The sequence below is a fragment of the Nitrosomonas sp. Nm33 genome (assembly GCF_900107265.1).
Classification (GTDB): domain Bacteria; phylum Pseudomonadota; class Gammaproteobacteria; order Burkholderiales; family Nitrosomonadaceae; genus Nitrosomonas.
On sequence record NZ_FNPJ01000020.1, the window covers coordinates 1 to 41,745 of the forward strand.

Here is a 41,745-nt window from a genome sequence, read left to right on the forward strand (position 1 = left end):
GGTCGTTCCTCTATTTTCTCTTTAAGCGGAGGGACAACTACCACTCCGCCTCGAGCCGCTCCTGCCAAAACTTCATCAAGAATTTGGGCTTCCTGCTCAAGCGTGGCAATCGCACGGTTACGGAGCGCCCGTTTCGTTCGAGGTGCTTCCTCCTCGCAGCGAGCAACTCTACAGTAGCGCGTGCGCATGCTACACGTCCATCTAATGGAACGTCCAATAGCCTTCGCCGTTTCCTCTAACGACATGCCCGGTTCCAAGGGCAGCAATACGGCTTGTGCCGCCCTCAATTCCTCTGCTGTTTTAGCTGTTCTCAATAATTCCCGGGCCGTTACTAATTGATCTATTCCACTTGCTTTTCTTGCCATGATTTTTTCCTCGTAATTCATGGCTATATTGTTTCATTTCTTCATTTTTCAATGCAAATTGGAATAAGATAATGATTGTTTCTTCCATATCAATTAATAAGGAGTGAATAAATATGCTTACAAAATACATTGATTACCAGGATGGCGATACCCAGCTGGAAGGTTATATGGCCTATCACGAAACAGACACCCCAAAACCGGCCGTGCTAGTTGCGCATGACTGGAGTGGTCGACGCGAATTTGCCTGTAAAGCAGCGGAAAGAGTCGCAGCAATGGGTTATGTGGGTTTTGCACTGGACATGTATGGTAAAGGTATTTTTGGTCGCGACGGAGACATTGAAGGTAACGCGGCACTCATGAATCCTTACGCAAGTGATAGAGCCCTGTTGAGGCAAAGAATTAACGCTGCATTACATGCAGTGCGAAAACTACCACAAGTCGATGCGGCAAGAATCGCGGCAATGGGCTACTGTTTTGGTGGAATGTGTGCACTGGAACTGGCTCGATCTGGTGCTGATGTAAAAGGTGTAATCAGTATTCATGGCATTTTTGCACCTGGTAATGTAGCCAATAAGAAAATGAGCGCTAAAGTACTCTGTTTACATGGTCATGATGACCCCATGGTGCCGCCAGAGCAAGTGTTAGCTTTTGAGAAGGAAATGACCGACGCAGGGGTGGACTGGCAGGTGCATGTCTATGGGGGTACCATGCATGCCTTTACCAATCCTGTTGCTAATAATCCCGCTTTTGGAACAGTCTACAAGGAAATAGCGGCAAAACGGGCTTATCAGTCGATTGCCAATTTTTTGGCCGAGATTTTCTAGAATAGCGTATACCACCAGTCAGCACAAAGGGCACGCCTTGCCTTTTGTGGCTCATCAAAAGCTACCAATGCTTCATTGCCTTGTTCCACTTATACAACATGGCAGCGAATTGATTGTAAGCAATCCGCCCTAGTTGTTTGATGATAGGCAAACTCAATAGCGTTGCCTTCCATTTTTCGTTAGGAGAATGCTGCCAAATGATGAGAAACGCATCGAAACCGATATAAATTTGATCATGTTCATCAACGACATGCAATCGCTCGCGTACCTGCTCAATCTCTGAATTGATCTCAGTAACTAATCGGGGATTCGAATGGATGTCTTTCCATTCGATCGAACATCCTTCCATCTTGCTTTTCTGGTTTTCTATGCCAGCTTTGCAAACCGGACAGGCTGAGTTGTAATAGGCTTTGATCGGTTTTCTTTCTTTATCCACTGAAAAATTAGGCTAGTGTTATTTCAAAAAGGTAACTCACTCCAAAGCTGATCAATCCGCATTTTGACCGCAGCATCCATTTCAATCGGTCTACCCCATTCGCGTGTCGTTTCTCCCGCCCATTTGTTGGTGGCATCCAATCCCATCTTACCACCCAGACCAGAGATGGGGCTCGCAAAATCCAGATAATCGATCGGGGTATTTTCCACAATCAAGGTATCCCGCGCGGGATCAACGCGTGTGGTAATCGCCCAAATGACTTCTTTCCAGTCACGGATATCAATATCATCGTCCGTGACAATGATAAACTTGGTATACATGAACTGACGCAAGAAACTCCATACCCCAAACATTACTCGTTTGGCGTGGCCTGGGTACTGCTTTTTCATACTGACCACAGCCATGCGGTAGGAACAGCCCTCTGGTGGCAGATAAAAATCGACAATTTCAGTAAATTGCTTTTGCAACAAAGGCACAAATACCTCGTTTAGTGCTACGCCCAGAATAGCCGGCTCATCAGGCGGTTTGCCAGTATAGGTGGAATGATAAATCGGGTTGCGGCGCATGGTGATGCGTTCGATAGTGAAAACCGGAAAAGTTTCCTGCTCGTTATAGTAGCCAGTGTGGTCACCATAAGGCCCTTCAATAGCAGTCTCATCGGGATAAATAAAACCTTCCAGCACAATTTCTGCACTGGCGGGCACTTGCAAGTCATGACTTAAGCATTTGACGACTTCCGTTTTGGCACCGCGCAATAATCCAGCAAACTGATATTCACTGAGGCTATCAGGCACCGGCGTGACAGCCCCCAGGATCGTTGCCGGATCAGCTCCCAAGGCGACTGCAACAGGATAGGGCTGGCCTGGATTGACCATGCAGAAATCACGATAATCCAGCGCTCCCCCTCTGTGCGCAAGCCATCGCATAATTACTTTATTTGGCGCAATGACTTGTTGTCGGTAAATACCAAGATTCTGCCGTGCCTTATGTGGGCCGCGCGTAACGGTAAGTCCCCAGGTAATCAGCGGAGCGACATCTCCCGGCCAGCATGTCTGAATAGGTAATTTGGCTAAGTCGATTGCCTGCCCTTCCCAGATGACCTCCTGACATGCGGCGCTGGAAGCTACCTTTGGCGCCATGTTGAGCACCTGCTTCAGCACTGGCAGCTTTTCCCATGCATCTCTCAGGCCTTTGGGGGGATCAGGTTCTTTGAGATAAGCCAGCAATTTGCCCACTTCCCGTAGCGCAGTGACGGATTCTTGCCCCATTCCCAATGCTACACGCTCAGGCGTGCCAAACAGGTTGCCCAAGACTGGGATACTATGCCCTTTCGGTTTCTCGAACAGCACAGCAGGACCGGCTTTTTTGAGTAATCGGTCACAAATTTCGGTCATTTCCAGCGAAGGATCAACCTCGGCCCTCACTCGTTTCAGTTCCCCTCGGTTTTCCAGTTGCACGAGAAAATCACGCAGATCTTTGTATCTCATTGATATAAATAGCCTAGAAGTTTCTTGTTATTCCATTTCCAAATCAAACCTGATACGAAGGCGTGCCACAGACGGATAAATAATACGGCAAGAAGAAGCCGATTAAGTCAGGTTTATCTAGAAATGAAATGATTAAGGAATCCAGCACAATCCCAGCAAATACTGTAGCACCAACCCAGTTATTATGCAGAAAAGCCTTGAAACAATTAGCAGGGTTACGCTCACGAATCAGAAAATACTGATAAATCACCAAGCCCAATGCCACTGCCAGTGAGAGATAATAAGGAACACCTCGTTGCAACAGCCATCCCACATAAACCATCACGCCCAGAAAGACAGTATGACACAGCATGATACCCGTTACGTCAAAACGCCCAAGGGTAATTGCAGATGTTTTGATGCCAATTTTGAGATCATCCGCTCGGTCAACCATGGCATATTCCGTATCATAGGCGATGACCCAGCATAAGTTGGCGAGCAGCAATAACCAGATGATGGCAGGTAGTTCACCGGTTTGCGCCGCAAATGCCATAGGGATGCCAAAACTGAAGGCAATACCAAGATACGCTTGCGGCATGACAAAGAAGCGTTTGGTAAAAGGATAAGTTCCAGCCAGAAACAGTGCACCCACAGAAAGCAGCAATGTCAATTGATTCAGTGGCAATATCAACAAAAATGCGCAAAAACTCAATCCTGCTGCCAGCAACACGACCTCTTTAGGGGTGACAATACCGACAGCCAACGGGCGGTTCTTGGTACGCTCAACATGAGGATCGATACGGCGATCGGCAAAGTCATTGATCGCGCACCCGGCTGAACGCATCAATATCGTGCCTATAACGAAAATAACCAGAATCATCAAATCAGGCAGACCATCAGCCGCCAACCACAGCCCCCACAAGGTAGGCCATAACAGCAACAAGATACCGATGGGCTTATCCAGCCTTATCAGTTTTGCGTAGGCGATAAACCGCTCTTTATTCATCATATTTTCAACCTCAGAATGGCTGGCAAAAAGACCTCAGTGACCAGTATCGGTTGTCCCTGTAATGTAAATAGTGAACGCCGTGCCCATAAACTAGGCGGTGGGGTCTGCAATCGCTGGCATGCTCGTTTAAAAAGCGGATGATGGGTATTCAGCAGTTTATAACCAAATTCAGCGCGTTTGATCATCGGATTGGTAAATAGCATGGTACCTAATGATCGATTGCCCAGGCGACTCAACCCACGCCACGCATCATCGAGGTGTTTCCTTGCAACCACTGAATGAGCAAATATCACGGGGGTATCGTTACAGTAAAGATACACTTCGCGCACTAAAGCCAATTCACTGCGACGCAAATTCATTATATCCAATTCATCGGCGCATGCAGGGGCAAGCGATTGAAAAACCGGCTCAACCAAAAACTTGCTACAGCGTTGCTGTATCAAGCGTGTCAGCGAGTCTCGATGCAACAACCACCAACGGATGTTAATTGCCGCATTGACGGGAACAGGATGCCACGCCAGTGACCGGTTAGCACTCATGAAGCAAAATGACAAAAGCTGAGATTATAAAGCAGACATAGAATAAATGATGTTAACTTTATTAAAAAGCAATATAGATCTACTTGCGATCAGGATTTTCAGGCAATATTATCAGTCCAATTTCTACTACTATTTAGAACATATACCCTGTTGCAAGCGCCTGCGCCCAATCATAATAGCGGCGTGAATCTGCCAGTTTGACCATAGAATCATGGTCATAGGGTACAGTGATAAGGGAAGCTATCCACTGATCCTTAATGCGCTCCACAATGGCATAGTGCGCATCTGGTGAGCCCGTTTCAATGACATGAAAATAAGGCGTTGCATCATCATAAGCTGGCAAACCTACACTACCCGGATTAACAACGAGCTGGCCGGATGAAGCCCGAATTGCTCGTGGCTTATGAGTATGTCCACACAGAACCAGTTTTGCCAGCGTTGTCCCCAGACGCTCATCTACTTCTTTACGCGTTGCCATACGTGCTCCTTGGGCCTCGACGGTTTCCAGGAAATAGGTTGAGTCGCTTGCCGGTGTACCATGACAAAGCAGGATGTCTTCTCCGAAATCTGCTTTATGCGGAAGAGATTTGAGCCAGGCAAGTTCTTTCGGCGTTAACTGGGAATAGGCTAATTCATCCACATCGGTACATTGCTCAGTACCATATGCGAGAAGTTGTCGATCATGGTTACCCGAGATATGGATCCAATCCTGTGCCATTAAATATTGTGCTGTTTCCAATGGCAGCAGTGGGCCTGATAAGTTATCACCGAGATTGACTACAGCATCAACACCGCTTTGCTTAAAATGTGCAACAACCGCTTCCAGTGCAGGTAAATTACCGTGGATATCTGACACGACAGCTATTCTCATAGCAAGCCTCCGCTTAGAAAAACGTTAGCCTTAATATTTACGATATTTACAATGTATAACCCCGCCTACCCTAGGATGAGATAGGCGAGGGATGAATACCGCCCAACGCAGCTATCGGGGCAGCCTGCAGATTTGTTTACAACCTCTTAGGAAAGTTGTTGGATTCCTGCTAGTAACCAGGCTGCATTACGACCCCTGAGATCTTTCTCAACATGCCAAATCTCATCAAATGACTCTGGCGATGCATCGGGTGATTCACGCAATTGCCCATTAAAGCGCACGCTGGCAATGGCCATATCATTTGTAACTGTGACATCCAGTAAGTTTGCATCAATGAAGAGCACCTCTGTTTTTTGAGGCTTGTCACCACTCTCGTTGATTTGTGCTTTAAGCTCAGCAAACATTTCAGGTGTAGTATATGCACGAATATCATCCAAATTATGTGCACCATACGCTTCCTGCAAATGAATAAACGAGAGTTTAGCATTACGCAAGAACGGCTCTACCTCGAAATCTGCAGGAATACTATTTGTAGCACCGTTGCTATCTGTAGTAGTCGAGCCAGTTTGCTCCATAGCTGGGGGTGCTACCGAGGTTGGAGGAGTTGGAGTGAGAATACTGCCAGCGCGATCTGCCCCGACACCCGAAAACTGTATTGGACGAGACACCTGATCTGTTCTGGGTTTACGCATCATGCGGATAATAAAGAATATGACGGCAGCCAGTACCACCAGCACCAACATATCCGCCATATTAATACCGTCAAAGGCTCCCCCCATGAACAGAGCTGCCAACAAACCACCCGCAGCTAACCCGGCCAATGCTCCGCCCCATTTGCTAGCGCCACCCGCTGCAGCAGCAGATGCAGGCGCTGCTGATTGAGATTGTGCTGGTTTTGGAGTAGCCTGTTGATTGATGGAATCGCGTTGCTTCCCAATACTTTTACCACTACCCATCCGTCTTGCCTCGGCGTCGTCAAATGGAAGTAAGGTAAAAGTAAACATGGCTAAAGTCAGAAGTGTCAGTATTTTCTTCACAATTATCTCCAAAAGTACTGTTAAAAAAATGAGTATAACATTATCGTTCGATTGTAGTGACTACTTGGAATTCCCCTAAACAATTTATTTTGTGCTGCTATATCGTAATTTTGAATCAAGTAGACTATTTATTCACAAGGTGAAGGAGTAATAACAATATGGCAACCACCCTGATTACCGGTACAAATCGTGGGATTGGATTAGAGTATGTCCGTCAATATGCTAAAGATGGCTGGCAGGTAATAGCCTGTTGCCGTCAACCTGAAAAAGCAGAAAATCTTAATCGACTCGCCACCCAATACCCGGATCACATCAGAATTTATGCACTTGATGTTGCAGATCATCAACAAATTGATCAATTATCCAGGTCGTTGGCTAACGAAACCATTGATCTGCTGATCAACAATGCCGGAGTTTATCCACCTTCTGATGATGGCGGTTTCGGCAGCATCGACTATACTGCATGGACTAATACCTTCCAAATCAATACGATGGCGCCACTCAAAATGGCTGGAGCTTTTGTCAATCAAATCAGCAACAGTAGCCTGAAAACAATTGCTACCATTACCAGTAAAATGGGAAGCATTGCTGACAATCAGCGTGGTGGCAGCTATATCTACCGCTCGAGCAAAGCAGCAGTCAATATAGTTGCCAAGAGTCTTGCTATTGATTTGAGAACTCGTGATATCATTTCAGTACTGTTACACCCAGGCTGGGTAAAAACCGATATGGGCGGACCAGATGCACTGATTTCAACGGAACAAAGCGTCACAGGCATGCGGCAGGTATTAAGGGGAATAACATTAGCAGATTCTGGAAAATTTTTTGCCTATGATGGACAAATAATCCCTTGGTAGCGCATCCTGATGAATTAGAAAACAAATGAAATACAGGAAGCAGGATTCACCGATTGCCCGTTCCACCCAATCAATGAGTTTTTCGCTCCCTCTTATCTTGCTCAATTTTAGATTTGGGGCAGGACATAAGTAGCTTTCAGACATCTTATTCCATTTCTAAATCAAACCTGACTTTGTTGGCTTTGCCTTGCCGTATTATTTATACGGCCTGTAGCTCGCTCTTGCGTCACGTTTGATTTGAAATAGAATTACCCGCTGTTAAAGTGGCTTATTCCAGCAATTTTTTCTTGAGTATCGTATTAACCTGAGCAGGATTCGCTTTCCCCTTGGTTGCTTTCATGACCTGACCAACAAGCGAGTTAAAAGCTTTTTCTTTGCCACTACGATAATCTGCCACTTGTTGTGGATTAGCAGCAAGAACCTCATCGATCAGCTTTTCGATTTCATTATCATCGGAAATCTGCTTAAGCCCTTTGGCAGCAATGATGGCATCAGCACTACCACCATACTCATTTTGCCACATACTATCAAAGACATCCTTGGCGCTTTTTCCAGAGATGGTGTCATCGCTGATACGCGCAAGTAATCCTGCCAGTTGCACAGGGCTAACCGGACATTGCGATATCTCGATATTCTCTTTATTGAGTCTGCCACTGACTTCACCCATGATCCAGTTGGCACAAAGCTTAGCCTGTGCGGGCAGTTGCTTGACTGTATTTTCAAAATAATCAGCTGTTTCTCTGGTTGCAGTCAGCACACTTGCATCATAGCTGGAAAGTCCATAATCTTCGATATAACGATTACGCCTTGCTTCCGGTAACTCTGGCAACATTGCCTTGACCTGCTCAATCCATTCTTTGGGAATACTCAACGGCAGTAAGTCAGGGTCAGGAAAATAACGATAATCATGCGCTTCTTCCTTGCTGCGCATGGTACGGGTTTCATCCCGATTAGCATCATACAGTCGCGTTTCCTGTCTGATGCTGCCGCCGTCCTCCAGGATTTCAATCTGTCGTCTAGCCTCAAAATCAATTGCTTTTTCGAGGAAACGGAATGAATTGAGATTCTTAATCTCACAGCGGGTACCGAGCTTTTCTGTTCCACGGGGCCGGACAGAGACGTTAGCGTCACAGCGAAATGATCCCTCCTGCATGTTGCCATCACAAATCCCGATCCATCGAACCAGGGTATGCAATGCTTTCGCATATGCAGCTGCTTCTGCACTACTGCGCAAATCAGGCTCAGAAACAATTTCCAGTAATGGGGTGCCGGCACGATTCAGATCGATACCACTCATCCCATGAAAATCTTCATGTAAAGACTTGCCGGCATCTTCTTCCAGGTGTGCACGGGTCAGCCGTACTGCTTTCTCGATATTACCCACCTGGATCTTAATGCTGCCGCCCTGTACCACAGGCAGCTCAAATTGGCTGATTTGATAACCTTTGGGTAAATCCGGGTAAAAATAATTTTTTCGCGCAAAGACGGAAGGCGAATTAATTTTTGCGCCAATCGCCAGACCAAATTTAATTGCACGCTCAACTGCACCATAATTCAATACTGGCAATACCCCCGGCAATGCGATATCGACTCCACATGCCTGGGTATTCGGTTGCGCTCCATAGGCGGTGGAAGCGCCTGAGAATATTTTCGATTGCGTCGAGAGTTGAGCATGTATCTCAAGACCGATAACTATTTCCCATTGCATGTTCAAAAAACCTCTCTTACTTCTGGAATAGCCGATAAATCATGAATAATTGTTTACTTTGCTTCAAACAAGCCGGCAGGTGCGCGCAAGTGCCAGTCTGTTACTTGCTGATATTGGTGCGCAATGTTTAACATCCGAGCTTCTTTGAAGTAATTACCAACAATATGCAGTCCCACCGGCCTGTTCTTACCCCCAAACCCGACAGGAATCGACATGGCGGGTAAACCGGCCAAATTCGCTGCAATGGTATAAATATCCGATAAATACATCTGTAATGGATCGTTGCTTCTTTCTCCAAGATTGAATGCTACTGCCGGTGAAGTCGGCCCCATGATGACATCACATTGCTTAAATGCTTCAGTAAAATCGCGTGCAATCAAACGGCGCAGTTTCTGCGCCTGGAGATAATAGGCATCGTAATAACCATGGGAAAGCACGTAAGTACCAATCAGGATACGACGTTTGACTTCTGCACCAAAACCTTCGGCTCGAGTTTTTTTATACATATCCTCGAGATCAGTATAGCGGGAAGCACGATAGCCGTAACGTACCCCATCGAAGCGAGAAAGATTACTGGATGCTTCGGCCGGCGCCAAAACATAATAAACCGGAATAGAAAGCATGGTATTGGGCAAGGAAACCTCAACCATCGTAGCCCCTAGCTTACGATACTCAGCAATAGCGGCTTCTACGGCACTTGCCACATCATTACTCATTCCTTTAGCAAAGTATTCCTTGGGTAGTCCGATACGTAGCTGCCCAAGTGGTTTTTCCAGATCACGCGTATAATCTTCAGATTCACGCTGCAGACTGGTCGAATCACGTCCATCGAACCCTACCATTACATTCAATAACAACGCCAGATCTTCAGCCGATTTAGCCATCGGACCACCCTGATCCAGGCTGGAAGCAAATGCGATCATGCCATAGCGAGAAACCAATCCATACGTTGGCTTGATGCCCGAGATACCGCATAGCGCTGCTGGTTGGCGTATGGAGCCACCCGTATCCGTCCCCGTTGCAGCGGGTACCATCCGCGCAGCTACTGCACATGCAGATCCACCAGAACTACCGCCGGGAACGGCCAGGGTATCCCATGGATTTTTGACCGGCCCATAATAGGAGGTTTCGTTACTTGACCCCATAGCGAACTCATCCATATTGGTCTTACCGATATTGACTGCTCCGACTTGATTGAAGCGCTCGATTACCATCGCATCATAGGGAGAGACAAAATTTGAGAGCATTTTCGATCCACAAGTCGTCAGCCATCCTGTGGCACAGAAAATATCTTTTTGTGCCACAGGAATTCCTGTGAGAGGATGCGCCTGACCTGATGCAATCATTTTGTCAGCAACTTGCGCCTGCGCAAGACTCATCTCTTCATTGATGGTAATAAAAGCATTTAACTCCGGATTAAGCGACTTAATGTGTTTAAGAAACGCTTCAGTCAGCTCGACGCTGGAAATTTTCTTTTCCAAAAGCTGTGTAGCGAGCTGCTTAAGACTAGCATTCAACATGGGGATTCAAAGGAGAATTACAAAAATTAACTGAAAAGAGGTAACATGCCTATGTTTTTACTCGATCACCTTAGGAACCAAATAAAGTCCTGCTTCTACCTGTGGGGCAATAGATTGAAATAGAATGTGTTGATCAGATTCTGTAACGACATCTTCACGCAACCGTTGTATCATATCTTGCGCATGACTCATTGGTACAATATTGGATGTATCTACAGCCTGCATCTGTTCGATCAGGCTAAAAACACCAGACAATTGTGCAAGCACTTGTTTTGATTCATCTTCATTAATTTCAATACGAGCAAGATTGGCTACACGTTTTACATCATCTACTGATAAAGTCATTTGCTGTCATAAGCTTTATATTCAAACACGTAATAGAGTATCATGACATGCCTGATGAGCACATACTTTTTGTAAACCCTATAGTGCTTGAACCACTTCTTTTTCTGAATCTGTCATCATTAATGGAATTTTGCCCTCATGTTTAACCTCCTGAACAATAACTTTCTAGGAAATTATTTCTCAACGGATATGGCAGTTGATCTAGGCACAGCCAATACACTGATCCATGTTCGCGGTCATGGTATCGTATTGAACGAACCATCCGTTGTTGCAATTAGACAAGAAGGAGGATCCAGCGGCAAGAAAGTGATCCAGCAGGTTGGACTTTCAGCAAAGCAAATGCTTGGGCGAACACCTGGCAACATTACTGCAATTCGCCCTATGAAGGACGGGGTAATTGCTGATTTTACCGTAACAGAACAGATGCTGAAACAGTTCATCAGAAAGGTAAACCCTCCTCGCCTGTTTTCTGCTAACCCACGCATTGTTATTTCTGTTCCCTGTGGCTCAACTCAAGTAGAGCGACGCGCAATTCGTGAGGCAGCTTTTGGAGCAGGCGCACGTAAAGTAGAACTTATAGAAGAACCGATGGCTGCTGCCATTGGAGCGGATTTACCTGTTGAGACGCCGACGGGGTCCATGGTGGTTGACATAGGCGGCGGTACGACTGAAGTTGCGGTGATTTCTCTGGGAGGAATTGTTTATTCAAACTCAGTACGTGTGGGGGGTGATAAATTTGATGAAGCAATCATCAATTATATTCGTCGCAATTACGGCATGATGATAGGTGAAGCCACTGCCGAGATCATCAAAACACAAATTGGCTCGGCTTACCCAGGATCAGAAGTACGTGAAATCGAAGTCAAAGGACGTAATCTGGCAGAAGGTATTCCACGCAGCTTTACGATTTCCAGTAATGAGATTCTGGAAGCAGTGACTGAACCATTGAACAGCATTGTCAGTGCAGTTAAAATTGCCCTGGAACATACCCCGCCGGAGCTAGGTGCTGACATTGCTGAAATGGGAATGGTCATGACAGGAGGTGGGGCTCTATTGCGTGATATTGATCGTCTATTGATGGAAGAAACCGGTTTATCAGCCATTATTGCAGAGGACCCGCTCACCTGTGTAGTGCGGGGCGCTGGCATCGCACTTGAAAATATCGATCGATCCATCGGTATTTTTGCTCGCGAATTTTAATCCGATTTCAATTTCTTATCATGGATTATTTATAATAAATAACCCAGTGACGAAATTTTAAAATTTAAAATGTGATGGAGACGGTTCCACAATTTTTCAGGGCTGGTCCGAGTCCCCAGGTACGTTTATTTTTTTTTGCATTGTTATCCATCCTTCTAATGGTAATGGATACTCGCTTTGGCTCCTTTTCTGGAATCCGCCAGACTGTTGGCACGATCATTTATCCTCTGCAACGGCTCGCATATATACCTGCGACTTTATTTGACCAGGTAGAAGAGCTAATAAACGATTTCCAACTGACGAAAGAAATTGCTTATCTCAGACAGCAATATTTCTTTAACCAGCAAAAACTTTTTCGCTTACAGATACTAGAAGAAGAAAATACCCAATTGCGAAAATTGCTGGGTGCTGCCCAGCAAACAGAAATCAAAGCGATCATGGCAGAAATTCTGTATGTCCCACGCGACCCCTTTAATCGCAAGGTTACACTCAACAAGGGAAGCTCTAGTGAGATTGCAGCAGGTCAAGTAGTCGTAGATGATTTAGGAGTCATCGGACAAATCACACAGATTCATCCTTTTTTATCCGAAGTCACGCTTGTCACGGATAAAGATCATTCTGTTCCGGTACAGGCTGCCCGTAATGGCTTGCGCTCGGTTATTTCAGGTACTGGGAAAAATAATGAGTTAGAGCTGCGCTATTTATCGGTCAATGCAGATATCGAAAAAGGCGACTTGCTTATCACCTCTGGCATCGGAGGAGTCTATCCTCCCGGTCTGCCAGTAGCGCGAGTAGAAAATATTGAGCATGATCGCTCACGAGATTTTGCCATCATTACGTGCACGCCTATCGCGGGTGTAAATAGAAACAGACAAGTATTGATCCTTTCGTTGTCATCGCCCATACCAGAGCAGCCCAAAGAAGAGCCAAAAAATACTGCTCAGCAAGAAAGGAAAAGCCGTGCCCGATGATTATCTTGATCAGGAGCTTCCTCTAGAGGCAAAAAGCAGCGTTATTTTATTCAGCCTGTTGATTGCGCTCTTGTTCAATCTATTGCCTCTACAAGAAATTATCCTGTTACTTCGTCCGGATTTTGTTGCGATTACGTTACTTTATTGGAGTATTCATCACCCACAGCGTATCGGAATGAGCCTTGCTTTTATTGCTGGCTTAGTAATGGATGTAAGTAATAGCAGCATTTTGGGTCAGCATGCCTTGGCTTATTGCGTGATCACATTCTTTGGAATGATATTGCATCGACGTCTACGATTATTCAATGTCTTTAAACAGGCACCCCAAATTTTCTGGGTATTGCTCATAGCTCAATTTGCGGTATTCTTGACAGGCTTGCTGGGGGGTACTTATTTTCCGGATTGGTATTACTTTTTTCCTAGCATTACAGGTGCATTATTGTGGCCTGTTATTTCATTCTTGCTGAGCATTCCTCAAAAACCGAAGAGCGATCCTAACGAACTATGAATTATGGGGTTGAGCTTCGTAATCATTTGCATGAATTACGACATTTCCACATCAGACTTGCGATCGCTGCGGGTTTTGTTGTGCTGTTATTTTGCCTGCTGCTTGCTCGTTTCTTTTATCTGCAGGTACTCCGAAGCGAGCATTACACTACCCTGGCAGAAGCTAATCGCATATCCATCATGCCGCTCGTTCCCAACAGAGGCCTCATTTTTGATCGCAATGGGGAAATACTCGCGCAGAATCATACGACCTATGCTCTGGAAATTGTGCCGAATCAAGTTCCCAATCTGGAATCGACCATAGATGAATTAGCAACTGTGATTGAAATCTCACAGGAAGATCGTCGACGATTTAATAAACTGAGGCGGGAAAGCACGCGCTTTAGAAGTTTACCCATTCGAACGCGCTTATCAGATGTTGAAGTAGCGAGCTTTGCAGTTAATCGTTACCGATTTCCTGGAATGGAAATCAAAGCACGATTACTTCGTCATTACCCTCACGCCGAGCTTTTATCACATGTAATTGGGTACATTGGCCGTATCAGTGATAAGGATCTTGAGCAACTCGAAAGCAATAATGAGCTTGAAAACTACCGCGGTTCTCTGCATATCGGAAGAATAGGCATTGAACAAAGCTATGAGAAACAATTACACGGAATAACCGGATTTGAGCAAGTTGAAACCGATGCAGCGGGTCGACTCGTACGAACATTATCCCATACCCCTCCCGTAGCCGGGAATGATTTAATCCTCTCTCTTGATCTCAAATTACAGCAAGCAGCAGAAAGAGCGTTTGGTGATTATCGTGGTGCATTGGTAGCAATGGATCCGAGGAATGGTGAAATTCTTGCTTTTGTCAGTAAACCGGGCTTTGATCCCAATCTGTTTATAGATGGCATCGATCATGTGAACTGGCGCTTACTCAATGAATCCATTGACAAACCTCTCAATAATCGTGCACTGAGAGGCATCTATCCCCCTGGCTCTACCTTTAAGCCTTTCATGGCGCTGGCTGGATTAGAATTAGGCAAGCGTACGGCCGACTATTCGATTAATGATCCAGGTTATTTTAGCCTGCCTGGTAGCTCCCACCGCTTTCGGGACTGGAGACCAGGCGGGCATGGCAGAGTTAATCTACACAAATCGCTTGTTATTTCCTGCGATACCTACTACTACACTCTTGCAAACGATCTGGGAATAAATAATATTTTCAGTTTTATCGGTCAGTTTGGGTTTGGCAGAAAAACCGAAATCGATATTCCAGGTGAAGTCACTGGTTTACTCCCCTCACCTGATTGGAAAAAGAAACGGTTTAACCAAAACTGGTTTCCTGGTGACACGATTTCCGTTGGAATCGGTCAAGGTTATAATTTAGCCACCCCGGCTCAACTGACCTTCGCCACCATGCTTCTTGCCAACAATGGTGTAGCATATCGTCCGCATTTTGTGAAACAGACTCAAGATAATGAGACTGGCCGCTTATATGAGAATAAGCTCAGCCAGATGTATACGCTTAATTTAAAAAAAGAGAATTTGACACGCGTCAGAAATGCGTTGGTCGATGTAACTCGCCCTGGTGGAACAGCAGCAAGAGCTGGTGCGAATGCAGCTTATACTTTTGCCGGCAAAACAGGCACCTCACAAGTGATAAATATTAAGCAAGGCGAACGCTACGTGGCTAGCAAGATACAGGAACGTCATCGTGATCATGCGCTATTTATAGCTTATGCACCAGCAGAAGATCCCAAAATTGCACTGACGATATTGGTTGAAAATGGCGGCTCTGGTGGCTCGACTGCTGCCCCCATTGCACGCCAGGTATTGGATTATTTTTTTCTCGGGAAAACACCTGAACCAATTCTTGCTGAAAAAGCAAATAATCGATCACATTAAGAAAATAACAAACGATCAATTCCACTTCCAAATCAAATATGACGCAAGAGCGAGCTGCAGACAGTATTCATAATACAGCAAGGAGAAACCGACAAAGAAGTTGTGAAAAAATCGTAGCGAACACTCCAAGCGCAAGGCGGACGGAACGCAGCGATGAGACATATCGAGTAGATAGGCGAGGAGCGAGTACCGCCCAACACAGTGATTGGAGTGCGTAGTAGATTTATTCATAACCTCAAAGTCAGATTTGATTTAGAAATGAAATAACATACATTAACTAAAACAACTGCTTGTTTAGCAGTTCATTACCATCGATCAATTATCGTATTGATGATTAGTTGTTATGATTGAATTTAAACGCTTATGGCATTATCTCACACGCTATATCGATAATTTCCTGTTAGCGGGCATCTTTCTATTGATGCTGGTTGGATTGGTCGTGCTCTATAGCGCGAGCGGTGGAAATTTAGTTCGGGTTAGCAGCCAAATTTTAAATATGATCGTGGCGCTGATAATTATGTGGTTAATAGCCAATATTCCGCTTCAGCAGATTATGCGCCTTGCCTTGCCATTGTACATCCTGGGGATCATACTTTTGATTAGCGTGGCATTATTTGGTGAGATACAAAATGGAGCACGACGCTGGCTAAACTTAGGAATCACTAGGATACAGCCTTCCGAGTTGTTAAAAATTGCTGTCCCTCTTATGATGGCATGGTATTTTGATAAATCGGAAATAGCCCTGCGCCTACGTGATTATGCTGGTGCCGCTTTAATTTTACTCTTACCCGTGCTTCTGATCGCACGCCAACCTGATTTGGGAACGGCCTTACTGATTACAGCAAGTGGCTTTTATGTTATCTATTTTGCAGGCTTATCCTGGCGGGTCATGGCTGGTTTGCTTGTTACCGCTGGCGGCATACTGCCGCTATTCTGGTCATTTGCAATGCATGACTATCAGCGCAAGCGTATTCTAACCATGCTTGATCCTTCTCAAGATCCGTTGGGAGCTGGCTATCATATTATTCAATCCAGCATTGCCATCGGCTCCGGAGGTATTGCTGGCAAAGGATGGCAAAATGGAACACAATCCCAGCTAGATTTTTTACCCGAGCAAAGCACCGATTTTATTTTTGCAGTATTTTCAGAGGAATTTGGTTTAATCGGGAATGGTTTGTTATTATTGTTGTATCTGGTAATCATCGGGCGCTGCTTAATCATTACAGCCAATGCACCGACACAGTTTACCCGCCTCGTTGCTGGTTCGATCACATTGACTTTCTTTACTTATATATTCGTCAATATGGGAATGGTCAGTGGAATCCTGCCGGTGGTAGGGATACCCCTTCCATTGATCAGCTATGGAGGCACATCTCTGGTAACAATGTTACTAGGTTTTGGCATTTTGATGAGTATACAAACGCACCCTAAACTGGTAAAAACATAAGGATGGTATACCCATGATGACAAGTACACTTCATTCTTTTTCTCATCGCTGGATAGCTTGTTCCATTCCACTCATATTCATCATTATCCTGATCATACTGGCAGGTTGTAGTAACTTGTCGCAATATGCTGGGTCACGGGAAAAAGGCTCTGCTACTTCGTCAACTTTCTCTGCAAGAATCAAAGGGGGAGGCTATTATCTTGATGATGGCCCTCCCGACAATCCACCAGCCAATTTGGATTCTATTCCAGATGCTATCCCCCGCATTGAACCCTTAAGGCCAGCCAACATGCGTCCTTATGATGCCTTGGGGCAGACATTTACCCCCATGACATCCCTCACTCCTTACACAGCACAAGGCATTGCCTCATGGTATGGACGCCGTTACCACGGTAAACAAACTGCTTCTGGAGAAGTGTATGATATGTTTGCCATGACAGCTGCTCATCCAACTTTACCCATTCCCAGTTATGTGCGTGTGACCAACCTTAAAAATGGCAAGTCGATCGTCGTGCGCATTAATGATCGAGGTCCTTTCTTGGCTAATCGAGTGGTTGATCTTTCCTATACTGCAGCATACAAACTGGATGTACTCACAAAGGGAAGCGCTCCAGTTAAAGTTGAAGCAATCATTCCAGGAGTGGCATCGTCTCCTCAAGCAGAAAAAATCGTGTCTACCCAACCGCCTAGTACACAAAATACTAAAATCTATTTACAGCTGGCTGCATTTGGTTCTGCCAGCAATGCGCACAACTTTCTTTCACAAATACGTTCCGAATTACCCTCAATCACTCATCAAACTGGCATCACTAATGAGGATGGATTATACAAAATCCGCACAGGCCCCTATCCGAGTGAAATATCCGCCAGAAAAAGTGCTAATGAGATCACACAACGTATTGCTGTCAAACCGATATTGACGATCGCTAACCGATAATCACATTGTTACGATTAAAGGATATTTTTCTCTTATCCTTCTCCTGTAAAGCCAAGTTTGTAATTATTTTAATTTTTAATATAAATAGCAGTAGCAGGAAAAGGTAATATTCTATGAATAAAGGTTTTGTGTTAAATATTTTTACTTTTCTATTGGGAATTAGAATAACTAGCGATCATGCCAGTAGCGACGACTAATCTCACGCCAACTGCTCACTGTTATGCTATCCTCTTTAAACTGTAGCAAAACTGCTCCATCGCGATCGCTGCGCATCAATTCACTCCCCAGGTCACGGTAACGTTCAACCACTTTCTCATTTGGGTGCCCAAAGTGATTACGATAGCCAACGCTAAATAGCGTAAGCCAGGGATTGACTTGTCGGATAAAAGTTTCCGTCGAAGAAGTTTTGCTGCCATGATGAGGTGCAATCAAAACCGTTGCGGAGAGCTGTTGACCCGCACGCACTAACAAGTCACGCTCTGTATCCTTTTCGATATCAGCAGGCAACAGCACACTGCCATGGCGTGTAGTAATTTTCAACACACAACTGGTTTCGTTAGTTTTTCGTTTAGCAAGATCATAGCTTTGCGCTAAAGGGTGCAGCAATTCAAAGTGAACATCATCCCATTGCCATGATTCACCTGCATGACATGGTTTACTATTTGTAGCGGCCTGCTGAATTGGATGATCGCTATTTAGCGATGATAGCAATGATTTCACGGGTATTGCTGCCAGCACCGATAAAGCACCGCCACTGTGATCTGAGTCAGCATGGGATATCAGCATGAGATCAAGCTGCCTGATTCCCTGACCGCGTAAAAATGGCACGATAATACGTGCGCCACTATCGGTTTCTCCATAGTTTGGCCCAGCATCGTATAACAGCGTATGATGTTCGGTACGCACCACCACAGCTAGCCCCTGCCCAACATCCAGCATAGTCAGCCACATTTCACCAGTTGCTGGCTTGGGAGGAGAAATCATGAACATTGGCAGCAATGCCACCATCCCAAGCCATCTGGCAGGAAAGCCAGAAAAAATTCCCATACCCGAACCACCAGGCAGAAACAACCAGACGACACCTGCCATACCTGCAATTAACGCCCATAAGGGAGGAGCAGGTTGCTGCCAAACAGCTTGAGGGGTTTCACTTAGCCATTTCAGCAGCAGCATACCGGCACTTAATATTTCATGAGCAGGTAAGAGTAGAAAATCAAATAATGGCACAATTGCAAGTAACGTCAGCGGTACTACCACCAAACTCACTAGCGGGATAGCGATAGCATTCGCTATCGGCGCAATCACTGACACTTGCTGAAACATGACTAGCAATAAAGGGCTCAATCCCAGTGTAATCACCCATTGAACACGAGCCCAACTGATGATCGCACCCATCTTGCCAATTCGGCCAAACGTCACAAGCGTGATCAGCGCAATCGCACCAAACGATAACCAGAAACCAGGTGAGATCACTGCCCAAGGATCGAATACCACTACGATCAATAACGCCCCTACTAGTACAGCAGGCATCGATACCCTACGATCACTCCAGAGTGCGATGGCTATGATTGCCAGCATCAGGAAGGTACGTCTAGTTGGCACTGAGAAACCAGTCAATAACGCATAACATAGTGCTGCCAAGACGCCTGCGGTAACAGCCATTTTACGTGCCGGTAGCCAATAAGATAAACGCAAACTTCGACGCCATAGCCAATAAACAAGCCCAAAAACCATCCCTGATACCATCGTGACATGAAGCCCTGAGATAGACATAAGATGATTCGTGCCCGTACGAGTGAAAATTTGCCACTGTTCATGAGGAATAGCTTGTTGATCTCCTATCGCCAGGGCAATTTGAATACCTGCATAAGAATGGTCTGCCAAAACTTGACTAAAGCGTGTGTGAATCTGCTGACGAACATGTTCAATCAGGTATTTGGGATAATTGACCCATCCATCCAGGCGCACATTATTTGCTGATATGCGTACATAACCTATCGCTCGTATATTGCGCTCCATGGCTTTTGCTTCAAAATCAGAGCCATGGGGATTGGCATTGCCATGGGGACGCTTCAATCGTACTGTTAGTCGCCAGCGCTCACCGACATTGACTTGAGGAAGAGTCGACGTGCTGATTTCCTCATATTTCCCACCCATTTTGTACCAAGTCAGCAAAATATGCGCAGGCACCGCTGCTTCTGATGTCAACACCTGCTCGACATCAAACCGGAAACGCACACCTCGATCGATTATTTGCGGTAATTCTGCGATGACGCCTATTAGCTCGATGTCACGGCTTTCCCATTCATGGGGTAAGGTATCTGCCATACGCCAGTAAGCAAACATCGCCGCCCAGAAAAAACCTAATCCAAGAAAAAGGCCAAATGACAGAATTTTTCGGAGGGCAAGGAAGGTATTTGGGTAAAAATAACTGTAAAAAAATAACAATACTGCGGCAGGAAATAACACTACCATCCATCGCATTTCAGGCAACTCAGCTTGCAGCTGTAATAAGCACACGCCGAAGACAAAGGCAAGGCTATAGATTTGTCTCAGCAATTTTTGATTCCATGTAATTCCATTTCTAAATCAAACCTGACTTTGCTGGCTTCTCCTTGCCGTATTACTTATACTGTCTGCGGCTCGCCTTTGTGTCATGCTTGATTTGGAAACAGAATAAAAGGTGTGTAATGAATTTTTGCAATCAACAAAAAAGAAGAATCGTCTTTTATATACGGCGGAAAATTTCAGAAGCTGAGGAAATCAGCATCAGTGATAGGCGAATAAAACTTAAAATAGTCGGTGGTTACGCAACGAATAGTGCTGATAGGATAATTTTTTCAAAGATTTGGTCAGCTTTACATGATTAACGTTACCGCGAAATGATCATTTATGGTTAAAATGCAGGATTTAATTTTTAGAGAGACTAAATTATATGTATCGCATTGCTCCAAGCATTCTATCTGCAAATTTTGCCAAACTGGGAGAGGAAATCACGAACGTCCTTGATTCAGGTGCAGATATCATCCACTTTGATGTCATGGATAACCATTATGTCCCAAATTTGACGATCGGCCCATTGGTGTGTGAAGCGATACGCCCTTTAACCAAGGCAATGATTGACGTCCATTTGATGGTTGAGCCAGTAGATCGCATCGTTCCTGACTTTGCCAAGGCAGGTGCCAATATTATTTCCTTCCACCCGGAAGCTTCCAGGCACATTGACCGCACTATTGGTCTTATTAAAGAACAAGGATGCAAAGCAGGATTGGTATTCAATCCCGCCACCCCTCTTACCTATCTTGATCATGTTTTGGATAAGCTTGATTTGGTGTTAATCATGTCAGTCAACCCCGGTTTTGGCGGACAAAAATTTATCCCTGAAGCACTCAATAAATTAACAGAAGTCCGGAAACGCATCGATGCCAGTGGCAAAGACATTCTGCTGGAAATCGATGGTGGTGTAAAAGTTGATAATATCGCTGAAATCGCGCGCGCAGGCGCCGATACGTTTGTTGCTGGATCAGCCATTTATAGTGCAGGTAAAGACAGTGACCCCCATTGCTATGATACGATTATCTCGGCAATGCGAGCAGAGTTAGCAAAAGCTTAGTATCTTTTACTACCATCACCTGAATAAAAACGAATGAATCAAAACAACTTGCGCCCTTCAGAAATTGAGTTTCCTCTCCCCATTAAGGCTGTTGTCATCGATCTGGATGGTACGCTGCTTGATACAGCAATGGATCTTGCTTCTGCCGCGAACAAGATGCTGGTGGAGCTTGGCAAACCGGAATTACCGCTGGTTACGATCCAGACCTTTATAGGAAAAGGCATTCAGAAACTGGTAAAACGTTCATTGACGAATAGTCTGGATGAGGAACCAGAACCTGAATTATTCAATAAGGCCTTGCCTATTTATGAGCGAAATTATCGTGAGAATTTGTATACCCACACTCGTCCCTACCCAGGGGTCGTTGACGGATTGGATACGCTCAAAAAGGATGGGTTCAAATTAGCCTGTATAACCAATAAAGCTGAAGCATTCACCTTGCCCTTATTACGCGCAGCCAACCTGCTGCATTATTTTGAGATTGTATTGTCAGGCGACACTCTGCCCAAAAAGAAACCCGATCCCCTGCCCTTGCTACATGCTTGCAACCACTTTCAAATTAAACCATGTGAATTGCTGTTAATTGGCGACTCACTCAATGACGCGATTGCAGCGCGTGCAGCGGGTTGCAATATCTTCTGCGTTCCCTACGGTTATAATGAGGGACAGGATGTTCATGAATTGGATTGCGATGCGATCATTTCTTCACTACTAGAGGCAACGAAATTAATCAAACAATAATTAAAAGGGATTTGAATAATTTTCATGATAGTCACTCTACTCACCCGCATATAGATGATCTGCTCGATGATAATCAGTAAGAAACACATCGTTAAATTACATCTGTTTTAAAAAAAGGTGAGTGTGTGACTCAAAGTGAATTCAATAAGCTGGCAGCAGAGGGTTACAACCGTATTCCCTTGGTATTGGAAACTTTTGTTGATCTTGATACACCGCTTTCAGTTTATCTCAAACTGGCTAATCAACCTTACTCCTACTTGTTGGAATCGGTGCTGGGTGGTGAGCGTTTTGGACGTTATTCCGTCATTGGATTACCTGCAAAAACACGCATAGAAGCGTATGGCAATGAAGTCGATATCATCAATGATTCCGCTTCTAAGAAAATTAATGTCGGGAATGTACTGGACTTTATTGAATCCTATCTGGCTGATTTTAAAATTGCACCCTACGCTGACCTACCCCGTTTCTGCGGAGGATTAGCAGGCTATTTTGGCTATGATACCGTACGCTATATCGAACCGAGACTAGCGGACCATGCTCGGTCCGATACCTTGCATACGCCGGATGTATTGCTGTTGCTATCTGAAGAATTAGCCGTAGTGGACAATCTTTCTGGAAAGCTCTATCTCATCATTTATATCGATCCACATTCGAATAACGCTTATCAGGCAGGGAAAAATCGGTTAAAAGAGCTGCTGACCAGGCTGCGACAACCTTTATCCATTCCGATAGAAAAGCCAAGCAAGCCGGGTATTGCTGTCAGTGAATTTAAGGAAGCCGATTTCATCACCGCCGTAGAACGAGCCAAGCACTATATCGTTGAGGGCGATATTATGCAGGTCGTCCTTTCACAACGTACCAGCAAGCCCTATTCAGCCTCTCCGCTTGCACTTTATCGCGCACTACGTAGCATCAACCCCTCCCCTTACATGTTTTATTATCATCTGAATGATTTTCATATCATCGGAGCCTCTCCCGAGATTTTAGTGCGGCTTGAAAATGACATGGTTACAGTTCGCCCGATCGCAGGAACCCGTCCTCGTGGCAAGAATATGCAGGAAGATTCAGCGTTAGCGGCTGATTTACTGGCAGATCCCAAGGAACGGGCCGAACATGTCATGCTGATGGATCTAGGACGTAACGATATTGGCCGCGTCGCTCAAGCCGGTACAGTCAAAGTAACCGAGAATATGCAAATCGAGCATTACTCACATGTCATGCATATAGTTTCCAACGTAGAAGGTAAGCTCAAATCAGGTTTGAATGCGATTGACGTATTACGCGCCACCTTCCCCGCTGGAACAGTCAGTGGCGCACCCAAAGTCAGAGCAATGGAAATCATTGACGAACTGGAAATCTCCAAACGTGGTATTTATGCGGGTGCAGTCGGCTACCTGGGTTTTAATGGCGATATGGACCTTGCTATTGCTATCCGTACCGGCATTATCAAGGATGGCAAGCTATACGTCCAGGCAGGCGCCGGTATCGTTGCCGACTCCGTGCCGCGGAACGAATGGATCGAAACACAAAATAAAGCTAGAGCCATATTACGTGCGGCAGAAATTGCTGAAAATGGACTGGATAGCAAAATCGATTAAAGTTTTTTTAACAACTGCCGATATCTAAAACTATATTTAACTGCAGAAACCAAATTATAAGAAAAGTAAATTGTCATTTTTTTTATGCAATTTTAAAAAAGAAGGCCATCTCAACAAATCTTCTTCTGTTCATAGCAAACTGTTGCACTGCAAATCTGCATAAATGCTGGATTTCTATAGACTTAAATTAAATGTCATATAACACTTGCAATGTATTAATTAATATCGTATATCCGCTATGGAATCTTCTAACGCTTCGAAGGAAGGATGCTAGTTATGGCAATAAGGTCTTTATTAGTAGATATCGGTGGAGATCTAGCAAACGATGTAAAAATACTACCAGGTCAGTTTTTAAATGTCATATAACACTTGCATTGTATTAATTAATACCGTATATTCCGCATGCAATTTTCCAAACGACGTTTTGAAGGGAGGTAAAGCCTATGGCAGCAGAGTCTTTATTGGGAGGTATGGGCGGTAATTTATCAAGTGAGATAAAAGATTTATTAGATCAGTTTTTAACTGATACTGATCCAAATAGTGTAAAAGTAACAGATTTAGGTAATGGTGCTGCACTGGTCATTGGTAAAGGTGAGCATGGTGAAACACAAGGTGCAATCGTTTCTGGTGACGTCAGGGTCGCCACAGAAATCAAAGATGGTGTGATGTGGCTTGCGGTTAAGTTACCGTCTGGTGTTAACATTGCCTTTGAAGGCTTAAGTGAGCAAAAAACACCCGCAGAGATAGTAGATTATCTCAATTCAAAAATTGAAGAAGCTTTACCATCAAGTAGTTCAGATCCTGCTGTTCAAGCACTTAATGCTAGCTTAACAAATGCGCTTAATAATCTCATCGATGGTTTGGTTGCCAGCGGTGTTGACCAGAGTGTTCTCTGTATTATTGATTTCGCTGATATATCTCATTCACTTTCAGATATTGCTGCAGAAACCGCATCAGGCGTCGTAGATGTACACGGTAGCGCTGAATCTAATGAAATTGAGCTTGAAGCGCTTAGCGGTTCAGCAGATAATGAAGTTTTTGCCTTACTTTTGAATAGCATTCAGGAAGGCAAAACACTTGAGCTCAAGGGTATAGAGAACGCAATACTGGTTGGGTCTGGTAAAGTTAAAGTTGGTGATGACACTGATGTGAATCTGCAAGGTGACAATAGCGATCAGCATATCACTGGCGGCAGCGGCAACGATACCTTGGTTGGCGGTGGCGGTAATGATACCTTGCTGGGTGGAGATGGTGATGACGTCATAGGTTTCAATGCATTAGGTCATTATACTGTTCAAATTGACAATGGTGATAAACTTGCCTTCCAGTTCGATAATATCCAGACCGTTGCAGATATATTGCCTTTCGTTACTAACATTTCTGAAGCAGATGGCAACGTTACTTTTGAATTCCTCGATGGGGAAGCTTCAATTACGCTAGTGGGTATGTCTGCTAGTGAAATTACTGATGATATGGTAATCTTTAACTTGACGTAATTTAAAAACATACACTTTTAAAAGCCCGCTTAGAAATATGCGGGCTTTTTTATGAAAAAAACTAAAGGAAATAACCTAGCACCATATCTTTCGCCGATAGTTATACATAATGGATTATTGAGGGAGTGTGCTTTTATTCCAGGCACAAAACCGGCTCAAGTCGCTGTCTTGATAGATGGCAAGATTCTGACAAAGGTTTCTTGCGAGTTCCCCATAGCGGATATTTATCGGGAATCACTAGGTGGGCCAGCAGGTCTTACCAAGGGATTTCTTGTACCATTGCCAGCCCGGTTATTTGACGGGGCACCACATGAACTCATTACCCGGTTGTGCAAACCTGACCGAAAAACTGTCGAATCCACAGCAAGCGACTTAGCACAATATTGGCTGCTTGAAAGTCGATTAGTATTCCAGCATGGCGATCGTCATGGTCAAGTCAGCTTTGTTGATGGTCATTTTCAGGGCTGGGTTGCCTTTAGTCATCGTCCCACTCCTCTACCCCAACTGATTCTAAGTGATCATGAGGGAAATTTTTGTAAGCAGATACCACTGATTCCTTTGCCAACAGAAAATGGACAACCAAATAAATATTTAGCAAATTTTCGCATCCCGCAAAAGAATTTACCGCTCCCTTTACGAATTTCCTGTGGCGAAATTGAACTAAGCGGTTCACCTTGTCAACCGAAGAAAAAACTGATCGGGCATCTTGAGAGATTCAATGCACACGCCATACACGGCTGGGCTTTTGACATGAATCAACCAACAAACCCAGTAGAACTGACCCTAATAATCGATGGCCAGATCGCTCAACATTTTCGCCCTAATGTTTACCGTCCCGACGTTGCAAACCACTTGAAACTACCAGAAGAAGGACTGGGTATTATCGGATTTCAACTAACACCACCAGAAATTCTCTTCGATGGTAAAGAGCATCGTATCAGTGTCGAATTTACCGGGTTAAACCATCCATTACGCGGCAGTGGGCAACTGGTTAAGATACCCAAAAACTATTTAACATTTGACGAAATTGTTTCCCTGCCAAAAAGGATAGTACGGCAGGCAAAAAAAATTGCGCGGCCGAATAAACCAGTAGTTTCGGTAATCATTCTAAACCGTAATGGAGAAAAACTACTTGCTGCCCTGTTCGAAAGCTGGAAAATAAAAAATAGCCTGACCAACGTTGAATTCATTGTCGTTGATCACGCATCGGATGATGGTAGTCTTGGATTGCTTAATCGTTGGCAATCTCAATTGCCGCTGCACATTATACCGCTATCTTTTAACGATTCTTTTTCCGCCTCATGCAATCGTGCAGCAGAAGAAGCTCGTGGCAAACTTCTACTGTTCCTAAATAACGATATTATCTGGCTGCAGGATGTACTCCCAGCAATGGTCGATACTCTTGAAAATGATCAGAAAATCGGTGTGCTTGGTCTAAAACTGATCAAATCAACAGATAATAAACAACTATTTGGTCAACCATTAGTACAACACTTGGGAGTACGCTTTAAACTTTCCCATGCGGCCTACTGGCCCTATGAAGCTACCCCTGACGACAGAAACGAGGCAGAATATTCTACTCAGATTGTTCCAGCTGTCACTGGCGCTGCCATGCTTTGTCGCAAAAAAGACTTTTTTCATGCGGGAAAGTTTGATCCAGGTTATTTCTATGGTTTTGAAGATGTAGAATTTTGTCTGCGCCTTAGCAACAAACTCGACAAGAAAATTATTTGCCGCAACGATCTGCTGGCCCTACACCATCATGGTTATACTCGCCTTTCCGGGCGAGCCAGAGATATTACTGATCGTCTCATCAATAACGCAGATGTATTACAGACACACGCTGGTTTATGGCTAAAACAACGTTATTGGACAAGTCTCTTCAATGCCGATCAACACCTCACGGTCGATAAACCGACCGTTGGTTTTATCGTTGATGAGCCTCTGGCAAACGGTAAAACTACTCATTTACGATCCGACGCGAGCAAACTGGCCAAGCAAGTACTTCATTGTTACCCCTCAGTGCAAATTGTTTTTCTGCCTCCCAGTCGTGGCTGGTACAATATACGCAATATTCACATTCTAATCGTTGGGCATCCTGAATACGATATTGGTAAAACTATATTTTGTCGCGAAGATCTCCTCACCCTAGCCTGGATCAGGGATGATGCTGATCTATGGAGTCAAGCATCTTGGTGGCCCCATTTTGATGGCTATCTTGCGGCTAAAGCCGATGCTATAAAATATCTTGCCCCCACCGTCAGTAGCCCCATAGTGCAAACAACAGCTGCAAACCCTCTTGGACCATTATTCAACCCTCAATCACCGCCACTGCGGGTTGCCTTGCTCATACCGCACAAAATCTCAGCCCAACACAAAACTCGTATTGATACATTGCAACAATCCCTGAAAGCTGCCGGCGCTGTTGTCTGGCAGGATCCATTCGATACTCCTGACGGATCAACGCGACTAGCGGATATACGAATCGCCATTTGTTTCAATAAATCATTGCTGAAAATTGAAGTCGAAGCTCATCCTCATACATTGAATATCCTCTGGGCACCATACCTCACGCAAACACAAAGCACCGAGAATTTGATAGGATGGCAAATCGTCAATCAAATGCCGCAGGCAGACTGGCTACGCAACGAACTAGAGAAAGAAGTTGGAAATACTTTTTGTTCATCCTAATTTCCCTGGGCAATTTCGCCGTTTTGCGGCAGCTTTGGCACGCGAGCCAGAAATGCGGATACATGGTGTCGGCGATGCCAAATGGATGGAGGATACAATACCTTTGCCAGACATTCCAGTTATCGCCTATCCAACACTGAGTGCGACTGGTAACAATATCCATCCCTATGCACGCAACTTCGATGCTGCTGTCAGGCGTGGACAACAAATCGTGCAGACACTCCTTGCCCATAAGCGACAAGGGCTGGAACCTGATCTGATCATAGCCCATCCTGGTTGGGGAGATGCTTTTTATCTAAAAGATATTTTCCCTGGGGCAAAAGTCATTGGCTTATTCGAATACTACTATCGGGTAAGAGGTGCCGATGTTGGCTTTGATCCGGAGTTCCCGATGAATTTCGATGATATCTTTCGAGTGCACAGTCTCAATGCCACCCAATTATTAGCCTTGGAATCCTGCGATAGCGGCTATTGTCCGACAGCCTGGCAGCGCAGTTGCTTTCCTGCTCATTATCAGGAGCGGCTCGGCGTTATCCATGACGGGATCGACACCGCTATGGTTGCACCAGATGCGAGTGCAGCAATCACCCTTCCTGATGGCTCTACCCATCGCGCTGGAGAAGAAATACTCACTTTTGTCAGTCGCAGTCTTGAACCTTATCGTGGATTTCATATTTTCATGCGCGCCCTGCCGCATATTCTTGAAGCGCGCCCTCATTGTCAAGTCATCATCGTCGGCAGTGATAACGTCAGTTATGGCAAGCAACCGCCACCCGGCCAGACGTATCGTCAACGCTACTTCGACGAAATCGCTGATAAAATCGATCAATCACGCGTTCATTTCACTGGTCGCCTCCCTTATAATGATTATCTCAAAGTATTGCAGATATCTCGAGCGCATGTTTACCTGACCTATCCATTTATTCTTTCCTGGTCCATGCTTGAGGCCATGTCCAGTGGCTGTCTGGTCATTGCTTCTGCCACCCCAACGGTACAGGAAGTTATAATTGACGGTGAAAATGGCCTGTTATTTCCATTCGATCAACCAGCCACTCTGGCAAACTATGCAATCGAAGCATTAAGTAATCCAGAACAGTATCGGGAATTACGCAACACAGCGCGACAAACTGTAGTTTCTCGCTATGATTTTAATACTATCTGCTATCCAGCATTCAAACAGCTCATCAAACAATTTGAATGGTAGTGAAAATCTATGACTAAAACACTTACAGAAATCTTAAAAGAAGCCGGCGCTCTCCTTGAAGGTCGAGATTACACCAACGCAACATCCCTCTACCAAGAAGCAATGAAATTACAGCCTGGCAATGCTGCCGCAGCCATGGGCATTGCCATGATTCATAACAGGACAGGGCAGCCAGAGGAAGCGCTCAAGATTCTCCAGGGCGTGTGGAAAACTATCTCCCGCAGCAGAAGAAAAAAGGCTGTCGCGCCAAAAGCAGCTGTCCTTGCCCAGATTGGTCTGGCGCAGCAACAACTGGGCCGAGCAATTGAAGCCTTGCAAAATTTTCGGCGAGCGAATGCCTTGCTTCCCTCTGCCGAACTAGCTGAGCGTATCCAGAAACTGGAAAGTGTCATCGAAAATCCCAATACTATCGCCCAGCTGCTGATCCAGGCCGGCCAATTACTACGTTCTGGTAAGGTGGAAGAAGCTGTTAAGGTCTACCATGTCGCGCTGCAGCTCAATGCTGACCAACCGGAGGCGCTTCATGGGCTTGGACTGGCATTGCGTACTCAAAAAGATCTGGATGGCGCCCTCCCCCTCATTCAACAAGCAATTATGCTGGCGCCGGACCGCGCTGACTATTACAATGACTTAGGCATACTCTTCCAGGAGCGTGGTGAGCTTGAGAAAGCAATCAGCTTCCATAAGCGTGCTTTGAAAATCAAAGCAGACTTTGGCCCCGCTTACATCAATCTTGGTGTCGCCTACAAACGCATGGGCAAGCTCGATGATGCCATTGCTGCCTACCGCGAGGCCATTACATTGCAGCCTAACTCTTCAGCTGCGCACAACAATCTTGGCAACCTCTTACGCATTCAGGGAGATCTGGTTAACGCGCGCAAAGAACTGGAACAAGCCATCAAACTCCAGCCTGGATATAAAGGCGCCATTGAAAATCTGGCTGCACTCGAACAGGAAGCTAAACTGAAATCTGCTACCTCCCAGGCAGTCACAGAGCCACCAGCAGAAGCAGATGACAGAAAATGACTTTCTTTATCAGCAAGAGCGTTCTACACATTCTTCCAAATGAATGGACTAGACAAAGTGGAAAATGAACGAAAAGTGAGCTCACAAAATATTTCTTGCGAGTAAGGAAATGCTGTAATGAGACTTGGATTGTTCGAGGTACCCTTAAGTTAGGGTGGAGTGTATTGCTATATTAAGTACTTATATTGCTTCTTATATTACCTCTTTCTAATTAACAATTCCATTTCCAGATCAAATCTGACGCGAAGGCAAGCCGCAGACAGTATAAATAATACGGCAAGGAGAAGCCGACAAAGTCAGGCTTGATTTAGAAATGGATACTGCCTTGGGCAGGCCATTTAATCCGTAGCACTGGATGCGCAAGCCATCCTGCTGTCCGGATCATGGTTAACTGGGGATGTACGCGGTGGAGATGCTGATCTCATGCTCAACTTTGACTATTCCGTTGAGCATCCAGCGATGTTCTCTGCTCAGCTAGCCATCCGTGTATTGCGTGCTTACTATTGGCGACAGAAAGGTCGATATCGTGTTATTCCAATTTGCATTGAAAAATGAAGAAATGAAACAATATAGCCATGAATTACGAGGAAAAAATCATGGCAAGAAAAGCAAGTGGAATAGATCAATTAGTAACGGCCCGGGAATTATTGAGAACAGCAAAAACAGCAGAGGAGTTGAGGGCGGCACAAGCGGTATTGCTGCCCTTGGAACTGGGAATGTCGTTAGAGGAAACGGCGAAGGCTATTGGACGTTCCATTAGATGGACGTGTAGCATGCGCACGCGCTACTGTAGAGTTGCTCGCTGCGAGGAGGAAGCACCTCGAACGAAACGGGCGCTCCGTAACCGTGCGATTGCCACGCTTGAGCAGGAAGCCCAAATTCTTGATGAAGTTTTGGCAGGAGCGGGTAGAGGAAATGGTCGCTGCGTGGGGTAATCATCGACCGCTACGCTTGATGTTCCAGGATGAAGCCCGCTTCGGACGCATTGCGGACAGGCGTTATTGTTGGTCGTTACCCTGGCGATCATGTCATCATGATCCTTGATGGTGCCGGCTGGCATAAAAGCAAGGATTTCGATTTGCCTGAGAACATCCGTTTGTTATTCCTGCCACCGTATTCCCCTGAATTGAATCCGCAGGAACACCTTTGGGACGAACTGCGAGAAAAATACTTTCATAACCGCGTATTTGACAGCATCGATACGCTCGAGAATCATTTGGTTAGTGCATTATGTAATCTCGAAAATGCTCCGGCTTTAATCAAAAGTATAACCGGCTGGGATTGGATTATTAATGCAGTTTCTAGTGCAAATTAGAATAATAAAGCGCCGGCTAAAAGAATAGAAGCGTTCATCAGCAGGTTTGGCCGATTCCAAGATACTTACTTGATTGATTCACTTCAAAGAGAATTGATATTTCACCGAACTGGAGCAATGGAAATCGCAGCCAGCTTTATATGCCATCCAATCAATTAATATGCATTTTTTGGAGCATTGAGTAGGAATTCTATTTCTAAATCAAACCCGACTTTATCGGCTTCGCCTTGCCGTATTATTTATACTACTGCGGCTCGCCTTCGTGTCAGGTTTAACTTGGAAACGGAATAAGCAAGCGCAGACTTCTCAGTACTCAGGATATGGTAATAGCAAAATAGCAAAAATCAGTAGCCGGACTACCTTCACTGTCGGGTAGAATACCTACAAAATCTCCACGTCCTTCCTTCATGACGTTCACATCAAACTCCATGGTGTAAACTGCCCATTCGGCACCCGCAGTAAACTTGCGCCAGCCGGAATTACCAACCTCATTGGTTGAGTAAGCCACGGCAAAGCGTGATTGATCGCCGCCAGAAGCGCGAGCAATAACACTCACGGCGATATGATGACCGCTGGCAGCAGCTTCGATTTGATCAGGAAGACGAATACTGTAACCACCTGTAACACCACCAGAACCAGCTTTAGGATTACCCTTGGCAAGAGTAATATAACCAGCTTCGCCATTTGTACCGACATGACTTGAACAGATCATCCCATCCGGGGTAGTTGATGCTTCACCTGTTTCAAAAACATAAAGAAAAGCGGCGTTCTGCGCAATTTTGGCACGAAGTTGTTCTGCCAGATTGACTGGTATTGCAGATACTTTGGGTACTTTGGATACTTCTTCTACCTCAGGAGAAGTAGCTTGAGGGAGAGTAGTTTTAGGAGGAGTAGTTTGAGGAGAAATAGCTTGTGGAGGAGTAGCTTCTGAAGAAGCTTTCTGCCCACCAAGAGCCTCCTGCATTTTCTCCCAAAAAATTTGTAGAATGCCTTTTCCCATCTTATGAACCTCCTTTAGCAGAAATCAATATAAAATTTTATTAGAATTTCAATTTCATGATACTACCCTAATTCCATTAAGATAGTACATTTGAATTTTACTTCCAGAACACACAATCTAATTTGGATGTTTCATAATTTATGAATAATTAAGGTAATTCCTAGAAAAATCCAGGAATTACCTTATTTAAAAAAGAACTTAATAAAGTGCCTGAGCTTATTTGGTCACCATATTCAGTGCGTGTTTGACTAAATATACGGCTTTACGTATATTTCACTTTAGCAAAAAGGTCATTTATTTTTTGTACACTATATAGTGTTCATTTTGCCTGTTATTAATGTCAATAATGAAGCATTTATTGTGATCATATTGGAGACAGCTCATCATATGCCGCATTATGCCTCTTATTGGAAAATTATTAGCCAGAATCAAGAAGTATAAAATACTAAAAAATAGAATCAAGCGTTGGTTGCAATCATGATAGATTTTATGTCATGGCGCACTAAAGTGCGCACGGAAAGACGATATTTTAGCGTTTCTGGATTTAGTTGATCAAATAAGAAGTACGGCTATGCAATATCATAACGCCTGAAATAATTCTTTCTTATCAACTCCAAAGTAATAAGTTAATAGCATATAGACATTGATCAATACACATTTGAAAAAACTACTTGCAAAATTGATTAAGGAATGAGCGTGAAGAAAAATATTGCGGAACTATTTCTTAAAGAAACTAAGGACCAAATATTGGCTGATAAATTTAATCAAATAACAGATCCAAAGTTGAAATACATTATCGCTATGACACCCCGCTCAGGAAGTAGTTATTTGTGCGATCTAATAAAGCAGAGCCATTTATTGGGAACCCCTGATGAGTACCTGAATCATCAATTTATACCAGAAATATTAAAGAATGTACCAGCAAATAATGCTGATGATTATTTGAAAAATATGCTTAAAAAATCTCAATCTAAAAATGGAGTTTCAGGCTTGAAGGTAAGCTGGTTTCAATTCATAAATTTTTGTAATGCGATGAAAAAACCTGCAATATTTAGGCAGTTCAAATATATCTATCTCATACGCCGTGATTTATACCTTCAATCAGTTTCTCTCTACAAAGCAACTGAGTCTGGCGTTTTCCATACAAATGTGAAACATAAAAATGAGGAAAAGTTGAAGCTTAATGAGCTTGATTATAACTATAAAAAACTGGAAAAGTGGTATAAGCATATTGCCGTGCAGGAGTCCCGCTGGCGACGTTTCTTTTTACTGACAAATATTTTTCCTCTTTACATTACTTATGAGGAAATCGATGAAAACATCAATGAGGTCATCGATCGAATATTTAATTACCTTAATATTAAGAATGAAGCTCGTTCAACAAATTCGGTTGAGTCGATTTTCAAGAAAATTGGAGACCGTCAGAGCATAGAATGGGCCTCTAAATTTGCTCTTGAGCGAGACGAAATGATGAGAAGTACGAAGACATTGTAAGTACAATCGGTGTGGGTCTTTATATTAGACAACAAAAGTTGGGCTCTAAAGGGAGCAAAAGTTTTCGCTCCATATGTGGTTTATTTACTGAGGAGCGGTTTGACCTGGTCAAGTATTTTGTGACAACTCAGTTAAGCGACCTTTCTAAATTCTGCCAACTCAGATTCAAATTAATCTGGGCTCTTGGAATTTAGATATGAATTGCACTAGTTCAGGTAATCCTTCATGACCCACTCTGCTCCGATATACATTCTTTCTGGATTGCATTGGGTTAATGGTTACAACACAGTCCTCGTGCGTAACCTGTCGTAGCTATACTGCCAGATATTGGTGAAAGTACGGTGGCTACCTCGCCACTTCAGGCCGCAACAACGTAGTTATTCCATTTCTAAATCAAACATGACACGAAGGCGAGCCGTTGACAGTATAAATAATACGGCAAGGAGAGCCGACAAAATCGGGTTTGATTAAGAAGTGGAATTAGCGCGCCTCCAACCGGATCTCGGTTACACTTCCCCCAATATAGGCCACCCGCCCAGGGACCGGGTTATGTACCTCTTGCCCTAACGCAGCCCCGGATAAACGCCAAGATTGTGGATCATTCCAGTGTGGGCCAAACAACTCTTCAACCTCTACTGGTGTTGTGTCATTAAATGCTTTTCGCTTCCTGGAGGCGGCGACATAACGCAGCGCATCCTTGAATTGAGCGTGGGAGATAGACACAGAAAATACTTTGTTGGAAAAAGATTCAAATTGTGTTGGCTCTCCATTGGAGACCCACAATGGTACCTGCTCACGACCAGCGGCAGTGGTTGTATTTCCCGACGCTCCCAGCGGACCAGATATCACCGGCAATCCCCCTTGCCCACGGTCAAACATCACTTTCGCGCGAAAAAAGTGGCGCTTTTCCTGTTCTCGCCAGCCGCCCGCCCGCTGAATTGCAATATTGAACAGGAATTTGATCTGGCAGCCACGTTTCTGTTTGCCCCTCACTGAACACGCGGAATTGGCAAAGCCTAACGTAAGCTGCTGCTTGGCCTGTACTACAGAGGCATCATCGCTCCGTGGTTCGACATAAAGCTGAGGTACGGATTGTCTGGTGGTAATCTCCAGAGTTCCATTCCCACCCCCCCATGGCACCATGGCGTCTTTATCCTTCCTGTTGAGGCGGAAAACCGCAAAGGTCCCCTCATTGAATTGGTTGGCTCCCGATCCCCGCTGACCCAATGCACCTCTAGGCTGCCAGAAAGGCATTCCCTTCTGACTCGGTCCAGTATAGGTGTACAGTCCGATGCCACCGGCTCCCGGACCTTGCTGATTCACGTGAACAAATGTGTCACCCGTTGCCGAGTGCGCAGTTCCGGCGCAACCAGGGGACTTTCCAGCAGGTGTCCAGCGGGCAGAGGGATGCTTGGTATCCAGAGCAACGCCGGTCAAGGCTTTAGCTTTCTCAAACAAATCAAATGGCCCATTGCTCACCGGTCCGTTTTCAACCAACGGTTCACACCCGATACCCTGCCCCCAGAAGTTCACAAGAAAAGACGAATTTCTCCCTCGATTTACCTCTGACGGAGCTGGATTCCAGCTAGCTAAATAGAAGAGTCCATCACCATCCTTGTCATCCGCCATTTCGTCCTGTAAGTGAGAGATCTTTCCTCCATCATAAAGAAACAGCCTAGGCGTGACAGTTTCCGCTACCACTGGTGCACTGGATAATGTGACCGCTATTAGCAGCGAAAGACCACCTGATAGCAATGAACGCTGCAATTTCTTTAGAGACAATGAGAAATCCATAGTATCCTCCTCAGTGTCAGATAACTTTCCCCTTAGCCAGACGCAAAAGTAGATTTTTAAAGAGTAAAAGAGGAACATTATTTTCACCGACCTTTATCTCCTCCGCATTCTCGACACCAGGATCCGCAAACTCTTCTCCACCAGCGAAATGCTTGGAGAACTCTGCATTTGACGCTTGGAAGCGCTGAAAAAACTGGCGGCGATCGGTAATATTCATCAGGGAAAACTTGTGCTGCTGGTCTAAAGATTTGCCAAATTCCCGCACATACTTCAGTATTTCTTTGGAAAATGCTTCATTTACGCCCTCTTCTCTCAATTGCCCAATAATACGCAATACCCCGATAAGCCTAGCATCCACCGATAGATTGGAATGGATACGGGGTGGATCAATGCATGCGTCGCATTTGAGCCCCAGCAAGCGAAAAAAGTGTGAGATCACCGATTCCTTCGGCCGATAGATATTAGCAAGAACACGCTCATGGCCGAAAACTCCGGCCCATCTTGAACATATAGCGAAATAATCAAGACGACCCTGCCCCTCAAGCTTGTTAGCGAAAAGAGTCAATGACTTAGTGTACGAACCCATCTTGACGTTCTGATTGAACTCAGACAGTACGAAGTCATCCTGTCTGCGGAAGTAGACAATCACCCACACATCCAGATCATTGAACGCCTGGGCGATTGGTTTAGGGTCGCGACAAAATTCAAATTCCTCGCTGCTCAATATAATTCTGCTGCATTTAGACCTGTCGATCTCCTCGCGTAATACATCGATGTCGAATTCGCCGTGCCCCAGAAACGACGATGCAACATCGTGATGCCCGTAGTTAGCCCCCCCCGGACAGCCGCTCCGGGGGTACAGCCAACCAGTTGTCTCCAACACATCCCGGTTGTGGCTAAGGTAATGCTGGAGGGCTGTGGTACCAGTCTTATGTGTTCCGATGTGTAAATATAGTTGCTTGTTCATGAATTAAGTATGCAAATCTTTGGTGCATAAGAATAATAAACTACCTTTTTATGAAAATTGAATGTACTGAAAGTTCATTTGACTGTCAAACATAAGGATAATCTGGTAGTGTCTCAGTTTGAATTTTGACTGAATTGAACTTGCTCATATCAATGCTATCATACCGATATGAGCAAACGACCTAAAAATTTAGACTTAAATCAACTGGCAAAGCGTATTGTAGATGAGGCTATTGGAGAAGAGCCAGTTACACCAGTTCCGAAAGAAAAAAATAAAGCCGCTGTAGAACTTGGGCGGCTTGGCGGTAGAAAAGGCGGGAAAGCAAGAGCAGAAAATCTTACTTCAGAGCAAAGATCAGAAATTGCTAAAAAAGCGATTAATAAAAGATGGGAATCTAAACAAGACGCAGATGAGCAAATGACTCCCGTTTTGCCTCCTCATGCAAAGAAGAAGCGTATAAAAATTTAAAGACATCTTGCGGTAACTTCATAATATTCTTTGATACGTCAGTCTCATTAGTCAAATCTCCGATAGCAGATCTGACTAATTTGGAAAATAAAATAGGCTTTTCTTTTTGGAAAGGCTGTGGCTCATTAAGCCTCATTTTCAGATTAGACATTTGAATGAATAAACTTCTCTTTGTATTTTCTGAAATCATATTAAGTTGATGCAATCTCATGATCATTGCTGACACAGCTACCTTCCAATATGGTTTTAAAGCTATCAAATTTCTTAATGTAGGCTGTTTTCCGAACTGTGATGCGCTTATCTTAAATTCATGTTTTTGCATTAGAAGTTCTGATGCAAATTCATCAGCTTCATCTTCCATGGTCTCTCTCGGCACATCATGGATGACAAGATGTGCTAATTCATGAGCTAATGTAAATCTGTATCTATCTGGTGTTAAGGCGCTGCTAATAAAAATTATTGGTGGAGTATCTGTTATGCGTATGCTAGTACCAGAGATTCCTCTTAAACCAAAATCCACCTCTACAACTATTACACCTGTGCGCTCCACAAAATTCGTCAAATTCTGAATTGGTCCGTCGGGTAGTCCCCACGTTGCACGCATAATTGAAGCTGCCTTGCTTGGAGATCCATCAACTTGTTCCAAATCAATATATGGCAAAGAAAAGTCAGATTCTATCTCAACAAAATCCATAAATTTTCTAATACCAATACGTATTAAATTAGTTATGCTTGAAATATATCTTCTATCAGACGCCGTTATTGAACTAGATTTTCTGTAATAAACAGAGCTTGAACCAAAACCAAGACGGTTTTCTGGCATGTAAAAAAATTCAATCGGAAAGTTTAATGCTTCACTAATTGCTTTTATAGTGTCTATGCTGGCTGAATTTTCTATTCCACCTTCAATCATGGCAATCTGCGGTTGTTTTAATGATGATGCATCAGCTAATTCCTTTTGCGTCAACGCTCTATATTCTCTTGCCAAAATTATCATTTCCGGATTAAGTGGTTTCAACATAATTATCACCCTCTTTCTTATCTAGCTTATCCGACTTTACACGCACCCTTGCTTCCTTAACTATTTGCTGCGACTCATGAGCAAAGAGATTTTCAACATTCTGATTAATAGCATTAGGCAAAATTTCAGCATTCCAATAATTTGCCTCTCCAGATGGACAGACGAGATTAATTGATGTGATTGATGAGCCAAATTTGTCCATAATGTATCCAGCTTCTAAATGATGTGTCGCCTCTATTCCTGGAAGTAATAGCTGATTTCGAAACTCTTGGACTTGCAATGTTGGTTGGTTTCTTGATAAGCCATCTTCATCAAATTTCTTTAGTCTGATTCCTATACAACCGAAAAAATCTTGTGGGTTAAAAACCAAAATAAACATTTGTTGTTTAGTAAGAAAATTTATTGATTCATTTTCTTCTGCTAGCCTAATTCCTCTGATACGCATGAAATCATTAATCATGCATGCTCTCGTGCGCGCGCTAGTCAATGATTTTACTTTTGGTGATATTTCTATTTGCCAGTCTTCCCAAGCACCATTAATAACACTCCAAAGTCCATTGAAATAAGGGCGCATAACATTGTGCGCAGTATCAAATTCAATAAGCATAAATTCTCCCAGAAAAAGTTTTATGCAATATACTATCACAAATTGGTTACAATTCACTAAGAAATATAAAATATTCATTGTTTATACTTATACGCTCAAGTATAATTCATTATGAATTGAAGATAATAAAAAACCATCCATGAACAAACTCTCAGTTGAAAAACGCGCAATGATATTAACGCTGCTAGTAGAAGGTAATTCAATGCGCTCAGCCTCACGTATCGCTGATGTTTCGATTAATACCGTGACCAAGTTGCTAATAGACGCTGGTACGGTATGCGCTGAGTACCAAGATGAGCATTTAGTTAATATCAAAAGCAAGCGCGTTCAATGTGATGAGATTTGGTCGTTTTGTTACGCAAAAGAAAAGAACGTAGCGCCAGCAGACAAAGGAATTCTTGGTTATGGTGATGTTTATACTTGGATCGCAATAGATGCAGATACAAAACTAGCTATTTCATGGTTGGTTGGTCGACGTGATTATGAATACGCGGAAGCATTTATAGGCGATCTGGCGAGCCGTTTAAGTGATCGCATTCAATTAACTACCGATGGTTATGGCTGCTATATCAACACGGTCGAGCAATTTTTTGGTGGAATGGTTGATTACGCAATGTTAGTTAAAATCTATGGAGAAGAGACCAAGGGACAAAAACGCTATAGTCCGGCAGCATTCGTTAGCGCAGAAAAGCGGGTTATGGCAGGTAATCCAGATGCTGCTCATATCTCTACGAGCTACGTTGAACGTAACAATCTGACAATGCGTATGGGTATGCGTAGATTTACCAGATTAACAAATGGCTTTAGTAAAAAGATTGAGAACTTAGCGCACGCAGTAGCATTACACTTCATGCATTATAACTTTGTGAGAATTCACAAAACGCTCAAAACAACGCCTGCAATGACGGCAGGTATATCTAATACGCTTTGGTCTATGAATGATATTGTTGAATTAATTGATGACAAAGAAGCGTTAAAAGATAGAAGCAGAGGAAAATACAAAACAAAAAGCTAATCAAGAGCAGCGTAAAACTCCTTTTTACTTACGCCTGCCTGTTTAGCCATTGAGCTTATTAAGTCTTGGCTAAATGGTGATTTGGGGCAATCAACGGTAACTTTATACAATATGCTTCCGTTGATTTTAGCCCATTGTTCATGAGATGTTGATTTTCTTGGTCTTAGTTCAAAACCAAGGTTTTTTAATATTTGCTTAACTTCTTTGCAAGTAAGCGGAGGGTGCGCACCGCTCATCCATGCACATAATTTTTTGGCACCAAAGGTATTGGATCTTTAAATAGCCTGTGTAATCCATTTTTAAAAATACCGAATCGTTTCATTGCCAATATAAAATAGTATGTAGCTATTTGTTTAAAAGGAGCTTTACGTTTTAAAAGTTGTTCAGCAAAAGCCTTATCCTCTCCATACAATGCATCATACAAATATTCTTTAACCATAAGGTTAAGCTTTCCCTTAACTTCATCAAAACTATCTCCCTGAGCCGCCAATCCAAAATCAATACAAAACGCCTGCCATTGATCTCCATTTTTATTGGCATAGCAGCGTAATAACAAGTCATTTGGTTTCATGGCGCTTTCTCCTTTTGCTATTTAGTATATCTTTTGTGTAAGTGTTTAATAAATATGAATATTTATTATTTTTTGTAAATATAATTAACAGTTTAACTAATACTATTGCATAGTATCGCATTAGCAAGGTTTGTCAACAGGCGTTGCCTAATACCGCATGCTATGTTCAAGTAGAATTTTAGATAACTAAATTTAGTTCTTGTTCAGATAAATTTCATTGTGCACGGAGTAATATGGTCGTATTAATAAATATTAATACGACCATAAAACTATAAATATTAAAAAATTCAAACTGAGACACTACCGATAATCTATCAAAATCTCCCTCATACCGATTCAATCAGTACGAAATAATTTTACCTGTTGATGCATTATGGTGCTTCAGATGACAGGCTAACAGTGGATATGATCAGCTTAATTTCTAAAAAGAGGTAAAAAAACGTATTTAAGATTAAATATGCTCAAAAGCATTCTGTGTTTGTGCAAGTGAGCTGAGTTTCACTCGGTCAGGCAAGACTGGACAATAAGCTTTAATAACCAACACAATGTATTTGCCAGAGTGAAAATCCTATCTCCGACAGCAAAAAGCAAAGCGAAAAACGACCGGCGCTTTTTAATGTTCGAGTGTGCGCAATAGTTACGGTCTGTTGACATTTCACACAGGTAGCCACAGATACCCGCATGCCATGGCAACCATACTTTCATAATTTCTCTTTAGTTTGTCGTATCGTGTTGCCACTGCCCGATACTGTTTTAGTCGGGCAAAAGCGTTTTCCACCAAGTGTCGATATCTATACAAGCCCCAATCCATATCTGCGTTACCCTTCAACGAATTGCGTTTTCTTGGAATCACAGCCCTGGCTCCCTTCTTTATTATCTGCTCACGTATACACTCACTGTCATAGCCCTTATCCGCTACAATCGCTTGTGCATCAGGTAACTTGGCAATCAGCTGTGGTGCTACAGAACAATCATTCACTTCTCCACCAGTAATCTCAAACTCAACTGGTAAACCACAACCATCAACCGCCAAATGAATCTTTGTAGTGTTACCCGCACGGCTTTTCCCGATGGCCTGCGGCTCTTGACCTACCGCCCCCGCACTATGCTGATGCGCTTTAACGTAGCTGCCATCAATAAATTCCCACTCCCAATCTGGATCAATAATCAGTGCCTTGAAAATTCTGTTCCA

40 protein-coding genes are annotated in these 41,745 nt (G+C 44.0%); 21 read left to right on the plus strand and 19 right to left on the minus strand.

Translation table 11 applies throughout. The annotated features are described in order from the left end of the window. A partial coding sequence (locus BLV54_RS06065) for a winged helix-turn-helix domain-containing protein (RefSeq protein WP_143032427.1) occupies positions 1-365 on the minus strand: 365 nt, incomplete at its 3' end. A gap of 113 nt (positions 366-478) precedes the next feature. On the opposite strand from BLV54_RS06065, the gene BLV54_RS06070 reads away from it, so the two are divergent. Further along, the gene (locus BLV54_RS06070) at positions 479-1,189 is read left to right on the plus strand and encodes a dienelactone hydrolase family protein (protein ID WP_090569234.1); all 711 of its coding nucleotides are present in this window, start codon (positions 479-481) and stop codon (positions 1,187-1,189) included. A 61-nt stretch (positions 1,190-1,250) separates the two neighbouring features. On the opposite strand, the gene BLV54_RS06075 is transcribed toward BLV54_RS06070, so the two are convergent. The 6 genes from BLV54_RS06075 to BLV54_RS06100 all read right to left on the minus strand — a co-directional run bounded on the left by BLV54_RS06075 (position 1,251) and on the right by BLV54_RS06100 (position 6,547). Continuing rightward, on the minus strand, positions 1,251-1,625 hold the full coding sequence (locus tag BLV54_RS06075) for a thiol-disulfide oxidoreductase DCC family protein (protein ID WP_090569237.1): 375 nt from the start codon (positions 1,623-1,625) through the stop codon (positions 1,251-1,253). 23 nt (positions 1,626-1,648) lie between these two features. Beyond that, complete coding sequence (gene ubiD, locus BLV54_RS06080) at positions 1,649-3,112, minus strand: 4-hydroxy-3-polyprenylbenzoate decarboxylase (RefSeq protein ID WP_090569240.1); 1,464 nt, start codon at positions 3,110-3,112, stop codon at positions 1,649-1,651. Positions 3,113-3,155: 43 nt separating this feature from the next. Continuing rightward, positions 3,156-4,100 carry a 4-hydroxybenzoate octaprenyltransferase gene (ubiA, locus tag BLV54_RS06085; RefSeq protein WP_090569244.1) on the minus strand — a complete coding sequence of 315 codons (945 nt, stop codon included), beginning with the start codon at positions 4,098-4,100 and terminating at the stop codon, positions 3,156-3,158. Beyond that, positions 4,097-4,639 carry a chorismate--pyruvate lyase family protein gene (locus tag BLV54_RS06090; protein WP_090569247.1) on the minus strand — a complete coding sequence of 181 codons (543 nt, stop codon included), beginning with the start codon at positions 4,637-4,639 and terminating at the stop codon, positions 4,097-4,099. Before BLV54_RS06090 ends, ubiA begins: the two co-directional genes overlap by 4 nt. A 133-nt stretch (positions 4,640-4,772) precedes the next feature. Further along, positions 4,773-5,510, minus strand: coding sequence for a metallophosphoesterase family protein (locus BLV54_RS06095; protein WP_090569250.1), 738 nt, complete (start codon positions 5,508-5,510; stop codon positions 4,773-4,775). A 146-nt stretch (positions 5,511-5,656) separates the two neighbouring features. Next, positions 5,657-6,547, minus strand: coding sequence for a Tim44 domain-containing protein (locus BLV54_RS06100; protein ID WP_090569253.1), 891 nt, complete (start codon positions 6,545-6,547; stop codon positions 5,657-5,659). 158 nt (positions 6,548-6,705) lie between these two features. Between BLV54_RS06100 and BLV54_RS06105 the strand changes: the two genes are divergently transcribed. Beyond that, positions 6,706-7,404, plus strand: a complete 699-nt coding sequence (locus tag BLV54_RS06105) for an SDR family oxidoreductase (RefSeq protein ID WP_090569256.1) — start codon at positions 6,706-6,708, stop codon at positions 7,402-7,404. Between the two features lie 268 nt (positions 7,405-7,672). On the opposite strand, the gene gatB is transcribed toward BLV54_RS06105, so the two are convergent. Genes gatB through gatC form a run of 3 tightly spaced genes read right to left on the minus strand, consistent with a single transcriptional unit; the run spans position 7,673 to position 10,977 of the window. Further along, positions 7,673-9,112 carry an Asp-tRNA(Asn)/Glu-tRNA(Gln) amidotransferase subunit GatB gene (gene gatB / locus BLV54_RS06110; protein WP_090569260.1) on the minus strand — a complete coding sequence of 480 codons (1,440 nt, stop codon included), beginning with the start codon at positions 9,110-9,112 and terminating at the stop codon, positions 7,673-7,675. 53 nt (positions 9,113-9,165) lie between these two features. Beyond that, the gene (gene gatA, locus BLV54_RS06115; RefSeq protein ID WP_090569263.1) at positions 9,166-10,632 is read right to left on the minus strand and encodes an Asp-tRNA(Asn)/Glu-tRNA(Gln) amidotransferase subunit GatA; all 1,467 of its coding nucleotides are present in this window, start codon (positions 10,630-10,632) and stop codon (positions 9,166-9,168) included. Positions 10,633-10,689: 57 nt separating this feature from the next. Then, complete coding sequence (gene gatC, locus BLV54_RS06120) at positions 10,690-10,977, minus strand: Asp-tRNA(Asn)/Glu-tRNA(Gln) amidotransferase subunit GatC (protein WP_090569266.1); 288 nt, start codon at positions 10,975-10,977, stop codon at positions 10,690-10,692. A 138-nt stretch (positions 10,978-11,115) separates the two neighbouring features. Here gatC and BLV54_RS06125 point away from each other — a divergent pair, with 138 nt between their 5' ends. From BLV54_RS06125 to BLV54_RS17095, 6 genes are all read left to right on the plus strand, one after another. Continuing rightward, positions 11,116-12,177 (plus strand): rod shape-determining protein, encoded by a 1,062-nt coding sequence (locus tag BLV54_RS06125; protein WP_090569269.1) that lies wholly within the window; start codon positions 11,116-11,118, stop codon positions 12,175-12,177. Positions 12,178-12,251: 74 nt separating this feature from the next. Beyond that, positions 12,252-13,148, plus strand: coding sequence for a rod shape-determining protein MreC (mreC, locus tag BLV54_RS06130; protein ID WP_090569272.1), 897 nt, complete (start codon positions 12,252-12,254; stop codon positions 13,146-13,148). Then, positions 13,138-13,656: a rod shape-determining protein MreD gene (mreD, locus tag BLV54_RS06135; protein ID WP_256329197.1), complete on the plus strand. Its 519-nt coding sequence runs from the start codon at positions 13,138-13,140 to the stop codon at positions 13,654-13,656. The genes mreC and mreD overlap by 11 nt, the downstream gene beginning before the upstream one ends. Beyond that, positions 13,653-15,548: a penicillin-binding protein 2 gene (gene mrdA / locus BLV54_RS06140; protein WP_090569282.1), complete on the plus strand. Its 1,896-nt coding sequence runs from the start codon at positions 13,653-13,655 to the stop codon at positions 15,546-15,548. The genes mreD and mrdA overlap by 4 nt, the downstream gene beginning before the upstream one ends. A 343-nt stretch (positions 15,549-15,891) precedes the next feature. Then, a complete protein-coding gene (gene rodA / locus BLV54_RS06145; RefSeq protein ID WP_090569284.1) occupies positions 15,892-16,995 on the plus strand; it encodes a rod shape-determining protein RodA in 1,104 nt (367 codons plus the stop codon). 13 nt (positions 16,996-17,008) lie between these two features. Next, positions 17,009-17,932, plus strand: a complete 924-nt coding sequence (locus BLV54_RS17095) for a septal ring lytic transglycosylase RlpA family protein (protein WP_305367533.1) — start codon at positions 17,009-17,011, stop codon at positions 17,930-17,932. Positions 17,933-18,100: 168 nt separating this feature from the next. Here BLV54_RS17095 and BLV54_RS06155 read toward each other — a convergent pair whose 3' ends face one another. Further along, positions 18,101-20,491, minus strand: coding sequence for a DNA internalization-related competence protein ComEC/Rec2 (locus tag BLV54_RS06155; protein WP_256329198.1), 2,391 nt, complete (start codon positions 20,489-20,491; stop codon positions 18,101-18,103). 376 nt (positions 20,492-20,867) lie between these two features. Between BLV54_RS06155 and rpe the strand changes: the two genes are divergently transcribed. The 10 genes from rpe (at position 20,868) to BLV54_RS06200 (ending at position 31,616) form a co-directional block, all read left to right on the plus strand. Beyond that, positions 20,868-21,545: a ribulose-phosphate 3-epimerase gene (gene rpe / locus BLV54_RS06160; RefSeq protein WP_090569287.1), complete on the plus strand. Its 678-nt coding sequence runs from the start codon at positions 20,868-20,870 to the stop codon at positions 21,543-21,545. Positions 21,546-21,578: 33 nt separating this feature from the next. Beyond that, on the plus strand, positions 21,579-22,286 hold the full coding sequence (locus BLV54_RS06165) for a phosphoglycolate phosphatase (protein ID WP_090569290.1): 708 nt from the start codon (positions 21,579-21,581) through the stop codon (positions 22,284-22,286). A gap of 125 nt (positions 22,287-22,411) precedes the next feature. Next, complete coding sequence (gene trpE, locus BLV54_RS06170) at positions 22,412-23,884, plus strand: anthranilate synthase component I (RefSeq protein WP_090569293.1); 1,473 nt, start codon at positions 22,412-22,414, stop codon at positions 23,882-23,884. A 443-nt stretch (positions 23,885-24,327) separates the two neighbouring features. Next, the gene (locus BLV54_RS16015) at positions 24,328-25,380 is read left to right on the plus strand and encodes a calcium-binding protein (RefSeq protein WP_090569296.1); all 1,053 of its coding nucleotides are present in this window, start codon (positions 24,328-24,330) and stop codon (positions 25,378-25,380) included. Between the two features lie 51 nt (positions 25,381-25,431). Next, positions 25,432-28,071, plus strand: a complete 2,640-nt coding sequence (locus BLV54_RS06180) for a glycosyltransferase family 2 protein (protein ID WP_090569299.1) — start codon at positions 25,432-25,434, stop codon at positions 28,069-28,071. Beyond that, positions 28,046-29,275, plus strand: coding sequence for a glycosyltransferase (locus tag BLV54_RS06185; RefSeq protein WP_090569301.1), 1,230 nt, complete (start codon positions 28,046-28,048; stop codon positions 29,273-29,275). The genes BLV54_RS06180 and BLV54_RS06185 overlap by 26 nt, the downstream gene beginning before the upstream one ends. Before the next feature lie 9 nt (positions 29,276-29,284). Then, a complete protein-coding gene (locus BLV54_RS06190) occupies positions 29,285-30,301 on the plus strand; it encodes a tetratricopeptide repeat protein (RefSeq protein WP_090569304.1) in 1,017 nt (338 codons plus the stop codon). A 423-nt stretch (positions 30,302-30,724) separates the two neighbouring features. Continuing rightward, a complete protein-coding gene (locus BLV54_RS16745) occupies positions 30,725-30,856 on the plus strand; it encodes a hypothetical protein (protein WP_256329200.1) in 132 nt (43 codons plus the stop codon). A gap of 41 nt (positions 30,857-30,897) precedes the next feature. Next, complete coding sequence (locus BLV54_RS06195) at positions 30,898-31,236, plus strand: hypothetical protein (protein WP_143032428.1); 339 nt, start codon at positions 30,898-30,900, stop codon at positions 31,234-31,236. Positions 31,237-31,265: 29 nt separating this feature from the next. Further along, positions 31,266-31,616 (plus strand): transposase, encoded by a 351-nt coding sequence (locus BLV54_RS06200; RefSeq protein WP_090569310.1) that lies wholly within the window; start codon positions 31,266-31,268, stop codon positions 31,614-31,616. 313 nt (positions 31,617-31,929) lie between these two features. On the opposite strand, the gene BLV54_RS06205 is transcribed toward BLV54_RS06200, so the two are convergent. Beyond that, positions 31,930-32,616, minus strand: coding sequence for a hypothetical protein (locus BLV54_RS06205; RefSeq protein ID WP_090569311.1), 687 nt, complete (start codon positions 32,614-32,616; stop codon positions 31,930-31,932). A gap of 696 nt (positions 32,617-33,312) precedes the next feature. Between BLV54_RS06205 and BLV54_RS06210 the strand changes: the two genes are divergently transcribed. Then, the gene (locus tag BLV54_RS06210; RefSeq protein ID WP_176969696.1) at positions 33,313-34,110 is read left to right on the plus strand and encodes a Stf0 family sulfotransferase; all 798 of its coding nucleotides are present in this window, start codon (positions 33,313-33,315) and stop codon (positions 34,108-34,110) included. Positions 34,111-34,590: 480 nt separating this feature from the next. On the opposite strand, the gene BLV54_RS06215 is transcribed toward BLV54_RS06210, so the two are convergent. Further along, on the minus strand, positions 34,591-35,904 hold the full coding sequence (locus tag BLV54_RS06215; RefSeq protein ID WP_090569318.1) for a hypothetical protein: 1,314 nt from the start codon (positions 35,902-35,904) through the stop codon (positions 34,591-34,593). 16 nt (positions 35,905-35,920) lie between these two features. Further along, entirely contained in the window at positions 35,921-36,871 is a 951-nt protein-coding gene (locus tag BLV54_RS06220; protein ID WP_090569321.1) for a hypothetical protein, read from the minus strand. A gap of 168 nt (positions 36,872-37,039) precedes the next feature. Here BLV54_RS06220 and BLV54_RS06225 point away from each other — a divergent pair, with 168 nt between their 5' ends. Further along, positions 37,040-37,339 (plus strand): histone H1, encoded by a 300-nt coding sequence (locus BLV54_RS06225; protein ID WP_218132328.1) that lies wholly within the window; start codon positions 37,040-37,042, stop codon positions 37,337-37,339. Here the strand turns inward: BLV54_RS06225 and BLV54_RS06230 are convergent. Then, positions 37,266-38,360: a helix-turn-helix domain-containing protein gene (locus BLV54_RS06230; RefSeq protein ID WP_090569324.1), complete on the minus strand. Its 1,095-nt coding sequence runs from the start codon at positions 38,358-38,360 to the stop codon at positions 37,266-37,268. The two genes, BLV54_RS06225 and BLV54_RS06230, sit on opposite strands and share 74 nt — an antisense overlap. Then, positions 38,344-38,967 carry a hypothetical protein gene (locus BLV54_RS06235; protein WP_090569327.1) on the minus strand — a complete coding sequence of 208 codons (624 nt, stop codon included), beginning with the start codon at positions 38,965-38,967 and terminating at the stop codon, positions 38,344-38,346. The genes BLV54_RS06230 and BLV54_RS06235 overlap by 17 nt, the downstream gene beginning before the upstream one ends. A gap of 139 nt (positions 38,968-39,106) precedes the next feature. Here BLV54_RS06235 and BLV54_RS06240 point away from each other — a divergent pair, with 139 nt between their 5' ends. Continuing rightward, the gene (locus tag BLV54_RS06240; RefSeq protein ID WP_090569330.1) at positions 39,107-39,982 is read left to right on the plus strand and encodes a DDE-type integrase/transposase/recombinase; all 876 of its coding nucleotides are present in this window, start codon (positions 39,107-39,109) and stop codon (positions 39,980-39,982) included. Here the strand turns inward: BLV54_RS06240 and BLV54_RS06245 are convergent. The 3 genes from BLV54_RS06245 to BLV54_RS06255 all read right to left on the minus strand — a co-directional run. Beyond that, on the minus strand, positions 39,979-40,218 hold the full coding sequence (locus tag BLV54_RS06245; protein WP_090569333.1) for a type II toxin-antitoxin system HicA family toxin: 240 nt from the start codon (positions 40,216-40,218) through the stop codon (positions 39,979-39,981). The genes BLV54_RS06240 and BLV54_RS06245 overlap by 4 nt on opposite strands. Then, positions 40,215-40,553, minus strand: coding sequence for a hypothetical protein (locus BLV54_RS06250; RefSeq protein ID WP_090569336.1), 339 nt, complete (start codon positions 40,551-40,553; stop codon positions 40,215-40,217). The genes BLV54_RS06245 and BLV54_RS06250 overlap by 4 nt, the downstream gene beginning before the upstream one ends. 655 nt (positions 40,554-41,208) lie before the next feature. After that, on the minus strand, positions 41,209-41,745 hold a 537-nt coding region (locus tag BLV54_RS06255), incomplete at its 5' end, for an IS5 family transposase (RefSeq protein WP_090569339.1).

Excerpts from the sequence above, each read along its gene's own strand:
- BLV54_RS06070 (WP_090569234.1), top strand. The coding sequence starts at position 479 with ATGCTTACAAAATACATTGATTACCAGGATGGCGATACCCAGCTGGAA.
- ubiD (WP_090569240.1), bottom strand. The coding sequence starts at position 3,112 with ATGAGATACAAAGATCTGCGTGATTTTCTCGTGCAACTGGAAAACCGA.
- ubiA (WP_090569244.1), bottom strand. The coding sequence starts at position 4,100 with ATGATGAATAAAGAGCGGTTTATCGCCTACGCAAAACTGATAAGGCTG.
- BLV54_RS06090 (WP_090569247.1), bottom strand. The coding sequence starts at position 4,639 with ATGAGTGCTAACCGGTCACTGGCGTGGCATCCTGTTCCCGTCAATGCG.
- BLV54_RS06095 (WP_090569250.1), bottom strand. The coding sequence starts at position 5,510 with ATGAGAATAGCTGTCGTGTCAGATATCCACGGTAATTTACCTGCACTG.
- BLV54_RS06105 (WP_090569256.1), top strand. The coding sequence starts at position 6,706 with ATGGCAACCACCCTGATTACCGGTACAAATCGTGGGATTGGATTAGAG.
- gatB (WP_090569260.1), bottom strand. The coding sequence starts at position 9,112 with ATGCAATGGGAAATAGTTATCGGTCTTGAGATACATGCTCAACTCTCG.
- gatA (WP_090569263.1), bottom strand. The coding sequence starts at position 10,632 with ATGTTGAATGCTAGTCTTAAGCAGCTCGCTACACAGCTTTTGGAAAAG.
- gatC (WP_090569266.1), bottom strand. The coding sequence starts at position 10,977 with ATGACTTTATCAGTAGATGATGTAAAACGTGTAGCCAATCTTGCTCGT.
- BLV54_RS06125 (WP_090569269.1), top strand. The coding sequence starts at position 11,116 with ATGTTTAACCTCCTGAACAATAACTTTCTAGGAAATTATTTCTCAACG.
- mreC (WP_090569272.1), top strand. The coding sequence starts at position 12,252 with ATGGAGACGGTTCCACAATTTTTCAGGGCTGGTCCGAGTCCCCAGGTA.
- mrdA (WP_090569282.1), top strand. The coding sequence starts at position 13,653 with ATGAATTATGGGGTTGAGCTTCGTAATCATTTGCATGAATTACGACAT.
- rodA (WP_090569284.1), top strand. The coding sequence starts at position 15,892 with ATGATTGAATTTAAACGCTTATGGCATTATCTCACACGCTATATCGAT.
- BLV54_RS17095 (WP_305367533.1), top strand. The coding sequence starts at position 17,009 with ATGATGACAAGTACACTTCATTCTTTTTCTCATCGCTGGATAGCTTGT.
- rpe (WP_090569287.1), top strand. The coding sequence starts at position 20,868 with ATGTATCGCATTGCTCCAAGCATTCTATCTGCAAATTTTGCCAAACTG.
- BLV54_RS06165 (WP_090569290.1), top strand. The coding sequence starts at position 21,579 with ATGAATCAAAACAACTTGCGCCCTTCAGAAATTGAGTTTCCTCTCCCC.
- BLV54_RS16015 (WP_090569296.1), top strand. The coding sequence starts at position 24,328 with ATGGCAGCAGAGTCTTTATTGGGAGGTATGGGCGGTAATTTATCAAGT.
- BLV54_RS06180 (WP_090569299.1), top strand. The coding sequence starts at position 25,432 with ATGAAAAAAACTAAAGGAAATAACCTAGCACCATATCTTTCGCCGATA.
- BLV54_RS06190 (WP_090569304.1), top strand. The coding sequence starts at position 29,285 with ATGACTAAAACACTTACAGAAATCTTAAAAGAAGCCGGCGCTCTCCTT.
- BLV54_RS16745 (WP_256329200.1), top strand. The coding sequence starts at position 30,725 with ATGCTCAACTTTGACTATTCCGTTGAGCATCCAGCGATGTTCTCTGCT.
- BLV54_RS06195 (WP_143032428.1), top strand. The coding sequence starts at position 30,898 with ATGGCAAGAAAAGCAAGTGGAATAGATCAATTAGTAACGGCCCGGGAA.
- BLV54_RS06200 (WP_090569310.1), top strand. The coding sequence starts at position 31,266 with ATGAAGCCCGCTTCGGACGCATTGCGGACAGGCGTTATTGTTGGTCGT.
- BLV54_RS06205 (WP_090569311.1), bottom strand. The coding sequence starts at position 32,616 with ATGGGAAAAGGCATTCTACAAATTTTTTGGGAGAAAATGCAGGAGGCT.
- BLV54_RS06215 (WP_090569318.1), bottom strand. The coding sequence starts at position 35,904 with ATGGATTTCTCATTGTCTCTAAAGAAATTGCAGCGTTCATTGCTATCA.
- BLV54_RS06220 (WP_090569321.1), bottom strand. The coding sequence starts at position 36,871 with ATGAACAAGCAACTATATTTACACATCGGAACACATAAGACTGGTACC.
- BLV54_RS06225 (WP_218132328.1), top strand. The coding sequence starts at position 37,040 with ATGAGCAAACGACCTAAAAATTTAGACTTAAATCAACTGGCAAAGCGT.
- BLV54_RS06230 (WP_090569324.1), bottom strand. The coding sequence starts at position 38,360 with ATGTTGAAACCACTTAATCCGGAAATGATAATTTTGGCAAGAGAATAT.
- BLV54_RS06235 (WP_090569327.1), bottom strand. The coding sequence starts at position 38,967 with ATGCTTATTGAATTTGATACTGCGCACAATGTTATGCGCCCTTATTTC.
- BLV54_RS06240 (WP_090569330.1), top strand. The coding sequence starts at position 39,107 with ATGAACAAACTCTCAGTTGAAAAACGCGCAATGATATTAACGCTGCTA.
- BLV54_RS06245 (WP_090569333.1), bottom strand. The coding sequence starts at position 40,218 with ATGAGCGGTGCGCACCCTCCGCTTACTTGCAAAGAAGTTAAGCAAATA.
- BLV54_RS06250 (WP_090569336.1), bottom strand. The coding sequence starts at position 40,553 with ATGAAACCAAATGACTTGTTATTACGCTGCTATGCCAATAAAAATGGA.